The sequence below is a fragment of the Amycolatopsis sp. lyj-112 genome, assembly GCF_046549055.1.
GTDB lineage: Bacteria > Actinomycetota > Actinomycetes > Mycobacteriales > Pseudonocardiaceae > Amycolatopsis.
In genome coordinates this window covers 1-56251 of sequence record NZ_JAJPWS010000012.1, presented here as the reverse complement: position 1 = coordinate 56251, position 56251 = coordinate 1, and the positions used below count along the sequence as shown (strand labels likewise).

Sequence of the window (56251 nt, the reverse complement as noted above, 5' to 3'; positions counted from 1 at the left end):
CGACGAGCCGACGACCGGTCTGCACTTCGAGGACATCAGCAAGCTGATCGGCGTGATCAACGGGCTGGTGGACAAGGGCAACACGGTGATCGTCATCGAGCACAACCTCGACGTCATCAAGACCTCGGACTGGGTCATCGACATGGGTCCCGAGGGCGGCTCCGGCGGTGGCACGGTCATCGCCGAAGGCACTCCCGAGGAGGTCTCCACGGTGGGCGAGAGCTACACCGGAGAGTTCCTGAAGCACGTCCTCGCCTGAGTCTCTGAAAATGCTATGAACGACTCGTTACTTGCAAAATTTGCAAGTAACGAGTCGTTCATAGCGTCCGGGACCTACTCCGCGGCCTTCCCCGTCGTTCGGTCCAGCACCGGTGACGCGGGCCCGTAGTAGAAGGCACGCAGCCGGTACGAAGAGCCCTCCTCGCCCGGCATCGTCGCGAGCCCGGCCGACGTCGTCCCCGCGTCGGAGACCTCGATCGGCAGGAATTCGGCCGCGCCGGGTTTCTTGATCTCCACGAGGAAACCGTCCTCGTCGCTGGAGCGGTCGGCCCAGCTGAACCGCACCATCTCCTCCTCGGCGGGCTCCGCCCGGAATCCCGCCGGAGCCGCGTTCGAGTCGCCACCGCGCAGGGGCACCGCCGGCCCGGAAACGCCGGGCACGGAAGGCCCGGAGACCGTGATCGCCGCGGAAACCTGACCGTAGAACGGCCGGATCCGGTAGTAGAACCGGGTTTCCGGGATCAGATCCGGATGCCGGTAGGTCGTCTGCCTCGGCGGCACGAACTGCAGGATCGTGTACTCGCCGTTCGGATCGGTCGTGTACTCGACGATCCTCCCCGCGACGTCCGGATCGTCGTCGGGCCAGCTCAGGTCCACGTTCACCGGATCCGACAGCGTCGCGGTGAAACCGGGCTTCTCGGCACAACCGGCCGCGAACACCAGCACCGCGGCCAGTGCGGCCGCGAGTCTCCTTGGCACGCCTCGACCCTCCCGGGAATCAGGCGGCGGCGGAATCCGGAGGCGTCAGCATACGAGCGCGCCGGGTGATCGACAAGGCCCGCGGAAAACCCGGTTGAACCGTGAGACGCCGTCGCCCGTGTGGGGAGCAAGAGGAGGCGGCCATGGAAAACCGAGGAGAGGCCGGTGCCGATGCACAGTTCGATCGCGGCACGCGCCGAGCGATCCACCTTGCCCCTGCGGGTTGCAGTACTGTCCTCGCCGACCCAGAAGACCGTCGGGAGGACACGAGTGGCGATCGGAGGCTGGCGGCCCAAAAAGGCCAAGGGCGAGGACCTGGTCCGGCACTTGTACGCCGAACACGGCAGGAGCCTGCTGGCGTACGCGACAAGGCTGACCGGGGATCGCGCGGCCGCGGAGGACGTCGTGCAGGAGACACTGGTCCGCGCCTGGAAGCACGCCGAGGACCTGGAGAACGACGCGAAGGGATCGGTGCGGGGCTGGCTGCTCACGGTGGCCCGCAACATCATCACCGACCGGGCGCGCGCCAGGGCGGCGAGGCCGCCGGAAGTGGCGGAGCCCGAAGACGGCGCGCCGACACCCGCGGTGTCGAAAGACCACGCGCAGGGTGTCGTGGATTCCATGGCCGTGCTCGGGGCGATGGACGGCCTGTCCGCGGAACATCGTGATGTTCTGGTGGAGATCTACTACCGGGGCCGCACGGTGGCCGAAGCGGCGAGATCCCTGGGCGTCGCCCCGGGTACCGTTAAGTCGAGATCTTATTACGCGTTACGGGCGCTCAGAGCCGTGATGTCGGGAACCGGGAAGGAGGTAGCGCGATGAGTGCGGTGGGACACGACCAAGGCCAGCTCGCCGCCTACGTCCTGGGCGGGCTCGACCCGAGGGAGGCGGCCACCTTCGAGGCGCATCTGGCGGCCTGCCCCGCGTGCCGTCGTGAGGTGCGGGAGCTGGCGGAACTGCGGTACCACTTCGACGAGGTGCCGCCGGAAGCCTTCCTCGAAGGGCCTCCCGACGGCGGCGACCTGCTGCTGCAGCGCACGCTGCGCCAGGTCCGCGACGAAGAGGGCGCCCAGGAGCAGAAACCGCGGCGGTTCCTCGCCGTGGCCGCGGCCGCGGTGCTGGTCGTCGTGGCGGTCGGCGGAGGTGTCCTGGTCGGACGGCAGACCTCGCCCGAGCCGTCGACGGTGGCTCTTCCGGTGCCGACGGTGACGACACCGGTTCCGGGCACCGTCGATCTCGCGGCGACCAACCGGGAGAGCGGGGCGCAGCTGGCGGTCCGGGTCATTCCGGCGGCGGGCTGGGTGCGGCTGCACGCCAAGGCGGAAGGCGTCCGCGAAGGTGAGAAGTGCCAGCTCATCGTGGTGACCAAGAGCGGTGAGCGGGTCAACGCGGGCAGCTGGCTGGTTTCGCAGAAGGGTGAACGCGAAGGCACCGGTATCGACGGTTCGGCCCTGGTCGCTCCCAACGATGTGGCCTCGGTCGACGTCGTGACCATGGACGGCCGGAACCTGGTGTCGGCGCAGGTGTGACGGTGAATCCCTCGGGTCGCGGAGGCGGTGGCGGTTGGTACCGCTTCCGCGACACGTGGGTGCTGCCCGCTTCGCCCAAGTCGGTCTTCGACGCCGTCGTCGACCTCGCCGCGTATCCGTTGTGGTGGCGCGACGTCCGTTCGGTCAGCCAGGTCGACGACGACACCGCCGAACTCGTCTGCCGGTCGAGGCTGCCGTATGCGCTGAAGCTGCGGATGCACCGTGACCAGGCGGACGAGGGAACGGGGCACGTGCGGGTCCGGCTCAGCGGTGATCTCGAGGGCACTTTGGACGGCGAGCTGAGCCCGGACGGCGACGGGACGCGCCTGGAGATCACCCAAGAGGTCGAGGCCAGGAAACCGTTGCTGCGCAAGCTCGATCGGGTCGCGTGGCCGCTGTTCCGGGTCAATCACGCGCTGATGATGCGACGAGGGCAACAGGGTCTGCGGAGTTATCTGGTCGCGCCCAGCGCTTAAGCTTCCGGCCATGGAACCCAAGCGGCCGTTGCGGGTCGCCACTGTCCAGCCGTTCACCGCGGATCTTTCCGCGAACATCGCCGAGCACGCCCGGCTCATCCGGATCGCGGGCGCCGAGGGCGCCGATCTCGGTGTCTTCCCCGAACTTTCCTTGACCGGCCTGGAGTTCGACGCGCTCGCCGCCGACCCCGGCCTCTGGCTCGCCGAGGACGATCCGCGTCTCGAACCGCTCAGGGAGGCCTGCCGGGCCGGCGGGATCCACGCGGTCGTCGGGCTTCCGCTCTTGGAGGCCGGGCGCCGGTACATCGGCACGCTCGTCGTCGGTCCCGACGGCGAAACCGTTGCCACCTATGCGAAACGGAATCTGCACAACAGCGAAGAAGAACTCTTCGACACCGGTGAGCGCCAGGTGATCATCGACGTCCACGGCTGGCGGCTCGGTCTCGCGGTCTGTCTCGACGCCGCCAACCCCGCGCACCCCAAGGAACTCGCCGAAGCCGGTGCCGAGGTCTACGTGCTCAGCGCGCTCTTTTCCGAAGGCCAGGAAGATCGGCTGCTCGATCAGGTCGGCGTCGCGGCCGGCTGCGGGATGTGGGTCGTGCTTTCCCAGTACACCGGCAAGACCGGCGGGATGGCCGCGTTCGGGGGCAGCGGGGTCTGGACACCCGGAGGCGACGCCGAGGTACGCCTCGGCGTCGAGTTCTCCGAATGGGCCTACGCGACGATCACCGCCTGAGGCGTCTCCTTGCGGCCACGCAAGACGACAGCGGCGACGAGGACGGCGAGAGCGAGCAGTCCCGCGCTCAGCGCGTACGCGGTCCGGTAGCCACCGGCCAGCGCCTCGGGCATCGCCGTTCCTTCGGCCAGCAACGAACCGGTGCGGGACGCGGCGGCGGTCGCGAGGACCGCGGTACCGACGGCGGCGCCGATCTGCTGGGTGGTGTTGATCAGCCCGGAGGCGACGCCGGCGTCGGCGGGATCGGATCCGGACATCGCCTGCCCCATCAGCGCGGGCATCGCCGCGCCGAACCCGATGCCCATCAGGACGAGCGCGGGCAGGACGTCCGTCGCGTAGTTCCCGTTCGCCTCGACCGTGGCGAGGAGGCCGAGTGCCAGCGCGACCAGTGAGAGCCCGGCGACGAGCACCGTCCGCGCCCCGAAGCGGTGGTTCAGTTTCTCGGCGAACACCAGCGACATCACCGCGATCGAGACCGGGGCGGGCAGGAACGCGAACCCGGTGCTGAGCGCGTCGAGGGAGAGCACCCGCTGCAGGTAGAGCGCGGTGATGAACTGGAAGCCGAACAGCCCGGCGACCATCAGGACCATCACCGTGTTCGCCCCGGACACCGCCCGGGACCGGAAGATCCGCAGCGGCAGCACGGTTCGCGTGCCTTCGCCTGCCGGAGCACGAAACCGGCGAGCAGCAGCAGCGACACCGCGAGCAGCCCGATCGTGCGGGCGTCGCCCCAGGTGTATTCCTCGGCCTTGACGATCGTGTAGACCAGCAGCATCAGCCCGCCGGTGACCAGCCCGGCGCCGGTGATGTCGGTGCCGCCGCGCGGGCCCGCGCCGCGCTCGTCGGCCAGCAGGCGGACGGCCATCACCAGTGCGACCGCGCCGATCGGCAGGTTGATGTAGAAGGTCCAGTGCCAGTCGAGCAGCTGGGTGAGCGTGCCGCCCGCGATGAGCCCGATCGAAGCGCCCGCGGCCTGGGTGAAGCTGTAGACACCGATGGCCTTCGCCCGTGCCCGCGGTTCCGGGAACAGCGTGGTGATCATGCCGAGCACGACGGCCGAGGCGAGTGCGCCGCCCGCGCCCTGCAGGAAGCGGAACACGACGAGCTGGGTCTGATCCTGCGCGATCCCGCACAGCAGCGAGGCGAGGGTGAACACGCTGAGCCCGGCCAGGAAGACCCGTTTTCGGCCGATCAGGTCGCCCAGCCTGCCGGACAACAGCAGCAGCCCGGCGAAGGCGATCAGGTAGGCGTTGACCACCCAGGCCAGCGTGGACGAGGTGAAGCCGAGGTCGTTCTGGATCGCGGGCAGCGCGACGGCGACGATCGAGCCGTCGAGGACGACCATCAGCGAGACGGCGCACAGGACGGCGAGGGCGAGAGCGCGGGAGCGGGCTGTTTCCGGCATGGAGGTACCCCTTCAGGAATTCAGTGGAGTCTTTTCCCTGGTGATGCCTTGGTGCATCACTTGTTACAGCGCTCATCATGTGTGACTATGTTCCGCGCCGGAAGGAGGCACTTTGATGTCCCAGGGGAACACTGATGTGACCACGCTGGCCAGCGTGGTGGACCCGGAAAAACTCGAGGCGTGCACCGTGCTCGAGGTGATCAACCGGATCAGCGGCAAGTGGGCGATCGGCATCCTGCTGGAGGCCACGCGGGGTCCGGTGCGGTTCACCGAACTGGAGCGCTCGGTCGAGGGCATCAGCCGCCGGATGCTGACGCTGACCTTGCGGAACCTCGAACGCGACGGGCTGCTGATCCGCACCGTGTACCCGACGGTGCCGCCGAAGGTGGAGTACGAGGCCACCGCGATGGCCAAGGAGTTGTACGCCTCGCTGAGCGGGCTGCTGAGCTGGGCGGAGCGCCACCGCGACTCGATCGCGGCGTCCCGGGTCGTTTACGACGACAGGGTCAGCGCCTGACGTCCGCCGCGTGCACGGCCCGCTGGACGTGGGAGCAGAGCAGGTCGAACCACATCTTGTGGAACGGCAGGTCCGTGCTGTTCGCCGCCGACCAGCTTTCCCAGAGACCACACGGCCTCAGGTAGCGCGATGTGTACGCGGTCCTGAGGTCGGCGTCGAGATGATGCAGTGCCGCGAGCGCCCATTGCTGGTCGTAACGCAGTGTCGGCTGGGCGAGGTACCGGTCCAGATAGGACACGAGGATCTCGGCGTCGGCGAGGGTGCCGAACCGGGCCAGCGCGAAACAGTAGCCCTGCCCGGCGAAGACCAGCTTGCTCTCCAGGAACAGTTCGCGGATGCGCTCGCGCCACTCGGTCCGGCGGTCGGCGCCGATCAGCCAGGCCGCGGTGAGCCGCGGTCGCCAGTCCGCCTCGAACAGCGCTTCCAGTTCGTCGTCGGTGATCCGCCGGGCGTCCTCGGCCAGGTCGCGCAGGAAGTCCTCACCTTCGGGGCCGCCCGCCATCGCCGCGAAGTTGCCGTGCAGGAGCTTCGAATATCGCTTGCGCGCGTACTGGTCGATGGCGTCGGGCATGCCCGCAGTTTCTCAGAAACGAAGAACCGCGGTGCGAGGACGGGGGACCTCGCACCGCGGTTCTTCGTTTCGCCGAGCGCTAAGCGGACGCGCCGGCCTTCTCCCGATCGGCGTCACGGTCCTCGTCGGGGGGCGGGGCGTGATCGTCGATCAGAGTGGATTCGTCGAACGGGGCCTGGCCGCTGAAGACCTGGTGGGCCCGTTCGCGGTCGAACTCCTTGGTCCACGTTCCGACCAGCACCGTCGCGACGGCGTTGCCGGCGAAGTTGGTCAGCGCGCGGGCTTCCGACATGAAGCGGTCGATGCCGAGGATGAATCCGACGCCGTCGACCAGTTCCGGGCGGTGCGACTGGAGACCACCGGCGAGGGTGGCGATCCCGGCGCCGCTGACGCCCGCCGCGCCCTTCGACGCGATGATCATGAACAGCAGCAAGGAGATCTGCTCGCCGAGCGCCAGCGGCTGGTCCTGCGCGGTGGCGATGAACAGCGTCGCCATGGTCAGGTAGATCGCGGTGCCGTCGAGGTTGAACGAGTAGCCGGTGGGCACCGTGATGCCGACGACCGGCTTGGAAACCCCGAGGTGCTCCATCTTCGCGATCAGCCGCGGCAGGGCCGATTCGGACGACGACGTCGACAGGATCAGCAGGAACTCGCGGCCGAGATAGCGGAGCAGGGTGAAGATGTTGATCCGGGCGCCGAGCCACAGGACCGAGCCGAGCACGCCGAACACGAACACCAGGCAGGTCAGGTAGAAGCCGATCATGATGACGGCGAGGCTGCGCAGCGCGCCCCAGCCGGTTTCCCCGACCACCGCGGCGATCGCGCCGAACGCGCCCACCGGGGCCGCCCACATGATCATCGCGAGGATCCGGAACACGAGACGCTGGATGTGCTCGATACCGCGCCGGATCGGCTCACCCTTGGTGCCGAGCTTCTGCACGGCGAAACCGGCCAGCAGCGCGACGAGCAGCGTCTGCAGCACCTGGCCTTCGGTGAAGGCGGAACCGAAACTCGTGGGGATGATGCCGAGCAGGAAGTCGACGGAGCCTTCGCCGCCCTCGGCCTGCGTGTGCGCCTTCGCCGCGGCGGCCGGGTCGAGGTGCAGGCCCTCGCCCGGGTGCAGGAGGTTGCCGACGACGAGACCGATCGCGAGCGCGAACGTCGACATCATCAGGAAGTAACCGAGCGACAACAGCCCGACCTTGCCGACCTTCGCCGCCTTCGCCACCGATCCGATGCCGAGCACGATGGTGCAGAAGATGATGGGGGAGATCATCATCTTGATCAGGTTCACGAAACCCGTGCCGAGTGGCTTGAGTTCCTTCGCGAGTCCCGGGGCCGCGAAGCCGACGATCACACCGAGGACGACCGCCGCGATGACGGCCATGTACAGGTAATGCATCTTGTCGCGGCGACGCGGCGCCGCTTCGGGCGTTGTAGGCACCTTTGCCTCCAGCTCAGGGGGTGTTCGGGAGTTGCGGGTCACTATCACCCGCGCAGGTGAGCTGGGTCACGGTTGTGTTCATTGAGTTCGCGCGACGGCTTTCCGGAGAATTACGTGCGGGCGCGGTGAGCGGTCGAAACGCCGGTGTGCTGGTATGGGCGGATGCCCTCGACGACGCGGACCAGGACCAGGCAGGGCAGCCTGGCCCGTCAGCTGCTGATCCTCCAGCTCGTGGTGCTCTCCGCGCTCGTCGCCGCGGGGCTGGCGTTCGCCTACCTCGACTCCGTGCGCGCCACCCGGGACAGGGCGCGGGACCAGGTGATCGCGGTCGCCGAGGCGGTGGCCGACGCCCCCGGTGTGCTGGCCGCACTGTCCACATCGGAGCCCAGCCGGACACTGCAGCCGTTCGCGCAGAGTGTCCGCGCGGACACCGGCGTCGATTTCGTGACCATTATGGACACGAACGGCATTCGCTTCACCCATCCGAATCCGGAGCTGATCGGCCAGCCGTTCATCGGCAACATCGGTGAGGCGCAGCGCGGTGGCAGGGTCGTCGAGACCTACGCCGGCTCGCTGGGGCCGTCGGAACGCGTAGTGGTCCCGACGCACGGCGCCGCGGGACAGGTGGTCGCGCTGGTCTCCGTCGGGATCACCGTCGAGGCGATCGACGCCGAACTGCAGGAACGACTCTTGCCGTTGATCGGTATCGCGGTCGCGGTCCTGCTGGCCGGCGGGATCGGCAGCTATCTGGTCAGCGCGCGGCTCCGGCGGCAGACCAGGGGGATCGCGCCCGGGGAACTGAGCAACCTGTTCGAGTACCACGAAGCCGTCCTGCACTCCATGCGCGAAGGGTTGCTGCTCATCGGGGCAGACGGACGCGTGGTGCTGTGCAACGACGGCGCCCGCACGCTGCTGGGCGTCGAGGACGACGCCGTCGGGCGGGAACTGTCCACACTGGACATTCCCGAAGACCTCGTGGAAGCGTTCTCCTCCGGCGAAGAACGCACCGACGAACTCCACCTCACCGAGTCCAGGGTGCTCGTGGTCAGCACCGCGCCCGTGCGGTCGAGGGGCGAGACGATGGGCACGGTGGTCATCCTGCGTGACCACACCGAACTGCAGGCGCTCACCGGTGAACTGACGACGGTGCGCGGGCTGGCGGAGGCGTTGCGTTCGCAGGCGCACGAGGCGGCGAACCGGTTACACACGGTCGTTTCCCTGGTCGAGATCGGCCGCCCGGAACAGGCCGTCGAGTTCGCCACCGCCGAACTCGCGCTGGCGCAGGAACTCACCGACCGCGTGGTCGGCGCGGTCGCCGAACCGGTACTCGCGGCGCTGCTGCTGGGAAAGGCGGCGGAGGCGAGCGAGCGCGGCGTCGAGTTCACCATCACGCCCGACACCGTCATGGAGGACGCGGACACCGGCGTCCCGCCCCGCGATCTGGTGACCATCCTCGGCAACCTGATCGACAACGGGATCGACGCGGCGGTGGGGAATTCGGCCGGCGGGGGACGGCCCGGCATCGAGGTGACCGTCCGTTCCGGCACCGAGGACCTGGTGCTGCGGGTCGCCGACACCGGCCCCGGGGTGGAGGATGTCGAGGACGTCTTCCGGCGCGGCTGGTCCACGAAACCCGAGGACGGCCACGGGCTCGGCTTGGCGCTGGTGGGTCAGGCCGTGCGGAGGCATGGTGGGACGATCGACGTCGGCCGTGACGAGGGCGCGGTGTTCACCGTGCGCTTGCCGCTGAAGTCGCCGAAGGAGCCGACGCGATGATCAAGGTGCTGGTCGTCGAAGACGAACCCGTGGCCGCCGACGCCCACCGGGTGTACGTCGAACGCATGCCCGGGTTCTCGGTTTCCGGTGTTGTGCATTCCGGCGGTGACGCGTTGCGGTTCTGTGAACGCGAGCCCGTCGACCTGGTACTGCTGGACTTCTACCTCCCGGACACGCACGGGCTCGCGGTCTGCCGGTCGCTGCGGGCGGCCGGGCTGCCGATCGACGTCATCGCGGTGACCTCGGCGCGTGATCTGGCGCTGGTCAAGGCCGCCGTGTCGGTCGGAGTCGTGCAGTACCTGCTGAAACCGTTCACGTTCGCCTCGCTGCGGGAGAAACTCGAGCGCTACGCGGAGTTCCACGGCACTTCGGGGGAGGTCACCGGGCAGGCCGAGATCGACCGGGCGCTCGGCACCCTGCGCACCACGGAACGGCCTTCGCTGCCGAAAGGCATGAGCGTGCAGACCCTGGAGGCCATCACCGAGGTGCTGGCCTCGTCCGCCGACGGCTTGTCCGCCGGCGGCGCCGCGACCGCGATCGGCGCCTCCCGCGTCACCGCGCGGCGCTACCTCGAATACCTCGCCGACAACGGCCTGGCCCAGCGCGAACCCCGCTACGGCCAGGTCGGCCGCCCCGAGGTCTGGTACCGCCCGAAAACCTGACCGTATAACGACCTATACGGCCGCCCGATGGCTACCGTGGGCGGGGTGAAGATAGGCGAACTCGCGCGGAAGACCGGGGTCAGCGTCCGCGCGCTGCGCTATTACGAGGAAGAGGGCCTGATCCGGCCCGGTCGCGGCGGCAACGGCTACCGCGACTTCTGCGACGGGTCGGTCGAGTCGGTCCTGCAGATCCGCGGGATGCTCGACGCCGGCCTGCCGACGAGGCTGATCCGGGAGATCCTGCCGTACCTCGACGGGCCCGGCGAGGTGCTGCCGAAGGTGCCGTGCGAGTACATGCTCGACGAGGTGGCCCGTCAACGGGAACAGCTCGATCGCCGGATCGCCATCCTGAGCCGCAACCGCGACGCCCTCGACGCCTATCTGCGTGACGCCCGCGCCTTGACCATGACGACTTGACCTTCACGCAAGAGTGAGGGTTTTAGTGTGCGGGTATGACTTCGATGCGCGCCCTGAGACAGAACTCTTCGAACGGTCCTGAAGACCTGCACCTGATCACCGACGCGCCCGTCCCGAGTCCGGGACCAGGCGAAATCCTGGTCAAGGTGACCGCCGCGGGCGTCAACTTCGCCGACGTCATGCAGACTCGCGGCACCTACGAGGGCGGCCCGCGAGCGCCGTACGTCGCCGGGTTCGAAGCCGTCGGCGAGGTCGTCGCCCTGGGGGAGGGCGTGACGACGCCGGACGTCGGCGACCACGTCCTCGGGACCGGTGGCGGGGCTTTCGCCGAATACATGGTCATGTCCGCCGCCGGAATCGTCCCGGTCCCAGCGGGCTGGGCTGACGAGCAGGCGCCGGGACTGATCCTGAACTGGGCCACCGCGCTCGCCGCGCTCAAACCGCTGGGGCGCCTCGCCGCCGGGGACACGGTGCTGGTGAACGCGGCGGCGGGCGGCGTCGGCCAAGCCGCGGTCCGGATGGCGAAGCACTACGGCGCCACCGTCATCGCCACCGCTTCGCCGGCGAAGCACGACCTCGTGCGGGGCCTCGGGGCCGACCACGTCTTCGACTACCGCGAGGACTTGCCCGCGTGGCTGACCAGTGGGGTCGACCTCGTGCTCGAGTCGGTCGGCGGCGAGGCCTTCGTCAAGAGTCTCGCCGCCGCCAAACGGGTCACCGGACGGGTCGTGGTCTACGGCGTCGCCGGGGGAGAAGCCGCGCTCACCAACCGGGACTTGAACTTCCGGCACCAGATCCACCTGATCGGACTGCACCTCGGCGTACTGATCGAGCACGCGCCCGGGATCTTCGCGAACCTGCTGGACGAGTTGCGCGCCCTCATCGCCGCCGGCGTATGCGCGCCGGGCACGCCGACGGTCTACGACCTCGCGGACGGGCCGAAGGCGCTGGCGGAACTGGAAGCGCGGGCGACCGTCGGCAAGCTGGTGCTGCGGCCCTGAGTGAGACGAGCAGAGCATCGTCGTATGCGAACATGCGCATGTCAATAGGGCGAAAGTGTTGGTAAATCACCAGCTGGCGGAAGCGACGAAAGTTGGTGCCCAGTCGCGGATTTCGCTCCTAGATTCCTGGACCATTCCGTTGTCCTCACAAGGAGTGGGTCCATGGCAAGGAAGTTCTTCGTCTCCGCGGCAGTGAGCTTGGCGCTGCTCGCCGTCCCGGTCACCGCGGGCCAGGCCACGGCCGCGGTCCAGCCCGCTCAGCAGACCGCGGCGGTGACCACGGTCTACTACGACGCTTCGGGAGCGCCCAGCTTCCGTGCCGCCATCGAGGCGGGTGCGGCGAACTGGAACAACTCGGTGTCCAACGTGAAGCTGCAGGAGAGCTCCTCGGGGGCCACGCTGCGCTACACCGAAGGCAACGACCCCTCGGGTTCGTACGCCGAGACCGACGGCCACGGCCGCGGCACCATCTTCATCGACTACTCGCAGGCGCAGCAGTACGACCAGACGCGGATCGCCGCGCACGAGACCGGCCACGCGCTCGGCCTGCCGGACAACTACCAGGGTCCGTGCTCCGAGCTGATGTCCGGCGGCGGCCCCGGCCCGTCCTGCACCAACGCCAAGCCGAACTCGCAGGAGGTTTCGCGGGTGAACTCGCTGTGGGCCAACGGCCTTCTCGCGGCGGGCGCCATCCAGCGCATCTACAACTGACGCTCGGTCCGTGAAGGCCTCCTTGAGGGACTCAGAGTCCCTCAAGGAGGCCTTCACGGACTACTAGCCCTGGAACTCGTAAGCCCCGGCATCGACCCGGGCACCGGCGAAGACCGGATTGCCGTCGACGTCGATGTCGTCGTACTTCGTCGTGCCGAGGTCGATCGCCGGGCTTCCCGCCCGCAGGACCAGGTTGGTCGCCGACGTGAACTTCGGGTCGGCGACCTTGTCCGTGGCGCCCGCCGTGAACTGCTGGAGCCCACCGAAGTAGACGTTGTGGTCGGTCGCGGTGAACGCGGGATCGGTATAGCCGATCTTGTACGCCGCCTGGACGACGTTCTGCGTCATCTTCAGCATCTGGTTCGTGCAGCCGCCGTAGCAGACGAAACCCTCCGCCTCGGCGTTCGGGAGCCGGAGCGAGTTGTTGCGGAACACCGTCCCGAACACCGGCCCATTGCTGTCTTCGGCACCTCGCGTGATGATCCCGCCGCGGGTCTTGGCGCCGAAGATCGCGTTGTACTCGAAGACGTTGCCGGTCGAGACACCGTCCGGATCCTTCGTATCGGTACCGAGTTCGGTGAACGTCTCGTTGTCCTCGGAGATGTTGTGGTGGACGACGTTGCGCGAACCGTAGAAGATCTCGACGGCGGCACCGTCGAGGCCGCCGAAGTCGTCGGCCTTCGCGATCGAGCCGCTGATCCGGTTCCAGCCGATGTCGGAGCCGTTGCCGTGGACCAGGATGGCGAACGCGCCGGAGTCGTCCTTGCCGCCGGGGGTCACAACGGTCATGTGGTTGTTGTCCACGAGGTCGTTCTGGGTGATTTCGGTGCCGTCCGCGGACGGGGCGATGAACACGCCCGCGCCGGCGCCGGTGATGAGGTTCGACAGCACCTTGTTGCGGTCGCCGCTCACCTTCACTCCGGCCCACGAGCAGCGCCCGTCGTTGGCGGCGACGCCGACCTGCAGGTCCTGCACCCGGATGTCGTTGCCGGGCAGGTCGACGCAGGCCTCGGTATTGCCCTTGACGATCGGGCGGGCTCCAGTGCCGTAGGCGCCGATCGTGATGGGTGCGGACGACGTCCCCGACCCCTTCACGGCGAGGCCGCCGGGCCAGTTCCCGCCCCGGCGCAGCAGCACGGTGTCACCGGGGGTGAGCGTGGTCGAGGAGACCTTCGCCAGCGATTTCCACGGGGCCTGCTGAGAGGTGCCGCTCGCGGTGTCACTGCCGAGAGCCTGGTCGACGTAGTAGGTCTTAGGGGCGGCGATCGCTTCCGACGCCGTGAATCCGGTGCACGCGACGGCGGCGAGCACGCTCACGGAAAGCACTTTCCAGGACATTCCGCGGACGCTAACCGGCTGCCGCACAAGGCTCGTACAAAGAAGGCTCGTACAAACACCTCGGCGGCTTTACCATGATCCGATGCGTCGAGCGTGGCGGATACTGGTGCCGGCCGCGCTGTTCGTCGCCGCCCTGGTGGCGAGCAGCGGGATCCCGGCCCGCACCGCGCCGTCCGTGCCGCCTCCGGTTCCGCCGTCCCCGCCGCCGCCCGTGGTTCCCGCCGTCGCGCTCAACGATCTGTGGAACGGCTACGGCGATCAGGGCGGCCACTGGACCGGCGGGGATCGCACGGTGTCGATCCCGCTGCCCGACGGCCGTACCGCCTGGCTGTTCTCGGACACCTTCCTGGGCAAGGTGAATCCGGACCACAGCCGTCCGGCGGACAGCCCGCTCGCGCGCAACACCCTGGTGGTGCAACGACCCGACGGGGCCCTCGGCGAGACATTGCACGGCGGCACCGCCGACGACCCGGCCTCGCTGGTGCGGCTCCCGGGCTCGGCCGAGCACTACTGGGTCGGGGACGGTGTCGTCGAGGGCGACGTCCTGCGCGTGCTCTACAACCGGTACGAGACGACGGGGCCCGGCGGGCTCGACTTCCGGAGCACCGGCACCTCGCTGGCCACCTTCCGGCTGCCCGCGCTGACCCCGGCCGAGTTACTGGTGATCCCGGTGAGCAACCGGGTCGCCTGGGGATCGGACATGCTCGAAGACGGTGGCTACACCTACATCTACGGCGCCGAACACGGCGCTGGGGAGGGACACCACCTCAAGCTGGCCCGGGTGCCCTCCGGCGGGCTCCGCGGCGCTTGGCACTTCTGGACCGGTGTCGGCTGGTCGCGGCACGAAGAGGACTCCGCGCGGATGCTGGCCGGGGTGGGGACCGCGTTCTCGGTGACCAGGGTCGGCGCCGAGTACGTGCTGATCACCGTCGACACCAGCGCCGGCTTCAACCCGGTCCTGGTGGCCTACACGGCGAGATCGCCGACCGGTCCGTTCGGGGATCCGCGAGTCCTTTACCGGGCGCCGGAAGCGGAGACCGAGGGCAAACGCCTCATCGTCTACGACGCGACGGCGCATCCGCAGCTGAGCGGGCACGGCAAGATCATCGTGTCCTACAACGTGAACAGCCTCGATCACGCCGACAACATCGAGAACGCGCGGATCTATCGGCCGCGGTTCCTGGAGGTGACCTGGCCGCTTTCCGGTGCCGACCGTTGGTGGTCACCCTGGTCGTGAGCGCGTGAGGGCCACCCTCAGGGACTCAGAGTCCCTCAGGGTGGCCCTCACGCGCTTCGTTAGCGCGGCCGCCCGGGAACCCCGGGCCGCGTCTGCCACGGATGCGGTCCGTCCAGCGGCCGGTACTCGACTCCCAGCGAGTCGAGCCGCGGCAGGTGGTGATCCCGCAGGCGCGGCAGGAACTCCGCGTAGTCACGGCCTTCCGGCCGGCTCCACGCGACTTCGGCGAAAGCGCTCAACCGCGGGAAAGCGGCGTAGTCGACGCGGCGCACGTTGTCCAGGTGCTCCGCCCATACCTGTGCCTGGGTGCCGAGAATCGTCCGGTCGGCGGGGAAGTCCGCGGGGACCGGCTCGTAGCCGTAGATATCTTCGAGGGTCCGCAGATAGCCGACGGGAATCGGTTCGTCGGGGTGGTCCGACTGCCGGTGATCCAGGTACACGCGCTCTTCGGGGCACATGACGACGTCGTGCCCGGCCGCCGCGGCGCGGGCCCCGGCCGCCTCGCTCTGCCACGAGCCGATGACCATCTTCGGCAGATCGGCCGCTTCGAGTACCTCGTCCCAGCCGAACGGACGACGTCCGCGTTCGGTCAGGTGCTGCGCGATCTCGCGCACGAACCGGTGGTGCTCCTCGGTCGCGCCGGGTACCTCGTCGCCGCCGAGCGCGATCGCCTGCGACGGGAAGATGTCCAGCACGTGGTCGAAAACCGTCCGGAAGAAGTCCACAGTGGACTTCTCCGTGTTCAGCAAGGACGTGCTGATACCCCAGCTCGTCCAGACTTCCCACGGTCCGCCGGTCTCCGGGCCGAGTTCGGGGTACGCGGTGATCGCGGCCCGCGCGTGCCCGGGGATGTCGATCTCCGGGACGACGGTCACCGCGCGCTCGGCGGCGTAGGCGACGATCTCCCGGAGATCGCCGGCCGTGTAGAACCCGCCGTGCGGACGCCCGTCGCGTTCCGGGCCGTCGTGCCGCCCGACCATGGACGACTTCCGCCAGCCGCCGACCTCGGTGAGCTTCGGGAACTCGGGGATCTCGATCCGCCAGCCCTGGTCGTCGGTCAGGTGCAGGTTCAGCACGTTGAGCTTGTGCGCGGCGATCAGGTCGATGAACCGCAGCACCTCGGCCTTGGTCCGGAAGTGCCGGGCGACGTCGAGCAGGCAGCCGCGCCAGCTGAACCGGGGGTGGTCGGTCACCATCCCGCACGGGATCACGGCCTGTCCACTGTGGATGGACGCGGCGCGGAACGCGTCCGGCCCGATGAGCTGCCGGAGCGTCTGGCGGCCGTAGAACTCGCCTGCCGCGTCGGCGGCGTGCAGGGTCACGCCGGACGGGTCGATCTCCAGCCGGTAGCCCTCGGCCGGCAGGTCCGCGCCGGTCCGGACGTCCACTTCGGACGGTAGCGGGCAGTGCCCCGGCAGGGGTTCCACCGAGACGGGACGGGGGAGCAGTGTGTCGAATCCCGGCATGTCAGCCCTTCACCGCGCCGCCCATGACGGACACGAGTCGTCGTTGGACAAGGATGAAGAACACCAGCACCGGGATGGTCATCAGGGTCGAGCCCGCCATCACCGCGCCCCAGTCGGTGTCCTCCGGTTTGAAGAAGACCAGGATCGCCAGCGGGAGCGTCTGGTTCTCGGTGTTGGAGATGATGAACGTCTTGGCGAACAGGAAGTCGTTCCAGGCGTGGATGAACGCCAGCACGCTGATCGCCACCAGACCGGGTGCCACCAGCGGGAAGAGGATCTGCCAGGTGAACCGCATCCGGCTCGCGCCGTCGATCTTCGAGGCCTCTTCCAGTTCCTGCGGCACCGCGGCGACGAACCCGCGCAGCATCCAGATCGCGAACGGCAGGCTGAACGCCAGGTGCACGAGGATCAGCGAGCCGAGGTGATTGGTGCCGAACGACGGTGCGACGTCGCCGACCGACCGCATCAGGAAGAACAGCGGGATGGTCAGTGCTTCCACCGGGACCATCTGCGCCACGAGCACCATCACCAGCAGGACGGTCTTGCCCTTGAAGTTGAACCGGGTCAGCGCCACCGCCGAGAGGAACGACAGCAGCAGCGACAGCGCCACCACCACGACCGCGACGATCACGCTGTTCAGGAAGAACATCGCGAAGCCCTCGCCGGTGAGCACCCGCTCGAAATGCTCCAGGGTAGGGGTCAGCGTCCAGGGCCGAGGGTTCTCCGCCTGGATCTGCCCGGTCGGCTTGAACGCCGAGAGCACCATCCAGTACACCGGGAACGCGACCATGCCGGCGATCACCACGCAGACGATCTCGGCGATCAGCCTGCCGGGCTTGTTCACCCGGCGTTTCTTCCGCCGGGCAGGCGCTGTCGTCACACCCATCCCGCGCCCCGGCGTTGCGACCGGACGTACAACCCGGTGATGGACAGCAGCAGCAAGGTCATGACGACTCCGAGGGCCGCGCCGAGACCGTATTCCTGTCCGGCGAAAGCTTGTTGATAGGCGAAGACGTTGAGCACGAGGTTGCGCCCCGCCACACCGCCGCCGTTGGTCATCACGTAGATCTGGGTGAAGATCTTGAAATCCCAGATGATCGACTGGATCGTGGCGATGGTCAGCAGCGGCCGCACCATCGGCAGCACGACGGTCCACGTGGTACGCCAGGTCGAAGCGCCGTCCAGATGCGCGGCCTCGATGACCTCTTCCGGCACGCCCTTGATCCCCGCGTACATCGTCACCATGACGAACGGGAACGAGCACCAGATGACCTCGGCGGCCACCAGGCCGAACGTGCTGTACGTGTCGAAGGTCCAGGAATGGTTGGCCATCCCGGTGAACCCGATCCCCGAGAGCACCTCGTTCACCAGGCCGAAGTCCGCGTCGAACAGGAACAGCCAGACGTACGAGCCTGCCATCGCCGGCGTCGCCCACGCGGCCAGCGCCGCCAGGAACAGCGGGACCCGCGCCCACGAGCGAACCCGGGTGGCGAGGACGGCCAGCCCCGTCCCGAGGGCGAGGCTGCCGACGACACAGACCGCGGTGAAGCCGAGGGTCTTGACCAGCACTTCCCAGAACTGGAGGTTCTCCAGCAGTTCGACGTAGTTCCCGAAGCCGAGGAACACCAGTGGCGCGTTGCCGACGGCCTGCGGCTGGCCGTAGTCGTAGAACGAGATCAGGACGAGCTGGTAGATCGGGTAGACCAGCATGGCCAGCAGCAGGATGCCGCCAGGGGCCAGGTAGAGCAGGGCGGCCCGCCCGTCCCGGCGACGGCGTGGGGAACGCCGGGCCGGGGCGGGCGAGGCCGCGGTGCGAGTGATTTCTTTGGTCACCATGGGAGCTAGCCGAACGCCTTGTTCATCTCGGCGGCCGCGGTGGCCAGTGCCGCGTTGGTGTCCTTGCCGCCGGTCGCGATCTGCTGGATCGCGGTCGGCAGCACGTTCTGCGCGTCGATCTTCGACCATGCCGCGGTGGCGGGGACGAACTTGGTGCCCGCGGTGAGGGTGTCGACGAACGCCTTGACCGACGGGTCGCTCGCGGCGACCTTCTTCTGGACACTGCCGAGCGTGGGCAGGTTGCCCATGCCGGTGTACATCTTCTCCTGGTACTTCGCCCCGCCGAGCAGTTCGATGAATTCGATCGCGAGGCTCTTGCGCTTGGTCGCGTTGAACACGCCGAGCAGGTTGCCGCCCGCGAACGCCGGGGCGACCTTGCCCGCCTCGGTACCCGGAAGCGGGATGATGCCGTACTTCCCCTTCACCTGACCGGCTTCGACGGCCTTGCGGTTGAAGTCACCACCGATCGACATCCCCGCCTTGCCACCCGCGAACGCCGTGATGCTCTGCGTCCCGGTGAGGTTGGCGCACTGTTCGGGCGGGCAGATGTCCGCCTTCAGCAGGTTCGCGTACGCGGCGACACCGGCCTTCGCCTGCTCGGAGTCCACAGTGGACTTCCACTTGTCGCCGTCCTGCTTGGCGATCTCGCCGCCGTTGGCCCACAGGAACGGCAGCATCGCGTAGGTGTACTTGCCACCGACGGAGATGCCGTACAGCTCGGGCTTCTTGGCGCGGATGGTGCGCGCGGTCTCGGTCAGTTCCGCCAGTGTGGCCGGCGGCTTGAGGCCGAGTTCGGTGAAGATGTCCGTGCGGTAGTACAACGCGCGGACGCCGGTGAACCACGGAAGGCCGTATGTCTTGCCGCCCGACTTCGCCGTGTCCAGCACCGCCGGAAGCAGGTCGGAGTTCTCCTTCCACGACGAGAGATCACCGGTCAGGTCGGCGAGCGCACCCGTGGCGGCATAGCTGGAGACGTCGGTGTTGCCGAACTCGGCGACGTCCGGTGCGCTGCCTGGATCGTTGAAGGCGCCGGAGAACTTGTCCGCGCGGCCCTCCACCGGGATCCACTGGACGTCGACCTCGACCCCGGAATGCGCTGCCTTGAACTCGGCGATCGCTTCCTTGACCGCGGCCTCCTTGGGGGCGCGGTTGGCTTCGTCGAACAGCCAGACCCGGACCGTGCCGGACTTTTCGTCACCGCCGCTCGCGGCGGGGGTGTTCTGAGCCGGTGCACAGCCCGCGACGAGGCCGAACGCCGCGAGGCCCGCGATGAGGACGCGAGTTCTCATGGGAGTTTCTCCTTAGCCGAAAAAGACGGAATTGACCTGGGGGAGCGCCAGTTTCCCGGCGACGGCACCAGGAAGGCCGGTGGCGGGATCGCGCGGCAGCCAGCTGAGCGTGCCGGACTTGTCACTGGAGACGTAGAACCAGCGTTCGGTCGGGTCGAGCGTGAGGTGACGTGGGTAGACACCGCCGACGGGAGCGTTGCCTAGCAGCTTCAAGGACTTCCCGTCCTCGCCGACGCCGAACGACGCGATGGTGTCGGAACCCCGAACGGACGCGTAGACGAACCTGCCGTCCTTGGAAAGGGTGATCTCGCCCGGGTACTGCTCTCCGGGAGTGCCCGCCGGAACGGCCGGGACGACCTGGCCGGCGGTCAGCTTCCCGGTGGCCGGGTTCCACGCCGCGACGGTCACTTCGGCCCGGAGCTCGCCGAGGATGTAGGCGTACTTGCCGTTCGGGTGGAACGTGAGGTGCCGGGGGCCCGCGCCCGACGGGAGTTTCAGCTGCTGGTTCAGCTTGAGTTTCCCGGTGACGACGTCGAGTTTGTAGACGTAGACCGAATCCGCGCCGAGGTCGACCGCGAGCACCCACTTGCCGGTGGGGTCGTTGACGACCTGGTGCGCGTGCGCGTCGCGCTCGGCACCTCTGTGCTGGGCCAGGTCCACGACGTCGCCGAGTTTCCCGCCCGCGAGGATCGGGAGGACGACGACGCTGCCGCTGCTGTAGTTCGCGGCGAGCACGTACTTCTGGCTCGAGTGGACGCTCAGATGCGTGGGGTGCTGACCCTTGGCCGACTTCTTGTTGAGCAGCTTGGGTTTCGCCGGATCGGCCAGGCTCAGCGCGGAAATCTGGCCGTTCTCGTCCTCATTGGTCACATACAGCGTCTTCCGGTCCGCGCTGACGTCGAACCAGGAGGCGTTGCTGATCCCCGGAATGGTCCGGTCGACGACCAGCGCGTTGGTGGCCGTGTCCCGGTGAGCGACATCGAGTCCGTGCCCGGAACTGGTGTAACTGCTGACGTAGATGGCTCCGGTTCCCTTCGGTCCGCAGGTCTGTTCGGAAGCGTTCGCGAGGTGGGAACCGAGAACGGTGGTGATCCCAGCCGCTCCGACGGCGCCGAGGAAGGTGCGTCGATCGAGTCCGGTCATCGTGATCTCTCCCAGCTTTCAGGTGGTTTAAACCACTGCCATGAGCAATGCTGCCACGCCGAAACCGGAAACGGAAAGGACGGTTTCCAGGACGGTCCAGGTTTTCAGGGTCTGCGGCACGGTCATGTTGAAGTACCGCGAGATGATCCAGAACCCGCCGTCGTTCACGTGCGACGCGATGATCGACCCGGCCGAAATCGCCACGACCAGCAGGGCGAGCTGGATCTGCGAGTAGCCCAGTGTCGCCACCGTCGGCGCGACGATGCCGCTCGTGGTCACGATCGCGACCGTCGCCGAACCCTGCGCGATCCGCATCCCGCAACTGATCACGTACGCGGCCAGAATGACCGGGAGACCGGCGTTGTCGAGCGAACCCGCGACGGCCTTGCCGATACCGGTCGCGGACAGCACGGCGCCGAAGAACGCGCCCGCGCCGACCACCAGCAGGATCATCGCGACCGGGCGGAGCGACTTGGCCGAAAGCTCGCTCAAGTCCTTGCCGGTCAAACCACGGCGCAGACCCAGCAGCCACGACGCGAGCAGCACCGAGATCGTCAGCGCGACCGCCGGGGTACCGATGAACGCGGCCACACCGGCCGGTGCGGAATTCTTCGGGAGCCAGATGCTGCCGAACGTCCCGGCGAGGATCAGGACCAGCGGGACCGCGATGATCGCCGCCACCAGCTTGAGCGAAGGCGGGTTTTCTTCCTTCTCGCCTTCGTCCTCGGCGACCAGGAACTCCTCGGGGACCGCCACGTCGATGCGCTTGCCGATCCAGGTCGAGTAGGCCACACCGCCGACCAGGAACGCCGGGATACCGCAGACCAGGCCCATCAGGATGATCCAGCCCAGTTCCACGTGCAGCAGGCCGGCCGCGGCCACCGGGCCGGGGTGCGGCGGGAGGAACGCGTGCGTGATGGAAAGGCCGGCCAGCAACGGCAGCGCGTACAGCACCAGCGAGCGTCCGCCCTGTTTGGCGGCGACGTAGACCAGTGGCGCCAGCACGAAGATGCCGATGTCGAAGAAGACCGGGATACCGAAGACGAAACCGGCCAGACCCATCGCGAGCGGGGCGCGCTTCTCGCCGATCGCCCGCAGCAGGGCGCTGGTGAGTACCCTGGCCCCGCCGGAACGCTCCAAAATGGACCCGAGGATCGTGCCGAGGCCGATGATCGCGGCGATATGCCCGAGGATCCCGCCGAAACCCTTCTCCAGCAGGGAATCCGACGCCTTCTGCGCGGATCCGACGATCTGGACGACCGGCAGGCCCGCGGCCAGCGCGGTCAGCAGGCCGACCACGATCAGCGCGATGAACGGTTCGATCTTGACCTTGATGATGAGGAACAACAAGACCGCGATCGAGACGGCGGCGAGGGTGAGAAGTCCTCCCGTCGAATGTTGGAGCCAGTCGATCATCGGGCCCTCCTGGGGTTCCGGAGTGAGTGGCCGGCGAGGGCGCCGGTCGGTTGACCATCGTCGATGGCGGCGACACCGTTGACGAAGACATAGGGGATACCGGCGGCCTGTTGCCGCGGCTCGTCGAATGTGGCGGTGTCGGCGACGGTTTCCGGATCGAACAGCACGAGGTCCGCCGCGTAACCGGCCCGGACCAGGCCGCGGTCGGACAGCCGGAGCCGTTCCGCCGCGCGGCCGGTGAGGTGGGCGACGCATTCGGCGAGGTCGAGAACGCCGAGTTCGCGGACATAGCGGGCGAGATAGCGCGGGAAGGTGCCCCAGGCGCGGGGATGCGGCCGGGCGCCGACGAGAAGCCCGTCGCTGCCCCCGGTGTGCGTGCGGTGCCGCATGATCGCCTGGACGTTCTCCTCGTGCCCGACGTGCATCAGGCAGGACGTGCCGAGCTTTTCCGAGAGCAGGACGTCGAAGTACAGCTCGGCGGCCGGTTTCCCGGCCGACTTCGCCGACGCGGCGACCGAATGCCCGACCAGATGTGCGTTCTCGTCGCGGCGGACGCCGTTGATCTCGATGGCCTCCCAGTCGATCGGCACCCCGTGGGCGCCGTCGGAGCCGGTCTCTTCGATCTCGGTGCGGATCCGCTCACGGGTGTCCACATCGGACAGCCGGGCCAAGGTGGCGTCCAGGCCGCCTTCGGTCGACCAGCTCGGCAAGAGCGCGGAAAGGTAAGTGGCGCCGGGAAGATAGGGATAGGTGTCCAGTGAGATGTCGCAGCCGTCGTCGAGTGCCCGGTCCAGCAACTCCAGCAGCTGGGGCGCCTTGCCCTTGTTCACCGAGAAGTTCATCGTGGCGTGCGCGAGGTGCAGCGGGCAGCCCGAACGCCGGGAGACGTCGACCATCTCGCCGAACGCCTCGAGCGCGCCCTTGCCGTAGCTGCGGTGATGCGGGCTGTAGTAGCCGCCGTTCTCCCCGACGACCCGGCACAGGTCGACGAGTTCTTCGGTGGTCGCGTACATGCCGGGGGTGTAGGTGAGCCCGGAGGACATCCCCATCGCGCCCTCGGCGAGGCCGGTCGCGATGAGTTCCTTCATCGCGTTCATCTCGGCCTCGGTCGCGGGCCGGTCGTCCCAGCCGACGGTGAGCATCCGGACGGTGCCCTGCGGGACCAGGTACGCGGCGTTGACCGCGACCCCCGCGTCGAGCCGGTCGAGGTATTCCCCGACCGAGCGCCAGTTCCAGTCGAATCCGGCCGGATCGTCGTTCCACCCGGCGAGTTGCTGGCGCAGTGCGGTGAGGACGTCGTCGTTGACGGGCGCGTAGGAGAGCCCGTCCTGTCCGAGGACCTCGGTGGTGACGCCCTGCGAGAGCTTCGCGAGGTGGTCGGGATTCGCGAGCAGCTGGAGGTCGGAATGGGAATGCATGTCGATGAACCCGGGCGCGAGCACGAGCCCTTCGGCGTCGATGGTGCGGCGCCCTGCCAGCGAACCGGCTTCGGCGACGCTCATGATGCGGCCGTCGGACACTCCCACGTCATGCCGGGTAACCGGATCTCCGGTGCCGTCGGCGACCTGCGCTGAACGGAACACGATGTCCATGGTGATTCTTCCTCTGCGGCGTTTGAGGACGGATCAGAAATGCGTGCGGACGAAATCGAGCACTGTTTCGCCGTCGGGACCGACGACGGGAATGAGGGGCCACTTGTCGAAAACCGTGCACGGATGCGACAGGCCGAGGCCGATCCAGTCGCCGACCTCGACCGGCGACGACGCCGGCAGCTTGAGGAAGGCGTGCTGGTCGTTCATCTTCTCGACGACGTGACCGTCGAGTGTGGACGGAGGGCCGTCTCCCTTGCGGATCAGGCGAGGTTCGGGCATTCCTTCGTCGAAGGAGGCGTCACGTTTGCCGATGGTGAGCAGCGCGAGTTCGTCCGACGGCTTCGACGTCACCTGGGCCCAGGCGCGCAGGGCGGGGCGGAACGACTCGGTACCGGAGATGCGCGGGTGCTCGCCGAGCGGCGAGATCACGCGATAGAAGCCGTCGTCGTGGGTCACGTAGGCGCCGCTGCGCAGGATTGGCAGCACGTCGAGCCCGTCCGGCCAGTCCTTGGTGAGCTCGTCCGCGACGCGGTCGAAGTAGGCGCTGCCCCCGCCGGTCACGATGATCTGACCGGCGTCGTCGAGCAATCCCTTGGCGTTGAACGCCACGATGAGTTCGCGCAGACCGTCCACATAGGAGCTGATCAGCCGCAACGAGGCGTCGTCGGTGTGGTGGGAAAGCGCGCCCTCGTAGCCGCCGCTCCCGCGCAACCGCAGGGCCGGGCTCGCGTGCGCGGCTTCGGCGACGGCGAGCGCGGTTTCGGTGTCACGGACCCCCGTGCGGCCCCCGTCGGCGCCGAGTTCGACGAGCACGTCCACCTTGCGGCGTGCTCCGCGCAGCGCTTCGGTCATCAGCTCGACGCCGCGGACCGAGTCGACCCAGCAGACGAACTCGAAGTCCGGGTCGGCGTCCAGTTCTCCGGCGAGCCAGCGCAGGCCCGAGGGGTCGAGCAGCTGGTTCGCCAGCAGGATCCGGGAGACCTCGAAGGCGCGGTAGATCCGCAGATGCCCGGCGTTCGCGCAGGTGATGCCCCAGGCGCCGTGCGCGAGCTGACGCTCGAACAGCTGCGGCGCCATCGTCGTCTTGCCGTGCGGGGCGAGGGCGACACCGCGTTCGGCGCACCAGCCCGCCATCGTGCGCAGGTTGTGTTCGAGAGCTTCTTCGTCGAGGACCACGAACGGGCCGAGGAAGCCGTCGTCGAACAGCTTCGCGCCCCGGGCGGCGGCCTCGCCGATCGTGAGTCCGGACAGCGACGGCGCCACCGAGCGGAAGCGCCAGTCGACGCGCTCTTCCCGGACGGCCGCGACCGCGGCGGAATCGATGGAGCCGGCTTCGGACATGAGATTCACCTCGGTTGCGTATGTTGCAACGAGCGTTGCGCATGTTGCGTGCGATAGGTGTAGCATCCGGTCCGCTAGAGGTCAACGGGGTGACGACGAGGAGACGCGGAAGTGACAAGCGCGCCCGACGTGTTGTGCATCGGGGAGTCGATGGCCTTGTTCGTACCGGCCGAATCTGGGCCGCCCGATCAAGTGCGGAGGTGGGTGCGGACGATCGGCGGAGCCGAATCGAACGTCGCCTGCCATCTCCCCGCGCTGGGATTCGCCAGTGCGTGGGTGAGTGCCGTCGGCGACGATCCGTTCGGTCGCGCGCTCGTGCGCGAGATCGCCGCGGCGGGGGTGGACGTCAGTGCGGTCGTGGTCGACCGGACGCGGCCGACGGGGCTCTACATCAAGGAAAGCGGCGCTCAAGGAAGTCCGGTGCGGTACTACCGGAAGGGGTCGGCCGCGTCCGGAATGGACGCAGGGCTGCTGAGGGGACTCGACCTCGACGGGGTCCGCGTCATCCACCTGTCGGGGATCACGCCCGCGCTGTCCGACGGCTGCCTCGACCTGGTGCGGGCGTTGATGGACCGGCCGCGCGGCGACACCCTGGTGTCGTTCGACGTGAACTTCCGGCCGGCGCTCTGGGCCGGGCGTGACCCGTCGGTGCTGGCCGAACTCGCCGCCCGCGCGGACATCGTGCTCGCCGGCGACGACGAGGCCGTCCGGGTTTGGGGGACCGGCGACCCGGCGCGGTTGCGTGAAGTGCTCCCCGGGCCGAAGACGCTGGTCGTCAAGCACGGTGAGCACGGCGCGACGCTCGTCGAAGGAGCCGCGGCGCCGCTGTTCGCGCCCGCGCTCCAGGTCGACGTCGTGGAGCCAGTGGGCGCCGGAGACGCCTTCGCCGCCGGTTTCCTCGCCGCCACCCTGCGCGGCGACGATCCCGCGACGCGCCTGCGGCGCGGGCATCTTCAGGCCGCGGCCACCCTGCTCACTCACGACGACGTGGGGACCCCGCTGCCCGAATCCGTCGTCGAGACCCTGATCGGTGCGGATGAGGCATCCTGGGCGTCGGCGAAACTGACGGACAAGGGATTGGTGAGCGTATGAGCCCCGCCGACGTACTCTTTCCCGCGGAGGCGGCATGAGCCAGAGCTTGGACAGGGCGCTCACCCTGTTGGGCGGGCTCGCCCGGGAGGCGAAGACGCTCGATCAGCTCGCCGAGGAGATCGGCGTGCACAAGTCGACCGTGCTGCGCCTGCTGCGCACGCTGGAGTCGCACCATTTCGTGCGCCGGGAGGGGCAGCGGTACTACCGTCTCGGCAGTGCCCTCTTCGATCTCGCGCAGCAGGCGCTGGAGGACCGCGACGTCCGCCGCACCGCGCAGTCCGCGCTCGCCGGGCTCAACACGCGGACCGGGCACACCGTGCACCTCGCGTCCTATGAGGACGGTGAGGTCGTCTACATCGACAAGTTCGAGGGCAGGCATTCGGTGCGGATGTACTCCCGTATCGGCAAACGCGCCCCGCTGCACTGCACCGCCGTCGGCAAGGTGCTCGTCGCGGCGATGCCGCCGGAGAAGCAGGCCGACGTCGTCTCGAGGATCGACTTCTTCGTCCGCACACCGAACACGATCACCACGCCGCGGGCGTACGAGACCGAACTGGGTCTCGTCGCCGACCGCGGCTACGCGGTGGACAACGCCGAGCACGAGGACTTCATCCACTGCATCGCCGCGCCCGTCCGCGGGCCAGGTGGAGTGGTGCTCGCCGCCGTGTCGATGTCGGTGCCGAAGGTGCTGCTCGACTACGACGGCCTGATCGCGCTCGTGCCCGAACTGGTCACCGCGGCCGAGGAAGCTTCCGTCCACAGTGGATGGACGGGGAACCGAAAGGGGAAGTTGGAATGAGCAAGACCGCGATCAGCACGGAGAACGCGCCGAAGCCGGTGGCCGCGTTCTCGCAGGCGGTCCGCAAGGGCAACATCCTGCAGGTGGCCGGCCAGGTCGCCTTCGACCCGGCCACCGGTGCCATCGTCGGCGAGACCGTCGGTGAGCAGACCGAGCAGACCTTCAAGAACATCGAAGCGGTGCTCGAAGCCGCCGGCTCGAGCCTGGGCGACGCACTCATGGTGCGCGTGTACCTCACCGACGTCGACCACTTCGGCACGTTCAACGAGGTCTACAACAAGCTGATCGGCGAAGCGCCGCACCCGGCCCGCACCACCGTCTACGTCGGCCTGCCCGCCGGCCTGCTGGTGGAGATCGACGTTCTCGCCGTCGTCGACTGACAACGCGCGCTATGAACGAGTCTTTCCTTGCGAAATTTGCAAGGAAAGACTCGTTCATAGCGTTTCCGATAGGTCGCTAAAGCACGCTCGTGTAGCCGTTCAGCGCGGGCTGCCCGCCCAAGTGCGCAAAGAGGACGTTCGAATCCCGCGAGATCTCACCGCGAGACACGAGATCGATCAGTCCCGCCATCGACTTGCCTTCGTATACCGGGTCAGTGAGCACGCCTTCCAGTCGTGCCAGCGTCCGGATGGCGTCCAAAGTGGACTCGTCGGGGATGCCGTAGATCCCGGCGTGGTACCGCTCGTCCAGTTCGACCTCGCTGATCTCGCCCGCCCCGATCAGCTCCGCGGTGGCCCGGGCGATACGGGTGATCTGCTCGCGCGTCTCGGCCGGTTTCGCCGAACCGTCGATACCGAGGATCCGCCGCGGCTTCCCGGACAGCGCGGCACCGGCCACCATTCCGGCCTGCGTGCTCCCGGTGACCGAGCAGACGACGACCGTGTCGAAGAAGACGCCGAGTTCGGCTTCCTGCGCTTCGAGTTCGACGATCCAGTTCGCGAAGCCGAGCCCGCCGAGCCGGTGATCCGACCCGCCCGCCGGGATGGCGTACGGCTTCCCGCCGTCCGCCTCGATCTCCTTGATCGCGTTCTCCCAGCTTTCCTTGAAACCGACGCCGAAGCCGGCCTCGACCATCCGGATGTCGGCGCCGAGGATGCGCGAGAGCTGGATGTTGCCGACCTTGTCGTACAGCGGGTCGTTCCAGTCGACCCAGCTTTCCTGCACCAGCACGGCCTTCAGCCCGGCCCGCGCGGCGGCCGCGGCGACCTGCCGGGTGTGGTTCGACTGGACGCCGCCGATCGAGATCAGCGTGTCCGCGCCCGCGGCGAGAGCGTCGGCGACCAGGTATTCGAGCTTCCGGGTCTTGTTGCCGCCGAAGGCGATGCCGGAGTTGACGTCCTCGCGTTTCGCCCAGACCTTCGCGCCGCCCAGGTGGGCGCTGAGCCGGTCGAGCGGGTGCACGGGGGAGGGGCCGAACAGCAGCGGGTAGCGCGGGAAGTCGGCGAGGGTCATGGCGCCTCCAGAAGGGCTTCGAGTTCGGTCCAGATCGTGGCGGTGATCGAGCAGGCCGCGTCGACGTCACCCGCTTCGATCGCGTCGGCCAGGTCCGCGTGACGCTGGACCGACCGGTGCGCGGGCAGGGAGCCGAAACGGGCGTACTCGAGGCGCCGGAGCAACGGCGTGTAGCGGGCCAGCGTCGCGGCGACCGCCCGGTTGCGCGCGGCGGCGACCGGGATGTCGTGGAGGTCGTCGTCGGCGGCGATCGCGGCCGCGATGTCCCCGGCGGCTATCGCGTCGGCGAACCGGGTGTTGGCCGCGCGCATCGCGGCGACCTCGGCCGGTCCCATCCGCGGCACGCCCGCCCGGACGGCGGCTTCGTGCAGCGTGCGGACCAGTTGCAGGGCGTCGCGGACGTCGTCGGGGACGAACCCGGCCACTCGCGTGTAGCTCTGTGGCTTCGACTCCACGAGGCCGTCCTCGATCAGCCGCAGCAACGCCTGGCGCACCGGCGCCCGCGAAAGGCCGAGCTGATCGGCGAGGTCGCCGTCGCGCAGGTTCGTCCCCGGCGGCAGCGTCCCGTCGATGATCGCCCGCCGGATGCTCTCGTAGGCCTCGTCCCGGAGGAGGGACCTGGGCACCTTCGCCAACTCACTCACATCTGAAATGTTAGCTGCCAGTGCCGCTGTTGGCTAGCGCGCGTGCTATGAACGAGTCTTTCCTTGCAAATTTTGCAAGGAAAGACTCGTTCATAGCATCGGCGGGAACGGGACCAAGAGAATGGGGACCAGGGAGCGGGACCAGAGGAGAAGGTCTAGTAGACCGGGCCCGTGTACTTCTCGCCCGGGCCCTGTCCGGGGGCGTCCGGCACGGCCGAAGCCTCGCGGAACGCCTTCTGCAGGGACTGCAGCCCGTCACGCAATGGGCCGGCGTGCAGGCCGAGGTACTCTGCCGACGCGGTGACCAGCCCGGCGAGGGCGGTGATCAGGCGGCGGGCCTCGTCGAGGTCGCGGTGGGGAGAGCTGGCCGGATCCTCGTCGGCGAGGCCGAGTCGTTCGGCGCCGGCGGAGAGCAGCATGACGGCCGCCCTGCTGATCACCTCGACGCTCGGGATGTCCTCCAAGCCGCGGACGTCCTGGGAATACGGGGGCTGCTGAACCGGTTCTTCTGACACGTCTGGTACCCTTCCACGAGCGACCAGCCCCTGAGCGATCGGGGGCGGCAAGTGGAGCCCCGCTCCCACCCGTGTCACCGCCGCAAGATCAGGTGTCCGGGTCCGGTCTCGCCAAAGACGATTTCGGGCGTCTGAGGCGGTGTGTTCGGTTCTGGAGATCGAGCACGATCGGAAGAGTGGGCCTCGTGTACCTCACGGTACCGGGGCCTTAGGTATGTGGGCACCAGGTCGAAACGGTAGAAGAATTTACCTCGAACCAGGGAGGCCCCATCAGCTCCGAGACACGCATCAACGACCGAATCCGGGTACCGGAGGTCCGCCTCGTCGGGCCCGCCGGTGAACAGGTCGGCATCGTCCGGATCGAAGATGCGCTGCGGCTGGCACAGGAGAACGATCTCGACCTTGTCGAGGTTGCTCCGCAGGCACGCCCGCCCGTATGCAAGCTCATGGACTTCGGCAAGTTCAAGTACGAGAGTGCGCAGAAGGCCCGCGAGTCCCGCCGCAACCAGCAGCTCACCGTCATCAAAGAGCAGAAGCTGCGGCCGAAGATCGACCAGCACGACTACGAGACCAAAAAGGGTCACGTGTCGCGTTTCCTGGCCGCCGGCAACAAGGTCAAGGTCACGATCATGTTCCGCGGTCGCGAGCAGTCGCGGCCGGAACTCGGTTTCCGCCTGCTGCAGAAGCTCGCCGACGAGGTGACCGAACTCGGTTTCGTCGAGTCGTCGCCGAAGCAGGACGGTCGCAACATGATCATGGTGTTGGCCCCGCACAAGAACGTGAAGCCCAAGGTCGTGAAGTCGGCCAAGGACGAGCAGGCCGAATCGGCCGAGCCCCCCGCCGACGCGTAGCGCCGCCCAGCACCTGTCAGCGGCACATCGGAGTCTTCCGGTGTGCCGCCGCACGAAAGAGGACAACGTAATGCCGAAGATGAAGACGCACAGCGGGACGTCGAAGCGAGTTCGCGTCACGGGCACGGGCAAGCTGCGCCGCCAGAAGGCCGGTCGTCGCCACCTGATGGAGAAGAAGTCCAACAGGCTCACCCGTCGTCTCGAGGGCACCACCGAGATCGCCAAGAACGACGTCAGCCGCGTCAAGCGCCTTCTCGGCCGCTGACACCCCGCACTTTGTAAACGCCGGGCGCGCCAGCGCGCCCCCAGATCGACAGGATGGACCCAGTGGCACGCGTCAAGAGGGCTGTCAACGCCCATAAGAAGCGTCGCGCGACTCTCGAGCTCGCCAGCGGCTACCGCGGCCAGCGTTCGCGGCTGTACCGCAAGGCGAAGGAGCAGACGCTTCACTCGCTGAACTACGCCTACCGGGACCGCCGTGCCCGCAAGGGTGACTTCCGTCGGCTGTGGATCACCCGCATCAACGCGGCCGCCCGCGCCAACGGTGTCACCTACAACCGCCTCATCCAGGGCCTCAAGGCCGCGGGTGTCGAGGTCGACCGCAAGATCCTCGCGGACCTCGCGGTCAACGACGCCGCCGCGTTCGCCGCTCTGGCCGAGCTGGCCAAGGCCAACGTGAACACCGAAGAGAAGAAGTCGGCCTGACCGGCTACAGCGCTCTTCCACAACCCGGGGCGGATCCGTTCACCGAACGGACCCCCCGGGTTGTTGCTGCGCGCAAGCTCACCCGCCGGGCCGAGCGTGAGAAGACGAGGCGGTTCCTCGCCGAGGGCGCGAACGCGGTCGAAGCCGCACTCGCGCACGCCCTCGAAGACGGCGGCAAGGTGTACGAGCTGTTCGTGACCGAACGCGCCGCCGCGCAGCACGAGCGGCTGCTGGTCACCGCGCACGAGGCAGGTGTCCCGGTCTCGCCGATCACCGACCGCGCCGCCGACGGGCTGTCCGAGACCGTGACGCCGCAAGGCATCGTCGCGGTCTGCTCGCTCGTCGACCGTCCACAAGAGACCGTCCTGAAGCCGGGCGCGAAACTCGTCGTCGTCCTCGTCGACGTCGCGGACCCCGGTAACGCCGGCACCGTCATCCGGGTCGCGGACGCCGCCGGCGCCGACGCGGTCGTCCTCGCCGGCGACAGTGTCGACCCGCACAACGGCAAATGCGTCCGCGCGGCCGCGGGCAGCCTGTTCCACCCCGCCATCACCCGGATCCGGGACGTGGACGCGGCGCTGAAAGCGTGCTCCGCGGCGGGTTTGCGGACGTTCGGTGCGCACGGCTACGCCGACACCGAACTCGATCAGGTGGACTTCGACCAGCCGACCGCCTGGGTCTTCGGCAATGAGGCGCACGGCCTGCCCGGCGAAGTGCTCGACGCCGTCGACCTCGCGGTCAAGATCCCGATGTACGGCCGGGCCGAGAGCCTGAACCTCGCGACCGCCGCGGCGATCTGCGTCTACACGAATGCGATGGCCTCGGGGCGGACCACCACGTAGAGTCGTGGCCACTACGCCGATCGAACCACCGCGCAAGGGAGTTCTCATGGAACGCACTGTTCGTTCCTGCACCTTGTTTACGGCGTAGATCGCGTTTTTCGCACTCCCGAGTGACGGCCGCGCCCAGCCCTAGGGTGATCGGTGGGCGCTGTTCGCTGTCCCATAGAATTCAGCAGCTGCTAAACCCATGTGTGCGCTCGCGTGCACCGGACCAGTCCCAGCGGACGCCGAGGAGTTATGTCCGAAGCCAACGACAAGCAGGATCCCCAGGTGGGGGCGCTCGCGCCGGAAACGTTGACAGCCGCGATCAAGCAGGCCGAGACGGATTTCGCGGCCGCGGCGGATCTCGACGCGCTGGCCGCGGTCAAGCCCGCTCACCTCGGGGACCACTCTCCGCTGCTCCTCGCGCGCCGCGAGATCGGCGCACTGCCGAAGCAGGAGAAGGCCGAAGCGGGGAAGCGGGTCAACGAAGCGCGACAGGGCATCCAGGCCGCTTTCGACGCCCGACGCGCCGTGCTGCAGACCGAACGTGACGAAAGGATGCTCCGCGAGGAGGCCGTCGACGTCACGCTTCCGTGGGATCGCGTGCCCCGCGGTGCCCGGCACCCGATCGCGACCCTGTCCGACGGGATCGCCGACGCGTTCATCGCGATGGGGTACGAGGTCGCCGACGGCCCGGAGCTCGAGGCCGAGTGGTTCAACTTCGACGCGCTGAACTTCGGCAAGGACCACCCCGCGCGCCAGCTGCAGGACACGTTCTACCTCGGCGAGGAGGACTCGGGGCTGGTGCTGCGGACGCACACGTCGCCGGTGCAGGCCCGCACCCTGCTGCACCGCGACCTGCCCGTGTACATCGTCTGCCCCGGCCGCACCTACCGGACCGACGAGCTCGACTCCACGCACACCCCGGTGTTCTCGCAGGTCGAAGGACTCGCGGTGGACAAGGGCCTGACGATGGCGCACCTCAAGGGCACCCTCGACGCCTTCGCCCGCAGGATGTTCGGCGAAAGCTCGAAGACCCGGCTGCGCCCGCACTTCTTCCCGTTCACCGAGCCGTCGGCCGAGGTCGACGTCTGGTTCGAGCAGAAGAAGGGCGGCCCCGGCTGGGTCGAATGGGGTGGCTGCGGCATGGTCAACCCGAACGTCCTGCGTGCCTGCGGCGTCGACCCCGAGGTCTACTCGGGCTTCGCCTTCGGCATGGGTATCGAGCGTACCCTGCAGTTCCGCAACGGAATCCCGGACATGCGCGACATGGTGGAGGGCGACATCAGGTTCACCCTGCCCTTCGGAACGGAGGCCTGAGTGAAGGTCCCAGCCAGCTGGCTGACCGAACACCTCGACGTCGACGAGGAGGTCACCGCCCAGGATCTGGCCGACGCCTTCGTGCGCATCGGCATCGAGGTCGACGACGTCCGCGCGCTCGAACCGGTCACCGGCCCGCTCGTCGTGGGGCGGGTCGCCGAGATCGAAGAGCTGACGGAGTTCAAGAAGCCGGTCCGGTTCTGCCGGGTCGACGTCGGCGAGTCCGGCATCTCCGCGGCCGACGAGAACGACGACTCCGACGACGATGACGACGACGAGAGCGGTCCTCTCGAAGACGACGGTCCGTCGGGGATCAGCACGCGCGGGATCATCTGTGGCGCCACGAACTTCGCCGAGGGCGACCTCGTGGTCGTCGCTCTGCCCGGCACGGTGCTGCCCGGCGGGTTCGAGATCGGTTCGCGCAAGACCTATGGCCGGGTGAGCGACGGCATGATCTGCTCGGCGAGCGAACTCGGTATCGGAGACGACCACTCCGGCATCCTGGTGCTGCCCCCGAGCACCGCCAGCCCGGGCGAGGACGCGAACACGTTGCTGGGCCTCGACGACACCGTTCTCGAGGTGACGCCGACCCCGGACCGCGGGTACACGCTGTCGGTCCGCGGCCTGGCCCGTGAACTGTCGAACGCGCTCGACGTCGCGTTCGGCGACCCGGCGTCCATCGAGGTCCCGGAGGCGGAAAGCGTCGCCTGGCCGGTGCACCTCGACGACACCAAGGGCTGCAAGCGGTTCGTCCTGCGCCGGGTCAAGGACCTCGACGCGACGGCGCCGACACCGTGGTGGATGCGCCGCCGCCTGATGCTGGCGGGAATCCGCTCGATCTCGCTCGCGGTCGACGTGACCAACTACGTCATGCTCGAGCTCGGGCACCCGCTGCACGCGTTCGCGACCGGTTCGGTCAAGGGCGATCTGGTGGTGCGCAAGGCGAAGCCGGGCGAGAAACTGACCACTTTGGACGATGTGGAGCGCACGCTCGACGCGGACGACGTGGTCATCGCCGACGACACCGGCGTGATCTCGCTGGCGGGCACGATGGGTGGCGCGTCGACGGAGATCACCCCCGAGAGCACCGACGTGCTGCTCGAAGCGGCCCACTGGGACCCGTCGTCGATCAGCCGGACCGCTCGCCGTCACAAGCTGTTCTCCGAGGCGGCCAAACGGTTCGAGCGGTTCACCGACCCGCAGCTGTGCGCGGTGGCCGTCGAATTCGCGGCGCGCCTGCTGCGCCAGTACGGCGACGGCTCGATCCTGCCCGGCCGCACCGACGAGGGCGGCGTCCCGCCGAACGCGCCGGTGACCATGCCGATCAGCCTTCCCGACCAGGTGGCGGGCGTGCGCTACGAGCGTGGTGTCACGGTCAAGCGGCTGTCGCAGATCGGCTGCAAGGTCAACGTGGGCACGGCCGAGGACGGCACCGCGCTGGTGACCGCGATCCCGCCGAGCTGGCGCGGTGACCTGGTGCAGCCGGCCGACCTGGTCGAGGAGGTGCTCCGGCTCGAGGGTTACGAGAGCATCCCTTCGGTGCTGCCCGACGCTCCCGCCGGTCGCGGTCTCACCGACGTCCAGCGCCGCCGCCGTTCGGTCGCGCGTGCGCTGGCCGAAAGCGGCTACGTCGAGGTGCTGCCCTTCCCGTTCATCTCGGACTCGGTCTGGGACTCGTTCGGGCTGCCGGAGGACGACGTCCGCCGGCACACCGTCCGGGTGCGCAACCCGCTCGAGGCCGACAAGGACCGGATGGCGAGCACGCTGCTGCCGGGCCTGTTGGAGACGTTGCAGCGCAACGTTTCCCGCGGCTTCAAGGACGTCTCGCTGTTCCACATCGGTCAGGTCGTGCTGCCCGGGGCCAACCCGGTCCCGATGCCTTCTCTCGGAGTGGACCGCCGTCCGACCGACGAAGAGCTCGCGGTTCTCGAAGCGGCCGTGCCGTCGCAGCCGGTGCACGTCGCCGTCGTATTGACGGGGCAGCGTGGCCGCGCCGGCTGGTGGGGCGAGGGTGAGCAGGCGAACTGGGCCGACGCGGTGCAGGCGGCGAGACTGGTGGCGCAGGCCTCCGGCGTCGAGCTGACCACCGCCGCGGCGGACCAGCCGCCGTGGCACCCCGGCCGTTGCGCGAAGCTGCTGGTGGGGCAGTGGCCCGTCGGGTACGCCGGCGAGCTGCACCCGAAGGTCGTCGAGGCGCTCGGCCTCCCGCCGCGCACCGTCGCGATGGAACTCGACCTGGACGCGATCCCGATCCCGGACACCCGTCCGGCGCCGCGGATCTCGGCCTACCCGCCGGTGCTGCTCGACGTCGCCCTCGTCGCCGAGGCGAACGTGCCCTCGGCCGACCTGGCCGAAGCGTTGCGTGAAGGCGCGGGCGAACTGCTCGAGGACATCACGCTGTTCGACTCCTACCAGGGCGAGCAGGTGGGCGAAGGCAAGCGGTCGGTGGCGTACAAGCTGCGTTTCCGTGCCGAGGACCGAACGCTGACCGTCGACGAGGCCACCAAGGCCCGCGACGCGGCCGTCGCGGTCGCCGGTGAGCGCTTCGGAGCGACTCTGCGCGCCTGACGTGTCGCGTGAAGGCCCCCTTCCCTCGGCTGACCCGAGGGAAGGGGGCCTTCACGCGTTCCAGGTATGGCAAAGTGAGGAGCCGTGCCACGTCCTGACGGTCGCTCCAGCATCCAAGACATCGCACGTACCCGGTTGAGCGACGGCTTCGTCGGCCGGGTCGGGGAACGCGACGATTTCCGGGCCAATCTGGGGTTTCCGGGGAGCGACCCGCGCCGCCGATACCTCTTCTCGGTGCACGGACTCGCCGGGGTCGGCAAGACCTTCCTCCTCGAACAGCTTCGCGGTATCGCCGAGGAATCCCGCGCCGCCGTCGGGTTCGCCGATGACGCCCAGCAGGACCTTCCGTCCACGCTGGTCAAGCTGGCGAAGGATCTCGCCCGCTGCGGTCACGACATGCGGCGTTTCGAGAAACGCCACGAGTTCTATCTCAAGGCGCGCGAGCGGCTCCACAACGATCCGCAGGCCCCGGCCGCCGGCCGTGAGCTGCTGACGAAGACGGTGGTCAAGGTCGGGCTCGGGCTCGCGAAGTCGTTGCCAGGAGGCGATCTCGCCGCCGAAGTGATCGACCCGGCAGCCGCGGCGAAGCAGCTGGAACAACTGCAGAGTTATCTGGCGGCGAAGTTCAAGCGGCAGGCCGACATCCGGCTGCTGCTCGATCCGGCCGAGGAGCTGACGAAGCCTTTCGTCGAAGACCTGTGGCGCATCCCGGAGTCTCGCCAGATCACGCTGTTCTTCGACACCTTCGAGCGGACGGCGCCGGTGCTCGAAACGTGGCTGCTCGCCTTGCTGGGCGGACGGTACGGCGAACTGCCGCAGAATCTCGTGCTCACGCTGGCCGGGCAGTTCCCGCTCGACGAGGGGAAGTGGAACCGCCACGCGCCGCTGGTCCACGAGATCGGGCTGCGCCCGTTCACCGAGAAGGAGGCACGCCACCTGCTCGGCGAGCACGGCATCACCGACGAGCAGGTGATCGAGGTCGTGCTGCGGCTGACCGACGGCCTGCCGGTGCTGGTCGCGATGCTGGCGCGGGGGAATCCCGCGGAGGCCGGGAGCATCGGCGATCCCGGCGGCGACGCCGTCGACCGGTTCCTGCGCTGGGTACCGGAAAAGCCACTGCGGGACATCGCCGCGAGAGCCGCGCTGCCGAGGATGCTCGACGAGGACGTGCTCGGTGTCCTGACCGGGCCGGACCAGGCGGCGGAGACCTTCCGATGGTTGCGTGAGCTCCCGTTCGTCGGTCGCCGTGAGCTGCCCGTGCGCTACCACCCGGTGGTCCGCGGCCCGATGGTGCGGCTCGAACGCGGACGTTCGCCCAGCGAGTTCGCCGAGCGGCACCGGAAGCTGGCCGAACACTACGGGGGCCGCGCCGCCGGCCTCGGTGTCACCGGGACCGAGGTCAGGAGCCAGGCCTGGGGTGACGAACGCTGGGAACGGGTGAAACTGGAACAGGGCTACCACCTGCTCTGCGCCGATCCGGCCGAAGCGCTGCCGGAGGCCTTGCTGAACGCGGCCAACATGATGATCACCGGCGTCGCCGCCGCCCGTTCCTGGGTGCGGATGATGGAGCAGGCGGGTACGGACGCGGACGCCGCGGTCGTACTCCGGTGGGCCGCGCGGCTCGACGAGTGCCTGACCGCCGGCGACGGTCCCCGTGACGTGGAGGTCCTCGATCTGCTGGCGGGGGCGGCCGAACTCGGCGCCGTCCGCCTGTCCACCGTGATCAGGAGGCGGGCTTGGGCCTACGAGGATCGCGGCGACACCGACGCGGCCCGGCGGGACTACGACCGCGCCGTCGCCTTGAACCCCGACGATTCCTTCGCCTGGAGTGATCGAGGCAACCTGTTCCACAACGACGGCGAGTGGGCGCGAGCCCTCGAAGACCTGAACAGGGCGATCGAGCTCAATCCCGCCTACGCCTATTCGTGGCGAGGTCGCGGATCCTCGCGTGCCGAGCTGGGAGACCTCGACGGGGCGATGGAAGACCTCGACGAAGCCGTCAGGCTCCAACCCGGCAACGCCTGGGTCTACACCGCGCGCGGCAAGGTGCATCAGAAACGCGGGGACGTCCGGAAGGCGATCGACGAGCTCGATACCGCGATCCGGCTCGACCCCGACTACGCGTGGGCCGTCCACCGCCGCGCGACGCTGCTGCACGGGCTGGAGGAGAACGAAGAAGCGCTTGCCGGGTTCCGGGCGGCGGTGGCCCTCCGGCCCAAGCAGGCGTACTACCACGCCGAGCTGGCCCGGTTCTGTGAACGCGTCGGGGACACCGATGCCGCGACGCGGGGATTCGACGCGGCCGTCGTCGCCGAACCGGGTGATCCCTGGGCGCTGACGGCGCGGGCGGCGTTCCACAGCCGCGCCGACCGGAACAGGCTCGCGATCGACGACTGCACCGCCGCGATCAGGAGCGATCCGGACTACGAGTGGGCCGTGTACATGCGGGGGACCGTGTACGTCGCCATCGGCGAATTCCAGGCGGCGCTCGACGACTTCAACCGGGCGATCGAACTGGCGCCCCAGGATGCCGAGAACCACGTCCAGCGGGCGAACGTACTGCTGTTCCAACAGGATTACCCGGCCGCGCTGGCGGCTTTCGACCGGGCGGTGGAGCTGGACCCGGCCAATGCCGTGTCGCGTTGGCAGAGGGGGTTCGCCCACACAAGGCTGGGGGACTGGCAGCCGGCACTGGCCGATTTCGACGCCGCGATCGAACAGGAGCCGGACAGCTCTCACGTCCACGCGATGAAGGGCGAAGCGCTGGCGAACCTGGAACGGCACGACGAAGCCCGGGAGGTGCTCGACGAGGCCGTCCGGCTGGATCCCGATCTGCCGCTGGCCCGGTACGAGCGGGCGGTGCACCGGCACCTTTTCGACGAGTTCGAGGGCGCGCTGGCGGACATCGAGCACGCCCTGGCCCACGGTTTCGATGAGGAACTCGGCGTCCAGCTCCGCGCGGGCATCCGGCTGCTGACCGGTGACTACGACGGGTCCGCCGAGGACTGGCGGAGAGTCACCGCGCTGACGACGCGGAACTACGTCCGGACCGGCCTCGCGGAAGCTTTGGTCTATGGCGGCCACCATCCGGAGGCGCTGGAGGTCATGGACGAGGATCTGCGCGGTTCGAACTGGGTCCGGTATCTCGCCGGAGTGGCCGAGGTGAAGTGCGGCCGTCCGGAGCTGGGACGCGAGGAGTTCACGAAGGCGCTGGCTCAGGCGACCGACGCGGTCGTGGCCGACCCCGAGAACCTCGTCGCGCGGTTCAATCAGGTCGTCTACCTCGCCGTGCTCGGGCGGGCGGACGAAGCCGAGAGCCTGCTCGCCGACGTCCTTTCGGCGACCACTCCGCTGGAGTCCAGAGTGGACGTTCTGCGCGATCTGCACGAACTGTGCAGGCAGTTTCCGGAGTCCGCCGGCCTGGTCGACGACCTGATCGCGCTCGTCCCGAAGGAGGCGCTCACCCTCCCAGGTGCTTGAGCGCCTCCCTCCTGGACAGGTTCGAGAGCGCCGCGTGCGCGGCGACGAAGGCGCGTACCCAGTCCGGCTCGGTCTTCGCGTATTCACGCAGGGCCCAGCCGATTCCCTTGCGCAGGAAGAAGTCCTTGTCGTCGATATTCGCTTCGATGGCACGGGTGAGCAGATCCGTGTCGGTCCCGGCCTTCGAGCCGACCTGGCAGATCACCGAGGTACGGCGACGCCACTTGTCGTCGTCGTAGGCCCACGTCAGCATCAACGGGGTCACCGTCTCCGGTTCCGCTCGCAGGATCGGCCCGACCCGGCGGATGGCGACTTCGTCCACATAGTCCCACCAGGCGCCGGTCACGATCATCTCCTCGTACAGGTCGAGGAGCCCGGAGTCCTGCCAGCGCCCGTATCCCCGGCTCCCGGAGATATCGACGGCCGCGTAGCGCTCTTCGCGGAATTCCGCTTCGCGCCACAAGGTCAGTACGGCCGAGGAGAAACTCACTCGATCGGGTAGCGGATGTTCCGCGATCACCCGTTTCAGCAAGGCGGCCCTGGCCGGTTTCTGCGCACCGCGATAGGGCATTTCCGACTTCATGTACGCCTGCATCGCCGGTGCCTTCGCCGGATCGGCCAGTCCGGCCAAACCGTTGCGAACCGCCGAAACCAGGCTTTTCACCGCATCCATCCGCGCTCCTCTCCCAGTAGGGCGCCGCGAGCGTACGACAGAGGACCGACAAGACGGATATGCCCGGATCCGTTGCCCGAACGGGGACGGATACCGACTAAAGAGGGATGGTGGCGGACGTGTCGGTCAGCGAGATTGAAGCCGGTTCTCGGTAGCTTCGGCCCGACCGGGTCGAACGCGGACGAAAAGGAACACAGTGAAGAAATTCGTTGCCGCCCTGGCGGTCGCGGGGATCGGTGTGAGCACCCTGGCGCTCGCCCCCTCCGCAACGGCGTCCTCTGCGTCGGGTTTCGATCCGAAGCCCATCAGCTGGGGAGCCTGCACGCGGCCGAGCCTGGTCAAGGCCGGCGCCGAATGCGGCTTCCTCGAAGTCCCGCTGGATTACGCGAAGCCCGGCGGGGAGAAGATCTCCATCGCCGTTTCGCGGGTCAAGCACAAGTCGCCGCAGTCGCAAGGCGTCATGCTGGTCAACCCGGGTGGGCCCGGTGGCTCCGGTCTCGGCCTGTCGACGCTCGGCCAGTACGTCCCCAAGAAGGCGGGCCAGGAGTACGACTGGATCGGCTTCGACCCGCGTGGCGTGGGGGAGAGCAAGCCGTCGCTGACCTGCGACGGGAACTACGCCTCCTACAACCGCCCGCAGTACGTGCCGACCACGCGCGCGCTCGAGAAGGCCTGGCTGGACAAGGCCAAGGGCTACGCGAAGGCGTGCGCCAAGAACGGCGCGATCCTCGAGCACATCAAGACCATCGACGTCGCGAAGGACGTCGACAGCCTGCGCAAGGCGCTCGGTGAGAAGCAGATCAACTACTACGGCTTCTCCTACGGCACCTACCTCGGCCAGGTCTACAGCACGTTGTTCCCGCAGAACGTGCGGCGGATGGTGTTCGACGGCACCGTCGACCCCCGCGACGTCTGGTACAAAGCGAACCTGAACCAGGACATCGCCTTCGACAAGAACATCAAGACCTACTTCGGCTGGCTCGCGAAGTACGACGACGTCTACCACCTCGGAAAGACGGCCTCCGCGGTCGAGAAGCTGTGGTACGCCGAGCAGAAGAAGCTGTACGACAAGCCCGCCGGTGGTGTGATCGGCGGTTCCGAGTGGACCGACATCTTCCTGCAGGCCGGGTACTACGTCTTCGGCTGGGAAGACATGGCGAACGCGTTCTCGGGCTGGGTGCACAAGGGTGACTGGCAGACCCTGAAGGGCCTGTACGACGACTCCAACCCGCCGGGGCAGGACAACGGCTACGCGGTGTACGCCGCCGTGCAGTGCACCGATGTGGCGTGGCCGCAGAACTGGAACCGCTGGAAGTTCGACAACTGGGTCACGCATTTCCGGGCTCCGTTCGAGACGTGGGGCAACGCCTGGTTCAACGCCCCGTGCCTCAACTGGCCCGCGAAGTCCGGCAAGCCGGTGGAGATCGACGGGCGCAAGGTGCCGGGCATCCTCCTGATCAACGAGGAGAACGACGCCGCGACGCCGTACCCCGGCAGCCTCGAGGTCCGCAAGCGCTACCCGAACTCCAGCCTGATCAGCTCGCCGGGCGGGACCACGCACTCCGGCTCGCTGTCCGGTGTGTCCTGTGTGGACGACAAGATCGCCGACTACCTGCTGACCGGCAAGCTGCCCGTGCGCAAGCCGGGCAACGGTTCGGACGTGCAGTGCACCCCGGTGCCGCCGCCGGTTCCGGCCCCCGCCGCCGCCGCGAAGCCGAAGTCGGATGTGCCGTCGTCGGCCGCTGAAGTGAAGAGGGAGGCGCTGGCTCAGGCTCTGCCTTTCTGAGCCTGGTCGCCCATGGGTCGCTTGAATGCCCCGGTCCGGTTTCCGGGCCGGGGCATTTCCTTTGGGCACGTGAGGGAACCTTGAGGGACTCTGAGTCCCTCAAGGAGTCCTTCACGGACCGGGACCGGTGGGCGGTCGGCTGAACGCCCACTCCCGCAATTAGTCCTCTAATGGCGGGTCGGAGGGTGCCATGACCGGCACCCTCTCGCATCGAACCGCGCTGAAAGTACCGGTCATCCGCCGTCTCGGGCCGAATCCCCGCAGCTGAGCGAAGGAATTGTCGGGGACGCCCGTTAGCGTCCCGGGCATGACCATTGTCGAAGAGCACCGGACCGAGATCCGGGTGCAGGACACCGTTTATCGCATCGAGGTCGCCGCCCGCGAGGGTGGCGGCGCGGCCGGGGAAGACCGCTGGGTGACCGTCATGGTCGGCGGCGCCGGTCCGCAGGAAGAGCCGATAGCCGAAGGCAGGCTCGATATGGACGCCGAGGCCATCCCGGCCTTGGCGACCGTCCTGTCCGACACGCTGCTGGCGTTCGCCGGGCAGGGCGGCCGGAACCGTCGCCGAAGATCGGCCGATCGTCCCGCGCAGCAGGGCCTGCCCTGGTCCGAAGAACTCGACGCCGAACTGGAAAGCCGTTGGCTGGCCGGGGAAAGCGTCGAGGAGGTCGCGCGGGCGTTCGAGCGGACACCGGGCGGGATCCGGGCCCGGCTGCCGAGGGTCGGTTGCGACCCGGAGCACCGGGGCGCGTATCTCCCGGTCCCGCCGAGCCGGCGAGAGGGAGGTGAAGTCGGCCTCGGCTGAACCCAGGCGGCCGCGGGGTCACCTCGCGGCCGCCGTCAGTCCACTGTAGACACTTTGACTGCCGTGGACGCTGCACCTCGGGTGGCCCGGGCCGCCATCTCCCGGAGGTGGTCGATCAGTTCCGGCGGCTCGTGCACGGTGAACTCGCAGCCGAGCCCCAGCAGCCGGAACGCGAGCCAGTCCAAAGTGTCCGTTCCCGCGTGGAAGAGGCAGTTCTCGTCGTCGATCGGTTCGAGTTCACCGAAACTCTCGCCGATCGCGGGGGCGACCTTGGTCAACGGCGCGTGGAGGGTCACGCGTGCGCTGTAGGTGGGCAGGAGGCTGTACATCTTGTCGGTGACGTAGGCCGCGATGTCCTCGGCCGGCGGCTGCCGCGGAGTGGCCCGGCCACCGGTCGCCCTCGGCTCGCTGATCCGGTCCACCCGGAAGATCCGCCAGCCGTCGCGGTCGAGGTCGTAGGCGAGCAGGTACCAGCGTCGACCGGCCGAGACGAGCCGGTGCGGTTCGGTGTGCCGCCGGGATTCGGTCCCGTCGCCAGTACGGTAGGCGAAGCGGGCCCGTTCGTTGTTGGCGATCGCGCCGGCGAAAACGGTGAGGTGTTCCGGGTCCACCGCCGGCCCGGTGCCGGGCATCGGCACGGTCGCGGCGCCGAGCGCGCTGACGCGGTAGCGCAGCCGTGAGGGCAGCACCTGCTCGAGTTTCGCCAGCGCCCGCACCGACGACTCCTCGATCCCCGAGATCGCCTGCCCCGCCGCGCCCCGGAGACCGACCGCGATCGCGACGGCCTCCTCGTCGTCGAGCAGCAGCGGCGGCATCGCCGCGCCCGCGCCCAGCCGGTAGCCGCCGTCCGCGCCCCGGCTCGCTTCGACGGGGTAACCGAGCTCACGCAGCCTGTCGATGTCGCGCCGGATGGTCCGCTGGCTGACCTCTAGCCGTCCGGCGAGCTCGCTGCCAGGCCACTCGCGCGGTGTCTGCAGAAGTGACAGCAGGTTGAGCAACCGGGCCGGCGTGTCCGTCATGCGGCAAGGATGCCCCGTATAAGGGACAGGGGGCGTCCTATTTCGGGTGAGCCGCATGACTTTGTTTGATTGAACTTGCACGCCTGTGCATAATCATTCGTATGACGGTGAAGATCGCGGTGGCCGGAGCCAGCGGGTACGCGGGCGGCGAACTCCTGCGCCTGCTGCTGACCCATCCCGAAGTCCAGATCGGTGCGCTGACCGCGGCGAGTTCCGCGGGCACGCCGCTCAGCCGGCACCAGCCGCACCTCGCGCCGCTGGCGGACCGGATCCTGCTGGAGACCACCCCGGAGACACTGGCCGGGCACGATGTCGTCTTCCTCGCCCTTCCGCACGGCCACTCGGGGGCCATCGCCGCGCAGCTGGGCCCCGACGTGCTGGTCGTCGACCTCGGCGCGGACCACCGGCTCTCGAACGCGGCCGACTGGCAGCGCTGGTACGGCGGCGACCACGCCGGACAGTGGCCCTATGGCCTCCCCGAACTCCCCGGTGCCCGTGAGCGCCTAGCCGGGACCAAACGCATCGCGGTCCCCGGCTGCTTCCCGACCGGCGGTTCGATCGCCCTCGCCCCGGCACTGGCCGCGGGCCTGGTCGAGCCCGAGGTCAACGTCGTCGCCGTGACCGGGACCTCCGGCGCGGGCAAGAGCCTCAAGCCGAACCTCCTCGGTTCGGAGGTGATGGGTTCGGCCGCCGCGTACGGCGTCGGCGGCGCCCACCGCCACACCCCCGAATTCGCGCAGAACCTCTCGGCGGTCTCGGGGGAGCAGGTCAAGGTCTCCTTCACCCCCGTGCTGGCCCCGATGCCGCGCGGGATCCTCACCACCGCGAGCGCCGCGCTGAAGACCGACGTGGACGCCGACGGCGCCCGCGAGGTCTACGAAAAGGCGTACGCCGCCGAGCCGTTCGTCCAGCTGCTGCCCCCGGGCCAGTGGCCGACGACGGCCTCGGTGGTCGGTTCGAACAACGTCCAGCTGCAGGTCACCGTCGACGCCGACACCCGGCGCCTGATCGTGGTCGCGGCCCTCGACAACCTCACCAAGGGCACCGCGGGCGGTGCCGTCCAGTCGATGAACCTCGCTCTCGGCATCCCCGAAACCACCGGACTACCGACCGTAGGAGTGGCTCCGTGACCGTCACCCAGCCGAATGGATTCCGTGCCGCCGGCGTCGCCGCCGGGATCAAGGCCTCCGGCAACCTCGACCTCGCGCTCGTCGTCAACGACGGGCCGCTGCAGGTCGCGGCGGGCGTGTTCACCCGCAACGTGATCAAGGCCGCGCCCGTGCAGTGGTCGCAGGAGGTGCTCAAGCAGCAGCGCCTCAAGGCCGTCGTCCTCAACTCCGGTGGCGCGAACGCCGCCACCGGCCCCGGCGGTTTCCAGGACACCCACAAGACCGCCGAGAAGGTCGCGGAACTCTTCGAGGCGGGCGCCATCGAGGTCGCCGTCTGCTCCACCGGCCTGATCGGCGCGCGGCTGCCGATGGACGCGCTGCTTTCCGGCGTGGACACCGCGTTCAAGGAACTCGGTACCGACGCCGACGCCGGTCTCAACGCCGCCACCGCGGTGATGACCACCGACAGCAAGCCGAAACAGGCCGCCGCGAAGCACGACACCGGCTGGAGTGTCGGCGGCTTCGCCAAGGGCGCCGGCATGCTCGCGCCGAACCTCGCGACGATGCTCTCGGTCCTCACCACCGACGCCGTCACCACGCCCGAGGTCCTCGACCGCGCCCTGCGCGCGGCCACCGGGGTCACCTTCGACCGGCTCGACGTCGACGGTGGCACCTCCACCAACGACACCGTGCTCGTCCTGGCCTCCGGGGCCAGTGGCGTCGAGCCGACCGAGGCCGAGCTGACCGAACTGCTCACCGCCGTCAGCCTCGACCTCGTGCTGCAGCTTCGCGCGGATTCCGAGGGCGCGACCAAGTACGTCGACGTCACGGTCACCGGCGCGGCGAGCGAGGCCGACGCCATCGCCGTCGGCCGGACGATCGCCGAGGACAACCTGGTCAAGACCGCGCTGTTCGGCTCGGACCCGAACTGGGGCCGGATCGCCATGGCGCTGGGCCGCGTGCCGGCGGAGATCGACCCGGAGAAGGTTTCCATCACGATCAACGGCGTCACCCTGTTCGCCAAGGGCACCACCGCCGCGGACCGCTCCGAGGCGGACCTCTCCGGCCGGGACATCAAGATCGTGGTCGACCTCGGTCTCGGCGAAGGCGAGGCGACGATCTTCACGACCGACCTCTCGCACGCGTACGTCGAAGAGAACAGCGCGTACTCGTCATGACGTCGGAATCCACGGTCTCCGCGGACGAGCGGCTCGCGACGGCGACGGAGAAGGCCGCCATCCTGATCGAAACACTGCCCTGGCTGCAGCGGTTCCACGGCGCCACCGTCGTGGTGAAGTACGGCGGCAACGCCATGATCGACGAGAGTCTCAAGCAGGCCTTCGCCGAGGACATGGTGTTCCTGCGGCTGGCCGGCCTGCGCCCGGTGGTGGTGCACGGCGGCGGCCCGCAGATCACCGCGATGCTCAACCGGCTCGGCGTCGAAGGCGAGTTCAAGGGCGGCCTGCGCGTCACCACGCCGGAGACGATGGACATCGTCCGCATGGTGCTGACCGGACAGGTCAGCCGCGAGCTGGTCGGGCTGATCAACGCGCACGGCCCGTACGCGGTCGGCATCTCCGGCGAGGACGCGCGACTGTTCACCGCCGAGCGCAAACAGGCCACTGTGGATGGTGAAGCGGTCGACATCGGTCTCGTCGGCGAGGTCTCCGAGGTCAACCCGGACGCGGTGCTCGACATCGTCAACGCCGGGCGCATCCCGGTGGTGTCCACGGTGGCCCCGGATATCGACGGCGTCGTGCACAACATCAACGCCGACACCGCCGCCGGTGCGCTCGCCGCCGCGCTGGGCGCGGAGAAACTCGTCGTCCTCACCGACGTCGAAGGCCTCTACGCCAACTGGCCGGACCGTGGTTCGCTGGTCGACCGCATCCGCGTCGACCGGCTAGAAACCCTGTTGCCCGGTCTCGCCAGCGGCATGATCCCGAAGATGGAGGCCTGTGTGCGCGCCATCCGCGGCGGTGTCCGCCGCGCGCACGTGATCGACGGCCGGATCGCCCACTCGGTATTGCTGGAGGTCTTCACCTCCCGCGGTATCGGCACCATGGTCTTCCCCGAAACGGAGCTCCCGTGACCAGCCTCAAGTCCAATGCAGACGGCCAGGAGCACTGGAAGTCGTCCCTCATGGACAACTACGGCACCCCGTCGCTGACGCTCGTCCGCGGTGAGGGCGCGAAGGTCTGGGACGCCGAGGGCAAGCAGTACGTCGACCTGGTCGGCGGGATCGCGGTCAACGCGCTGGGCCACGCTCACCCCGCCGTGGTCGCCGCGGTGTCCGAACAGGTCGCGAAGCTCGGGCACACGTCGAACCTCTACGTGAACCCTGTCGTCGTCGAGTTCGCCGAGACCCTGCTCGACGTCGCCGGCCTGACCGGCAACGCGAAGACGTTGTTCGTCAACTCCGGCGCGGAGGCCAACGAGGCGGCGCTGAAGATCAGCAGGCTCACCGGCCGCACCAAGATCGTCGCCTGCGAGGGCGCCTTCCACGGCCGCACCATGGGCGCGCTGACGCTGACCGGTCAGCCGGCGAAGCGCGACCCGTTCACGCCGTTGGTCCCCGGTGTCACGCATGTCCCGTACGGTGACGTCGACGCGCTTCGCGCCGCCGTGGACACCGAGACGGCGGCCGTGTTCCTCGAGCCGATCCTCGGGGAGGCGGGCGTCATCCCGGCGCCCGACGGATACCTCCAGGCAGCGCGAGAGATCACCAAGGCGACCGGGACCCTGCTGGTCTTCGACGAGGTGCAGACCGGGATCGGCCGCACCGGCGCGTGGTTCGCCTTCCAGCACGCCGGGGTCGTACCGGACGTCATCACCCTCGCCAAGGGGCTCGGCGGCGGGCTGCCGCTCGGCGCCGTCATCGGGGTCGGCGAGGCGGGCGAACTGGTGAAGCCGGGGCAGCACGGGACGACCTTCGGCGGCAACCCGATCTGTTGTGCCGCCGGGCTCGCGGTGCTGGAGACCATCGCCAAGGACAACCTGAACGACCACGTTTCCGCGCTGGGCAAGGACATCGCCACCGGCATCGAGGCGATCGGCCATCCGCTGATCGCCGGGGTCCGCGGCGCCGGGCTGCTGCTCGGCATCGCTCTGCGTGAACCGGTCTCGGCGGCGGTCGCGAAGGCCGCGCAGGAGGCGGGCTATCTGGTCAACCCGGTCGCCCCGGACACCATCCGGCTGGCACCACCGCTGATCCTGAGCGCCGACGAGGCCCAAGGATTCCTCGATGCCCTTCCCGGGGCGCTCGATTCCACCACCACCTAGGACAGAGACGAAACGCATGCTCCGCAACTTTCTCCGCGACGACGATCTCAGCCCCGCCGAACAGGCCGAGATCCTGGACCTGGCCGACCAGCTGAAGGCCGAGCCGTTGAGCTCCCGGGCGCTGGAAGGCAAATCCGTCGCGGCGATCTTCGAGAAGAACTCCACCCGCACCCGGTTCTCGTTCGAGGTGGGCATCTCCCAGCTCGGCGGGAACCCGGTGATCGTCGACGGGCGCTCCATGCAGCTCGGCCGCGAAGAGACCATTGAGGACACTTCGCGGGTACTTTCCCGGTACCTGGACGCGATCGTGTGGCGCACGTTCGCGCAGAAGCGCATCGACGCGATGGCTTCGGCGGCGAGCATCCCGGTGATCAACGCGCTCACCGACGAGTTCCACCCGTGCCAGGCCCTCACCGACCTGATGACCATCCGCGAGCGCAAGGGAAAGCTCGCCGGACTCACGCTGGTCTACCTCGGTGACGGTGCGAACAACATGGCGCATTCGCTGCTGCTGGCCGGGACGACGGCCGGGATGCACGTCCGCGTCGTCTCGCCGGAAGGCTTCCAGCCGGATCAGCAGGTCATGCTCGACGCCAAGCATCGCGCGTCCGACACCGGCGGCACCACCACGGTCTACACCGATCCGTACGCCGCCGTCGAAGGCGCGGACGTCGTCGTCACCGACACCTGGACCTCGATGGGGCAGGAGAACGACGGCCTCGACCGGGTCGGCCCGTTCCGTGAACTGCAGGTCAACGCCTCGCTGATGCGCCGCGCCGCCGACGAGGCGATCGTGCTGCACTGCCTGCCCGCGCACCGCGGCTGGGAGATCACCGACGAGGTTCTCGACGGTCCCTCCAGCGCGGTCTGGGACGAGGCCGAAAACCGGCTGCACGCGCAGAAGGCGTTGCTGGTCTGGCTCCTGGGCGAGAAGCGACGATGACCGGCAGCAGGGTCACCCGGCAGGCCCGGATCAACGAACTCGTGTCCACGATGGCCATCCGCAGCCAGACGGAGCTCGCGAAGCTCCTGGCGGCGGAAGGCATCGACGTCACCCAGGCGACCTTGTCGCGGGATCTCGACGAACTGGGCGCGGTCAAGCTGCGGGGCGCGGATTCGGGCGCTCCCGTGTACGTCATCCCGGAGGACGGCAGCCCGGTACGTGGTGTGCAGGGCGGCACTTCCCGGCTTTCCCGGCTGCTCGCCGAGCTGCTCGTTTCGGCGGACTCGTCGGGCAACCTGACCGTGTTGCGCACGCCGCCGGGGGCGGCGCAGTTCCTCGCCAGCGCCATCGACAGGGCGGCGCTGGAGGAGGTCGTCGGTTCGATCGCCGGCGACGACACGGTCGCGGTGATCGCCAGGGAACCGTTGTCCGGCAAGGACCTGGCCGAGCGCTTCATGGCGCTGGCGAAGCGCTCGTCCACTTTGGACGGCGGTGAGGAGGGCGAGGGTGGCTGACGGTTCCGGCTTCCCGGACGACCCGGAAGAGCTGGTCATCACCTTCGACAAGGGGGTGCCGGTCGCGATCGACGGCGAGACTGTCACCATTCCGGAGGCGGTTCAGCAGCTAAACTTCCGGGCCGGCGCCTTCGGCCTCGATGGGCGCGGGAGCCCGGGCGCCTCCGCGCTGGTCACCGCGCACGAGGACCTGGAAAAGGTCTGTGCCGGGCAAATCTCTGGCGAGGTCCGACTGGTGCTGCACCGCGGGACCATGGTCGTGAACTCCGCGCGCGACGAGCGAACGCTGTACGACTTCACCACAGGCGCTACCTTCGACCGATCAGTCGCCTGAAGAAACCAAAGAACCGAGGAGTGTTGTGAGCGGGAAAGAGCAGCCGGTGCAGCTGTGGGGCGGCCGGTTCGCCAGCGGACCGGCGGAGGCCATGGCGGCGCTCAGCGCGTCGACCCATTTCGACTGGCGGCTGGCGCCGTACGACATCGCCGGGTCGCGGGCCCACGCGCGAGTGCTACGGAAGGCGGGGCTGCTCACCGAGGACGAGCTGACCGGCATGCTCGCCGCGCTGGACACCCTCGCGCAGGACGTCGCCTCCGGCGCGTTCACCCCGACGGTCGCCGACGAGGACTGCCACACCGCGCTCGAACGCGGTCTGCTGGAGCGGGCGGGCACCGACCTCGGCGGCAAGCTGCGCGCGGGCCGTTCGCGTAACGACCAGGTGGCGACGCTGTTCCGGATGTGGCTGCGGGACGCGGCCCGCCGAGTGGTCGCGGGCACGCTCAGCGTCGTCGATGCGCTGGTCTCCCAGGCTCAGCGGCACCCGGACGCGATCCTGCCGGGCCGTACTCATCTGCAGCACGCCCAGCCCGTCCTGCTGGCGCACCACCTGCTCGCACACGGCCAGTCGCTGCTGCGCGATGTCACCCGGCTGCGTGACTGGGACGCTCGCACCGCCGAGTCGCCCTACGGTTCCGGCGCGCTCGCGGGCTCCTCACTGGGCCTGGACCCGGAGGCCGTCGCCGCCGAGCTGGGCTTCGACACCAGCGTCGACAACTCCATCGACGGCACCGCGTCGCGGGACTTCGTCGCCGAGTTCGCCTTCGACGTCGCGATGCTCTCGGTCAACCTGTCGCGGATCGCCGAAGAGGTGATCATCTGGAACACCGCCGAATTCGGCTACGTCACCCTCGACGACGCGTGGGCCACCGGCAGTTCGATCATGCCGCAGAAGAAGAACCCCGACGTCGCCGAGCTGACCCGGGGCAAGTCCGGACGGCTCATCGGCAACCTGACCGGACTGCTGGCGACGCTCAAGGCGCAGCCGCTGGCGTACAACCGGGACCTGCAGGAGGACAAAGAGCCGGTCTTCGACTCCGTCGAGCAGCTGGAACTGCTGTTCCCGGCCATCGCGGGCATGCTCGAGACGCTGACCTTCCACGTCGACCGCCTCGCCGAACTGGCGCCCGCCGGCTTCACCCTCGCCACCGACATCGCCGAATGGCTGGTGCGCCAAGGGGTTCCGTTCCGTGTCGCGCACGAAGCGGCGGGGGAGAGCGTCCGTGTCGCCGAAGGTCGAGGCGTCGGCCTGGACGAACTGACCGACGAAGAGTTCGAGAAGATCAACCCGGCGCTGACGTCGGCGGTGCGCGAGGTGCTGACCGTCGAAGGTTCGGTGCGTTCGCGCAACTCCCGCGGCGGTACCGCTCCGGAGCGGGTCGCCGAGCAGCTGGACCGGCTGGTCGCGCGGGTCACCGAACACCGCACCTGGCTCAGCTGAGAAGTACGTGAAGGCCCCCTTCCCTCGGCTCACCCGAGGGAAGGGGGCCTTCACGCGCATCAGGGAAGCTTGGTCGCGAGACCGTCGAGGACGCACTCCAGCCCGCGCTCGAAGTCGGCGTTGTTGGTCTCGTCCGGTTTCTGGTTTCTCTGTGCGGCGTACAGCTTCTTCAGCCGCGGGTACTCCCGCACCGCCTGTTCGGCGGCCGGCCACAGCTGGGCCTTCCAGGCCTGCTCGGTCTGTCCGCTGCGGTTCAGCGTCGTGAGCCACGCGGCCTCACTGGTGGCCCGGCCGACGACGTAGGCCATGACGGTGTTCAACGCCAGGTCGGCGTCGTCCAGCGAGAATCCGGCGTCTTCGAACAACGCCAGCGTCGCCTCCGACAGCATCAGCACGTTCGGGCCCAGATACGCCACCCCCGCCTCGCCCAGCAGTGAGCCGATCCAGGGATGGCGGAGGAACGTCGACCGCAGGTCGTGCGCGAACCGCGTCGCCGCCGTGCGCCACTGGCCCGGCCGCGGTGGCTCGACCTCGCCGTAGATCTCGTCGACGACGAGTTCGACCAGCTCGTCCTTGCCGGCCACATGGGTGTACATCGACGCGGCGGCCGCGTTCAGCCGGATCCCGAGCTTCCGCATGCTCAGCGCGTCGATGCCTTCGGCGTCGAGCAGTTCGATGGCCGCCGAAACGATCTGCTCCCGGCTCAGCGACGGCTGGTCGCGCTGCCGCTTCGGGGGTCGTGCCCACACCGACGGGAACGATTTCCGCGCCATTCACACTCCTCGCCCTCATTTTCCGTACAGTGTTCAGTATGCCGAACACTGTACGGAAAGACTTCGATCACGCCCACTGGCAGGCCCGCCTCGACGACCTGCGGACCGAGCACCATGTTCCGGGGGCGACCCTCGCGGTGCTGACCGGGGGCGAGATCCACGAACTCGCGAGCGGGGTGCTGCACCGCGGGACCGGGGTGGAGACGACCACCGATTCGGTCTTCCAGCTCGGTTCGATCGCGAAGGCCTACACGGCCGCGCTGGTCCTGGGCTTGGCCGAAGAAGGGCTACTGGACCTCGACGCGCCCGTGATCGAGGTGCTGCCGGAGTTCGCGACGGTCGATCCCGAGGCGACGAAGACGATCACCGCCCGGCAGCTGCTCAGTCACACCAGCGGGCTCACCTGCGACTTCACCGAAGACACCGGTCGCGGCGACGACTGCCTCGCCAAGTACGTCGAAGCGGCCCGGGGAGTGGCGATGGACTGTCCGCCGGGAGCGGCGGCGTCCTACAGTAGCGTCGGGTACAACGTGCTCGGCCGCATCGTCGAGGTGCTCACCGGCCTGACCTGGGACGACGCCTTGCGGGAACGGCTCATCGCGCCGCTCGGGCTCACCGAAACGATGACCCTGCCCGAAGAGGCGTTGCGGTTCCGCGTGGCGATGGGACATCTGGGGGAGGACCCGGAACCGACGCCGCCTGGGATCTCCTGCCGCGCTCGGCCGGTCCGTACGGGCGCGTTCTCGCCACCGCCGGCGACGTCGCCCGGTTCGCCCGGATGCTGCTGGACGGTACGGCGGCCGACGGGACACGAGTGCTCGCCGGGGAGACGGTGGCCGCGATGCGGCGTCGCGAGGTCGAGGTGTTCGACAAGTGGACGCTCGGTTCCGACGGCTGGGGTCTCGGCCTGTCGATCCACGACTGGGACGGCACGCCCGGCTTCGGCCACAACGGTTCGTCGATCGGGCAGCGCTCCTACCTTCGGGTGGTGCCCGCGGCCGGGGTGGCCCTCGTGCTGCTCACCAACCACGGCACGACCGACAGGCTCTACTCGGCGCTCTTCCGGGAACTGCTCGGCGAACTCGCCGGAGTCCGGGTGCCGGCCGACTTCGCTCCGCCGGCGACGCCGCCCTCAGTGGACGTCGCGCCCTTCGCCGGTATCTACCGGCGCGAAGGCGTCATCATCACCGTCGCCGAAAACGACGGGAAGCTGCGCTTCGTCTACGAATTCGCCGACGGGCTCAAGGGCATCGCCCCGCCGATCGAGGCGGATCTGGTGCCGGTGGCGGAGAACGTCTTCGCCGGGATGAACCCGATGTTCGGGGACGACTGGATGCCGGTGCTGTTCTCCCGGCTGCCCGACGGCACGGAGTACTGCGACACCTCGATGCGAGTGGCGCCGAAGATCGCGTAGCTACTTCTTCGCGGTCTTCCGGAGCTTCGCGCGCACCGCGCGGGTGGCGACCGGGCCGAGTCCTTCGAGGACGTCGATCAGGACAGCGAGCTGCCCCAGCGCCGCCAGGGCCTGCTCGCTGCCTTCCGGATTGACCGATTCGAACAACGTCAGGCCGAGGAATCCGGCGGAGACCGCGTGGGCGAGTCCTTCGGTGTCCGCCAGTTCGAGCAGCGGCGAACCGGCCAGCACGCGGTCGAGGGTGCTCCGGACCTCATGGACCCATTTGTCCAGCGCCTGCCGGGTCGCCTCGGCCAGCCGTCCGCCGCCCTGCGCGCCGGCGAGGGTCTGGGCGAGCACCGCCATGTTCCCCTCGGCCCGTTCCTCCGCGTGGATGGTCCGGCCGAGTTCGAGCAGCTCACCCACCGTGGTCACGGCGGCGAACCGGTCCCTGTAGTGGGTGACGCGGCTTTCGGTCGCCGTGACGCAGGCCTGCGCGATCAACTCCTCGACACTGCCGAAGTGGTAGAAGATCAGCGCCTGGTTGGAGCCCGCCGCGGTGGCGACGGTCCGCGCGGACACCGCGGTGATGCCGCTGGTGCGGATGGTTTCCAGCGCGCCGTCGATCAAGCGCTGCTTCGTGCTCGGCCCGTTCATCACTCCAGACTTTAGGGCATGTTTGAGCGGTCGCTCAACGCGATAGGGTCGGCGCCAGGGAGATCGCGGACATAAGGGGAGTGCGGAAACGTGGTGACCGGAAGGCAGTTCACCCGGCAGGAGCTGGCGCTGGACCCGGTGGAACTGGCCTCGCTCCTGCTCGGCTCGGTGATCGAAGCGACCGGGCCGGACGGCACGGTCGCCGTCCGGCTGGTGGAGGTCGAGGCCTACCGAGGGCTCGACGATCCCGCGTCGCACTGCTATCGCGGCAAGACCCCGCGCAACGCGGTCATGTGGGGGCCCGCGGGATACCTGTACGTGTATTTCGTCTATGGCATGCACTTCTGCGCCAACGTCGTCGGCACCGAAGACGGCCAGCCGGGCGCTGTGCTGCTGCGCGCGGGTGAGGTCGTGTCCGGCGCGGACATCGTCCGGAAGCGGCGGCCGACCGCTCGGGGTAACGGCGAACTCGCCAAGGGGCCCGCCATCCTCACCTCGGTACTCGGGATCGACCGGGCTGAGAACGGTGTCGACCTGACCGACCCCGCGTCACCCGTCCGGCTGTTCACCGGCGACCGGGTGCCGGATTCGGCCATCCGCACTGGACCGCGCGTCGGCGTCGCGATGGCGATGGACACGCCGTGGCGGTTCTGGGTCGACGGATCACCCGCCGTCTCCACCTATCGCCGCGGCGGCAAACGACGGGTGGCAACCCCCGGCCGATAGTCGGTTGACCTGGTGCGGGATCATCTACAGGCGTGAGTGAGCACATCCTTGACGAGCTGACCTGGCGCGGCCTGATCGCGCAATCCACCGACGCCGACGCTTTGCGGCGAGACCTCGACCAAGGGCCCCTCACCCTCTATTGCGGGTTCGACCCGACCGCGCCCAGCCTGCACGCCGGCAACCTCGTCCCGCTGTTGATGCTTTCGCGGTTCCAGAGGGCCGGGCACCGGCCGATCGTGCTGGCCGGCGGCGCCACCGGGATGATCGGCGACCCGAGGGACGCCGGTGAGCGCACGCTCAACACCCTCGACACGGTCGCCGAATGGGCGGGCCGCATCCGCGGTCAGCTCGAGCGGTTCGTCGATTTCGACGGTTCGCCGACCGGCGCCGTCGTCGAGAACAACCTGAACTGGACCGGGCAGCAGAACGTGCTCGAGTTCCTGCGCGACGTCGGCAAGCACTTCCCGGTCAACACCATGCTGAACCGGGAGACGGTGAAGCGGCGGCTCGAGACCGACGGCATGTCCTACACCGAGTTCAGTTACCTGCTGCTGCAGTCGCAGGACTACCTGCACCTGTACCGCGAGTACGGCTGCAAGCTGCAGGTCGGCGGCTCTGACCAGTGGGGCAACCTCATCGGCGGCGTCGATCTGATCCGCCGGACCGACGGCGGGCACACACACGCGCTGACCGCGCCGTTGGTCACCGACTCGGAGGGGCGCAAGTTCGGGAAGTCCACCGGTGGCGGAAGCCTCTGGCTGGACCCGGAGATGACCTCGCCGTACGCGTGGTTCCAGTACTTCGTGAACGTCGCGGACGCCGATGTCGTCCGCTACCTGCGGATGTTCTCCTTCCTCGGGCAAGAGGAGCTCGCGGCACTGGCCGAGGACACCGAGCAGCGGCCGCACCTGCGGTCGGCGCAGAAGAGGCTGGCCGAGGAGTTCACGACCCTGGTGCACGGCGAGGAGGCGACCCGGCAGGTCATCGCGGCGAGCCAGGCGCTGTTCGGCAGGGGGGAACTGCGCGAGCTGGACTCGCCGACGCTGGACGCGGCCATGGCCGAGGTACCGAACGGCAAGGTCGACCCGAGGGGGGAGTCGACGATCATCGATCTGCTGATCGCCGGCGGGCTCGTCGACAGCAAGGGCGCCGCGCGCCGCACCGTCAAGGAAGGCGGCGCGTACGTCAACAACACGAAGATCGCCGACGAGGAGTGGAAGCCGTCCTCGGACGACGCTCTGCACGGCCGCTGGCTCGTGGTCCGCAAGGGCAAGCGCAACGTCGCCGGCGTGCGCGTCGGGGGCTGATCGAGGCGACCGGCCCGGAACAGGGGCTTGACCTGCGAAAACGCAGTTAAGGTACCCCCCTGTTTCGGGCCCTTCCCGGCCATGTAAAGTTCTCCAAGTCGCCAGGGAAACCGGGTGGCCGACCGGGACACGAACCAAGCTCTCGCCTCAAGGTGATTGAGTGGGTGTCCCACCAAAAACTGCTAGGAATGACTGCTTCGGATAAGGCCGCGTGCGGCGCGATTCGGGGTGTGTTGCTTGAGAACTCAACAGTGTGCTAGTGAACTAAGCCAGTAGAGCTTATGTATTTGAACCTCGTTTGAGGTTCCTTTGAGTGCATTAAATTGCCTCGATCAAATTTGACATTGTTGGAGAGTT

53 protein-coding genes and 2 pseudogenes (1 of these 55 cut by a window edge) are annotated in these 56251 nt (G+C 68.6%); 35 read left to right on the top strand and 20 right to left on the bottom strand.

All coding sequences use genetic code 11. The features are described from left to right. Positions 1–259, top strand: partial view of an excinuclease ABC subunit UvrA gene (gene uvrA / locus ACLJRL_RS31475; RefSeq protein WP_410659960.1) — the final stretch only. 2597 nt of this gene lie to the left of the window's left edge; the window shows 259 of its 2856 coding nt (coding positions 2598–2856); its start codon lies off the left edge, out of view; it ends in the stop codon at positions 257–259. Between the two features lie 74 nt (positions 260–333). Here the strand turns inward: uvrA and ACLJRL_RS31470 are convergent, their stop codons facing one another. Further along, positions 334–978 (bottom strand): fibronectin type III domain-containing protein, encoded by a 645-nt coding sequence (locus tag ACLJRL_RS31470; protein ID WP_410659959.1) that lies wholly within the window; start codon positions 976–978, stop codon positions 334–336. Positions 979–1248: 270 nt separating this feature from the next. Between ACLJRL_RS31470 and ACLJRL_RS31465 the strand changes: the two genes are divergently transcribed. The 4 genes from ACLJRL_RS31465 to ACLJRL_RS31450 are packed head-to-tail and all read left to right on the top strand — an operon-like array spanning position 1249 to position 3719. Beyond that, positions 1249–1800: a sigma-70 family RNA polymerase sigma factor gene (locus ACLJRL_RS31465; RefSeq protein ID WP_410660124.1), complete on the top strand. Its 552-nt coding sequence runs from the start codon at positions 1249–1251 to the stop codon at positions 1798–1800. Further along, the gene (locus tag ACLJRL_RS31460; RefSeq protein WP_410659958.1) at positions 1797–2507 is read left to right on the top strand and encodes an anti-sigma factor family protein; all 711 of its coding nucleotides are present in this window, start codon (positions 1797–1799) and stop codon (positions 2505–2507) included. Before ACLJRL_RS31465 ends, ACLJRL_RS31460 begins: the two co-directional genes overlap by 4 nt. Before the next feature lie 2 nt (positions 2508–2509). Continuing rightward, positions 2510–2983: an SRPBCC family protein gene (locus ACLJRL_RS31455; RefSeq protein WP_410659957.1), complete on the top strand. Its 474-nt coding sequence runs from the start codon at positions 2510–2512 to the stop codon at positions 2981–2983. A gap of 10 nt (positions 2984–2993) precedes the next feature. Beyond that, positions 2994–3719, top strand: coding sequence for a carbon-nitrogen hydrolase family protein (locus ACLJRL_RS31450; protein WP_410659956.1), 726 nt, complete (start codon positions 2994–2996; stop codon positions 3717–3719). Here the strand turns inward: ACLJRL_RS31450 and ACLJRL_RS31445 are convergent. Next, positions 3698–5124 (bottom strand): annotated as a pseudogene (locus tag ACLJRL_RS31445) (MFS transporter). The gene ACLJRL_RS31450 and the pseudogene ACLJRL_RS31445 overlap by 22 nt on opposite strands. Before the next feature lie 115 nt (positions 5125–5239). Here ACLJRL_RS31445 and ACLJRL_RS31440 point away from each other — a divergent pair. After that, positions 5240–5641 carry a winged helix-turn-helix transcriptional regulator gene (locus ACLJRL_RS31440; RefSeq protein ID WP_410659955.1) on the top strand — a complete coding sequence of 134 codons (402 nt, stop codon included), beginning with the start codon at positions 5240–5242 and terminating at the stop codon, positions 5639–5641. On the opposite strand, the gene ACLJRL_RS31435 is transcribed toward ACLJRL_RS31440, so the two are convergent. Then, entirely contained in the window at positions 5631–6212 is a 582-nt protein-coding gene (locus ACLJRL_RS31435) for a DUF6000 family protein (protein WP_410659954.1), read from the bottom strand. The genes ACLJRL_RS31440 and ACLJRL_RS31435 overlap by 11 nt on opposite strands. 79 nt (positions 6213–6291) lie before the next feature. After that, positions 6292–7614, bottom strand: coding sequence for a cation:dicarboxylate symporter family transporter (locus tag ACLJRL_RS31430; RefSeq protein WP_410660123.1), 1323 nt, complete (start codon positions 7612–7614; stop codon positions 6292–6294). A 204-nt stretch (positions 7615–7818) separates the two neighbouring features. Here ACLJRL_RS31430 and ACLJRL_RS31425 point away from each other — a divergent pair, with 204 nt between their 5' ends. The 5 genes from ACLJRL_RS31425 to ACLJRL_RS31405 all read left to right on the top strand — a co-directional run bounded on the left by ACLJRL_RS31425 (position 7819) and on the right by ACLJRL_RS31405 (position 12223). Next, positions 7819–9432: an ATP-binding protein gene (locus tag ACLJRL_RS31425; protein WP_410659953.1), complete on the top strand. Its 1614-nt coding sequence runs from the start codon at positions 7819–7821 to the stop codon at positions 9430–9432. Further along, entirely contained in the window at positions 9429–10094 is a 666-nt protein-coding gene (locus tag ACLJRL_RS31420) for a response regulator (protein WP_410659952.1), read from the top strand. The genes ACLJRL_RS31425 and ACLJRL_RS31420 overlap by 4 nt, the downstream gene beginning before the upstream one ends. A gap of 45 nt (positions 10095–10139) precedes the next feature. Then, positions 10140–10511: a MerR family transcriptional regulator gene (locus ACLJRL_RS31415; protein ID WP_410659951.1), complete on the top strand. Its 372-nt coding sequence runs from the start codon at positions 10140–10142 to the stop codon at positions 10509–10511. Positions 10512–10546: 35 nt separating this feature from the next. Then, complete coding sequence (locus tag ACLJRL_RS31410) at positions 10547–11512, top strand: NADPH:quinone oxidoreductase family protein (protein WP_410659950.1); 966 nt, start codon at positions 10547–10549, stop codon at positions 11510–11512. A gap of 162 nt (positions 11513–11674) precedes the next feature. After that, positions 11675–12223: a snapalysin family zinc-dependent metalloprotease gene (locus tag ACLJRL_RS31405; protein ID WP_410659949.1), complete on the top strand. Its 549-nt coding sequence runs from the start codon at positions 11675–11677 to the stop codon at positions 12221–12223. A 63-nt stretch (positions 12224–12286) separates the two neighbouring features. Here the strand turns inward: ACLJRL_RS31405 and ACLJRL_RS31400 are convergent, their stop codons facing one another. Beyond that, entirely contained in the window at positions 12287–13561 is a 1275-nt protein-coding gene (locus ACLJRL_RS31400) for a choice-of-anchor Q domain-containing protein (protein WP_410659948.1), read from the bottom strand. Positions 13562–13643: 82 nt separating this feature from the next. On the opposite strand from ACLJRL_RS31400, the gene ACLJRL_RS31395 reads away from it, so the two are divergent. Continuing rightward, a complete protein-coding gene (locus tag ACLJRL_RS31395; protein WP_410659947.1) occupies positions 13644–14798 on the top strand; it encodes a DUF5005 domain-containing protein in 1155 nt (384 codons plus the stop codon). A gap of 59 nt (positions 14799–14857) precedes the next feature. On the opposite strand, the gene ACLJRL_RS31390 is transcribed toward ACLJRL_RS31395, so the two are convergent. Genes ACLJRL_RS31390 through ACLJRL_RS31355 form a run of 8 tightly spaced genes read right to left on the bottom strand, consistent with a single transcriptional unit; the run spans position 14858 to position 24881 of the window. Further along, positions 14858–16264, bottom strand: coding sequence for a beta-N-acetylhexosaminidase (locus ACLJRL_RS31390; RefSeq protein WP_410659946.1), 1407 nt, complete (start codon positions 16262–16264; stop codon positions 14858–14860). Between the two features lies 1 nt (position 16265). After that, complete coding sequence (locus tag ACLJRL_RS31385; protein WP_410659945.1) at positions 16266–17150, bottom strand: carbohydrate ABC transporter permease; 885 nt, start codon at positions 17148–17150, stop codon at positions 16266–16268. Further along, positions 17141–18100 (bottom strand): carbohydrate ABC transporter permease, encoded by a 960-nt coding sequence (locus tag ACLJRL_RS31380; protein ID WP_410659944.1) that lies wholly within the window; start codon positions 18098–18100, stop codon positions 17141–17143. The genes ACLJRL_RS31385 and ACLJRL_RS31380 overlap by 10 nt, the downstream gene beginning before the upstream one ends. 5 nt (positions 18101–18105) lie before the next feature. Beyond that, positions 18106–19389, bottom strand: coding sequence for an extracellular solute-binding protein (locus tag ACLJRL_RS31375; protein WP_410659943.1), 1284 nt, complete (start codon positions 19387–19389; stop codon positions 18106–18108). 12 nt (positions 19390–19401) lie between these two features. Beyond that, a complete protein-coding gene (locus ACLJRL_RS31370; protein ID WP_410659942.1) occupies positions 19402–20532 on the bottom strand; it encodes a lactonase family protein in 1131 nt (376 codons plus the stop codon). Between the two features lie 27 nt (positions 20533–20559). After that, positions 20560–21948: a GntP family permease gene (locus ACLJRL_RS31365; protein ID WP_410659941.1), complete on the bottom strand. Its 1389-nt coding sequence runs from the start codon at positions 21946–21948 to the stop codon at positions 20560–20562. Then, a complete protein-coding gene (locus ACLJRL_RS31360; RefSeq protein ID WP_410659940.1) occupies positions 21945–23540 on the bottom strand; it encodes an N-acyl-D-amino-acid deacylase family protein in 1596 nt (531 codons plus the stop codon). Before ACLJRL_RS31360 ends, ACLJRL_RS31365 begins: the two co-directional genes overlap by 4 nt. 33 nt (positions 23541–23573) lie before the next feature. Continuing rightward, positions 23574–24881, bottom strand: coding sequence for an amino acid deaminase (locus ACLJRL_RS31355; RefSeq protein WP_410659939.1), 1308 nt, complete (start codon positions 24879–24881; stop codon positions 23574–23576). A 150-nt stretch (positions 24882–25031) separates the two neighbouring features. Here ACLJRL_RS31355 and ACLJRL_RS31350 point away from each other — a divergent pair, with 150 nt between their 5' ends. Genes ACLJRL_RS31350 through ACLJRL_RS31340 form a run of 3 tightly spaced genes read left to right on the top strand, consistent with a single transcriptional unit; the run spans position 25032 to position 27152 of the window. Further along, entirely contained in the window at positions 25032–25973 is a 942-nt protein-coding gene (locus ACLJRL_RS31350) for a sugar kinase (RefSeq protein ID WP_410660122.1), read from the top strand. A gap of 34 nt (positions 25974–26007) precedes the next feature. After that, entirely contained in the window at positions 26008–26772 is a 765-nt protein-coding gene (locus ACLJRL_RS31345) for an IclR family transcriptional regulator (protein WP_410659938.1), read from the top strand. Beyond that, positions 26769–27152, top strand: coding sequence for a RidA family protein (locus ACLJRL_RS31340; protein WP_410659937.1), 384 nt, complete (start codon positions 26769–26771; stop codon positions 27150–27152). The genes ACLJRL_RS31345 and ACLJRL_RS31340 overlap by 4 nt, the downstream gene beginning before the upstream one ends. Positions 27153–27228: 76 nt before the next feature. On the opposite strand, the gene ACLJRL_RS31335 is transcribed toward ACLJRL_RS31340, so the two are convergent. From ACLJRL_RS31335 to ACLJRL_RS31325, 3 genes are all read right to left on the bottom strand, one after another. Continuing rightward, a complete protein-coding gene (locus ACLJRL_RS31335; RefSeq protein WP_410659936.1) occupies positions 27229–28224 on the bottom strand; it encodes a 1-aminocyclopropane-1-carboxylate deaminase in 996 nt (331 codons plus the stop codon). Then, positions 28221–28859, bottom strand: coding sequence for a GntR family transcriptional regulator (locus ACLJRL_RS31330; RefSeq protein WP_410660121.1), 639 nt, complete (start codon positions 28857–28859; stop codon positions 28221–28223). The genes ACLJRL_RS31335 and ACLJRL_RS31330 overlap by 4 nt, the downstream gene beginning before the upstream one ends. 164 nt (positions 28860–29023) lie before the next feature. Further along, positions 29024–29383: a DUF1844 domain-containing protein gene (locus ACLJRL_RS31325; protein WP_410659935.1), complete on the bottom strand. Its 360-nt coding sequence runs from the start codon at positions 29381–29383 to the stop codon at positions 29024–29026. A 269-nt stretch (positions 29384–29652) separates the two neighbouring features. Between ACLJRL_RS31325 and infC the strand changes: the two genes are divergently transcribed. The 7 genes from infC (at position 29653) to ACLJRL_RS31290 (ending at position 39131) form a co-directional block, all read left to right on the top strand. Continuing rightward, positions 29653–30234, top strand: a complete 582-nt coding sequence (gene infC, locus ACLJRL_RS31320; RefSeq protein ID WP_410660120.1) for a translation initiation factor IF-3 — start codon at positions 29653–29655, stop codon at positions 30232–30234. Between the two features lie 70 nt (positions 30235–30304). Next, positions 30305–30499 (top strand): 50S ribosomal protein L35, encoded by a 195-nt coding sequence (gene rpmI / locus ACLJRL_RS31315; RefSeq protein WP_410659934.1) that lies wholly within the window; start codon positions 30305–30307, stop codon positions 30497–30499. Between the two features lie 62 nt (positions 30500–30561). Continuing rightward, on the top strand, positions 30562–30939 hold the full coding sequence (gene rplT / locus ACLJRL_RS31310; RefSeq protein ID WP_410659933.1) for a 50S ribosomal protein L20: 378 nt from the start codon (positions 30562–30564) through the stop codon (positions 30937–30939). After that, the gene (locus tag ACLJRL_RS31305) at positions 30936–31781 is read left to right on the top strand and encodes a TrmH family RNA methyltransferase (protein WP_410660119.1); all 846 of its coding nucleotides are present in this window, start codon (positions 30936–30938) and stop codon (positions 31779–31781) included. Before rplT ends, ACLJRL_RS31305 begins: the two co-directional genes overlap by 4 nt. Positions 31782–32018: 237 nt before the next feature. After that, positions 32019–33083, top strand: a complete 1065-nt coding sequence (gene pheS / locus ACLJRL_RS31300) for a phenylalanine--tRNA ligase subunit alpha (protein WP_410659932.1) — start codon at positions 32019–32021, stop codon at positions 33081–33083. Then, positions 33084–35651, top strand: a complete 2568-nt coding sequence (gene pheT / locus ACLJRL_RS31295) for a phenylalanine--tRNA ligase subunit beta (RefSeq protein WP_410659931.1) — start codon at positions 33084–33086, stop codon at positions 35649–35651. It begins immediately after the preceding gene. Positions 35652–35735: 84 nt separating this feature from the next. Further along, on the top strand, positions 35736–39131 hold the full coding sequence (locus ACLJRL_RS31290; RefSeq protein WP_410659930.1) for a tetratricopeptide repeat protein: 3396 nt from the start codon (positions 35736–35738) through the stop codon (positions 39129–39131). On the opposite strand, the gene ACLJRL_RS31285 is transcribed toward ACLJRL_RS31290, so the two are convergent. Further along, on the bottom strand, positions 39112–39804 hold the full coding sequence (locus ACLJRL_RS31285) for a DNA alkylation repair protein (protein WP_410659929.1): 693 nt from the start codon (positions 39802–39804) through the stop codon (positions 39112–39114). The two genes, ACLJRL_RS31290 and ACLJRL_RS31285, sit on opposite strands and share 20 nt — an antisense overlap. A gap of 196 nt (positions 39805–40000) precedes the next feature. Between ACLJRL_RS31285 and ACLJRL_RS31280 the strand changes: the two genes are divergently transcribed. Together ACLJRL_RS31280 and ACLJRL_RS31275 are read left to right on the top strand one after the other, a co-directional pair. Then, entirely contained in the window at positions 40001–41590 is a 1590-nt protein-coding gene (locus ACLJRL_RS31280) for an alpha/beta hydrolase (protein WP_410659928.1), read from the top strand. Between the two features lie 307 nt (positions 41591–41897). Further along, on the top strand, positions 41898–42395 hold the full coding sequence (locus tag ACLJRL_RS31275; protein WP_410659927.1) for a helix-turn-helix domain containing protein: 498 nt from the start codon (positions 41898–41900) through the stop codon (positions 42393–42395). Between the two features lie 35 nt (positions 42396–42430). On the opposite strand, the gene ACLJRL_RS31270 is transcribed toward ACLJRL_RS31275, so the two are convergent. Beyond that, positions 42431–43414 carry a helix-turn-helix transcriptional regulator gene (locus ACLJRL_RS31270; protein WP_410659926.1) on the bottom strand — a complete coding sequence of 328 codons (984 nt, stop codon included), beginning with the start codon at positions 43412–43414 and terminating at the stop codon, positions 42431–42433. 101 nt (positions 43415–43515) lie between these two features. Between ACLJRL_RS31270 and argC the strand changes: the two genes are divergently transcribed. From argC to argH, 8 genes are read left to right on the top strand one after another with little or no spacing between them, the layout of a single operon-like run. Then, a complete protein-coding gene (gene argC, locus ACLJRL_RS31265) occupies positions 43516–44544 on the top strand; it encodes an N-acetyl-gamma-glutamyl-phosphate reductase (RefSeq protein WP_410659925.1) in 1029 nt (342 codons plus the stop codon). Continuing rightward, a complete protein-coding gene (gene argJ, locus ACLJRL_RS31260; protein ID WP_410659924.1) occupies positions 44541–45701 on the top strand; it encodes a bifunctional glutamate N-acetyltransferase/amino-acid acetyltransferase ArgJ in 1161 nt (386 codons plus the stop codon). Before argC ends, argJ begins: the two co-directional genes overlap by 4 nt. Then, entirely contained in the window at positions 45698–46615 is a 918-nt protein-coding gene (gene argB / locus ACLJRL_RS31255) for an acetylglutamate kinase (protein WP_410659923.1), read from the top strand. Before argJ ends, argB begins: the two co-directional genes overlap by 4 nt. Continuing rightward, complete coding sequence (locus tag ACLJRL_RS31250; RefSeq protein ID WP_410659922.1) at positions 46612–47805, top strand: acetylornithine transaminase; 1194 nt, start codon at positions 46612–46614, stop codon at positions 47803–47805. Before argB ends, ACLJRL_RS31250 begins: the two co-directional genes overlap by 4 nt. A gap of 16 nt (positions 47806–47821) precedes the next feature. After that, positions 47822–48748 (top strand): ornithine carbamoyltransferase, encoded by a 927-nt coding sequence (argF, locus tag ACLJRL_RS31245; RefSeq protein WP_410659921.1) that lies wholly within the window; start codon positions 47822–47824, stop codon positions 48746–48748. After that, entirely contained in the window at positions 48745–49263 is a 519-nt protein-coding gene (locus ACLJRL_RS31240) for an arginine repressor (RefSeq protein ID WP_410659920.1), read from the top strand. Before argF ends, ACLJRL_RS31240 begins: the two co-directional genes overlap by 4 nt. After that, positions 49256–49597, top strand: a complete 342-nt coding sequence (locus ACLJRL_RS31235) for an argininosuccinate synthase (protein ID WP_410659919.1) — start codon at positions 49256–49258, stop codon at positions 49595–49597. Before ACLJRL_RS31240 ends, ACLJRL_RS31235 begins: the two co-directional genes overlap by 8 nt. A 25-nt stretch (positions 49598–49622) precedes the next feature. Then, the gene (gene argH, locus ACLJRL_RS31230) at positions 49623–51038 is read left to right on the top strand and encodes an argininosuccinate lyase (RefSeq protein WP_410659918.1); all 1416 of its coding nucleotides are present in this window, start codon (positions 49623–49625) and stop codon (positions 51036–51038) included. A gap of 59 nt (positions 51039–51097) precedes the next feature. On the opposite strand, the gene ACLJRL_RS31225 is transcribed toward argH, so the two are convergent. Beyond that, the gene (locus tag ACLJRL_RS31225; protein WP_410659917.1) at positions 51098–51811 is read right to left on the bottom strand and encodes a TetR/AcrR family transcriptional regulator; all 714 of its coding nucleotides are present in this window, start codon (positions 51809–51811) and stop codon (positions 51098–51100) included. A gap of 38 nt (positions 51812–51849) precedes the next feature. On the opposite strand from ACLJRL_RS31225, the pseudogene ACLJRL_RS31220 reads away from it, so the two are divergent. Beyond that, positions 51850–53225 (top strand): annotated as a pseudogene (locus ACLJRL_RS31220) (serine hydrolase domain-containing protein). Here ACLJRL_RS31220 and ACLJRL_RS31215 read toward each other — a convergent pair. Then, the gene (locus ACLJRL_RS31215; protein WP_410659916.1) at positions 53226–53861 is read right to left on the bottom strand and encodes a TetR/AcrR family transcriptional regulator; all 636 of its coding nucleotides are present in this window, start codon (positions 53859–53861) and stop codon (positions 53226–53228) included. It abuts the pseudogene before it with no gap. Positions 53862–53954: 93 nt separating this feature from the next. Here ACLJRL_RS31215 and ACLJRL_RS31210 point away from each other — a divergent pair, with 93 nt between their 5' ends. Together ACLJRL_RS31210 and tyrS are read left to right on the top strand one after the other, a co-directional pair. Beyond that, positions 53955–54587 (top strand): DNA-3-methyladenine glycosylase, encoded by a 633-nt coding sequence (locus ACLJRL_RS31210; protein WP_410659915.1) that lies wholly within the window; start codon positions 53955–53957, stop codon positions 54585–54587. 32 nt (positions 54588–54619) lie between these two features. Further along, positions 54620–55894, top strand: a complete 1275-nt coding sequence (gene tyrS / locus ACLJRL_RS31205; protein WP_410659914.1) for a tyrosine--tRNA ligase — start codon at positions 54620–54622, stop codon at positions 55892–55894. The last annotated feature ends 357 nt before the right edge of the window (positions 55895–56251 follow it).

Coding starts and splice junctions, on each gene's coding strand:
- ACLJRL_RS31460 (WP_410659958.1), top strand. CDS start 1,797: ATGAGTGCGGTGGGACACGACCAAGGCCAGCTCGCCGCCTACGTCCTG.
- ACLJRL_RS31450 (WP_410659956.1), top strand. CDS start 2,994: ATGGAACCCAAGCGGCCGTTGCGGGTCGCCACTGTCCAGCCGTTCACC.
- ACLJRL_RS31440 (WP_410659955.1), top strand. CDS start 5,240: ATGTCCCAGGGGAACACTGATGTGACCACGCTGGCCAGCGTGGTGGAC.
- ACLJRL_RS31435 (WP_410659954.1), bottom strand. CDS start 6,212: ATGCCCGACGCCATCGACCAGTACGCGCGCAAGCGATATTCGAAGCTC.
- ACLJRL_RS31430 (WP_410660123.1), bottom strand. CDS start 7,614: ATGCATTACCTGTACATGGCCGTCATCGCGGCGGTCGTCCTCGGTGTG.
- ACLJRL_RS31425 (WP_410659953.1), top strand. CDS start 7,819: ATGCCCTCGACGACGCGGACCAGGACCAGGCAGGGCAGCCTGGCCCGT.
- ACLJRL_RS31420 (WP_410659952.1), top strand. CDS start 9,429: ATGATCAAGGTGCTGGTCGTCGAAGACGAACCCGTGGCCGCCGACGCC.
- ACLJRL_RS31410 (WP_410659950.1), top strand. CDS start 10,547: ATGACTTCGATGCGCGCCCTGAGACAGAACTCTTCGAACGGTCCTGAA.
- ACLJRL_RS31405 (WP_410659949.1), top strand. CDS start 11,675: ATGGCAAGGAAGTTCTTCGTCTCCGCGGCAGTGAGCTTGGCGCTGCTC.
- ACLJRL_RS31400 (WP_410659948.1), bottom strand. CDS start 13,561: ATGTCCTGGAAAGTGCTTTCCGTGAGCGTGCTCGCCGCCGTCGCGTGC.
- ACLJRL_RS31395 (WP_410659947.1), top strand. CDS start 13,644: ATGCGTCGAGCGTGGCGGATACTGGTGCCGGCCGCGCTGTTCGTCGCC.
- ACLJRL_RS31390 (WP_410659946.1), bottom strand. CDS start 16,264: ATGCCGGGATTCGACACACTGCTCCCCCGTCCCGTCTCGGTGGAACCC.
- ACLJRL_RS31385 (WP_410659945.1), bottom strand. CDS start 17,150: ATGGGTGTGACGACAGCGCCTGCCCGGCGGAAGAAACGCCGGGTGAAC.
- ACLJRL_RS31380 (WP_410659944.1), bottom strand. CDS start 18,100: ATGGTGACCAAAGAAATCACTCGCACCGCGGCCTCGCCCGCCCCGGCC.
- ACLJRL_RS31375 (WP_410659943.1), bottom strand. CDS start 19,389: ATGAGAACTCGCGTCCTCATCGCGGGCCTCGCGGCGTTCGGCCTCGTC.
- ACLJRL_RS31370 (WP_410659942.1), bottom strand. CDS start 20,532: ATGACCGGACTCGATCGACGCACCTTCCTCGGCGCCGTCGGAGCGGCT.
- ACLJRL_RS31365 (WP_410659941.1), bottom strand. CDS start 21,948: ATGATCGACTGGCTCCAACATTCGACGGGAGGACTTCTCACCCTCGCC.
- ACLJRL_RS31360 (WP_410659940.1), bottom strand. CDS start 23,540: ATGGACATCGTGTTCCGTTCAGCGCAGGTCGCCGACGGCACCGGAGAT.
- ACLJRL_RS31355 (WP_410659939.1), bottom strand. CDS start 24,881: ATGTCCGAAGCCGGCTCCATCGATTCCGCCGCGGTCGCGGCCGTCCGG.
- ACLJRL_RS31350 (WP_410660122.1), top strand. CDS start 25,032: ATGGCCTTGTTCGTACCGGCCGAATCTGGGCCGCCCGATCAAGTGCGG.
- ACLJRL_RS31345 (WP_410659938.1), top strand. CDS start 26,008: ATGAGCCAGAGCTTGGACAGGGCGCTCACCCTGTTGGGCGGGCTCGCC.
- ACLJRL_RS31340 (WP_410659937.1), top strand. CDS start 26,769: ATGAGCAAGACCGCGATCAGCACGGAGAACGCGCCGAAGCCGGTGGCC.
- ACLJRL_RS31335 (WP_410659936.1), bottom strand. CDS start 28,224: ATGACCCTCGCCGACTTCCCGCGCTACCCGCTGCTGTTCGGCCCCTCC.
- rpmI (WP_410659934.1), top strand. CDS start 30,305: ATGCCGAAGATGAAGACGCACAGCGGGACGTCGAAGCGAGTTCGCGTC.
- pheS (WP_410659932.1), top strand. CDS start 32,019: ATGTCCGAAGCCAACGACAAGCAGGATCCCCAGGTGGGGGCGCTCGCG.
- ACLJRL_RS31285 (WP_410659929.1), bottom strand. CDS start 39,804: ATGGATGCGGTGAAAAGCCTGGTTTCGGCGGTTCGCAACGGTTTGGCC.
- ACLJRL_RS31275 (WP_410659927.1), top strand. CDS start 41,898: ATGACCATTGTCGAAGAGCACCGGACCGAGATCCGGGTGCAGGACACC.
- ACLJRL_RS31270 (WP_410659926.1), bottom strand. CDS start 43,414: ATGACGGACACGCCGGCCCGGTTGCTCAACCTGCTGTCACTTCTGCAG.
- argC (WP_410659925.1), top strand. CDS start 43,516: ATGACGGTGAAGATCGCGGTGGCCGGAGCCAGCGGGTACGCGGGCGGC.
- argB (WP_410659923.1), top strand. CDS start 45,698: ATGACGTCGGAATCCACGGTCTCCGCGGACGAGCGGCTCGCGACGGCG.
- argF (WP_410659921.1), top strand. CDS start 47,822: ATGCTCCGCAACTTTCTCCGCGACGACGATCTCAGCCCCGCCGAACAG.
- ACLJRL_RS31240 (WP_410659920.1), top strand. CDS start 48,745: ATGACCGGCAGCAGGGTCACCCGGCAGGCCCGGATCAACGAACTCGTG.
- ACLJRL_RS31225 (WP_410659917.1), bottom strand. CDS start 51,811: ATGGCGCGGAAATCGTTCCCGTCGGTGTGGGCACGACCCCCGAAGCGG.
- ACLJRL_RS31215 (WP_410659916.1), bottom strand. CDS start 53,861: ATGAACGGGCCGAGCACGAAGCAGCGCTTGATCGACGGCGCGCTGGAA.